Source organism: Frankia sp. CcI156, assembly GCF_001983015.1.
Classification (GTDB): Bacteria; Actinomycetota; Actinomycetes; order Frankiales; family Frankiaceae; genus Frankia; species Frankia casuarinae.
In genome coordinates this window covers 1-57671 of the sequence record NZ_MOMD01000029.1, presented here as the reverse complement: position 1 = coordinate 57671, position 57671 = coordinate 1, and the positions used below count along the sequence as shown (strand labels likewise).

Here is a 57671-nt window from a genome sequence, read left to right as displayed (position 1 = left end):
GGGACCGTTCGGCCGGGTCGAAGAGCAGGAACCACGGCGGTGGCACCATCCAGGTACAGGTCTGCACGTGGACCTTGAGCGCGGGGCGGCGGGCCTTCCACCGGTCCAGCTCGACCTCGGCCGRCTCGATGATCCGCCGTGGCAGGAACGCCTCCGCGACGCGGTCGGGCATCAGRCCGCGGAACTCGAGCGCCGCCTGCCACACCCGCAGCTGGGTCGACCACGGACAGACGAACATCAGACCGTCGATCCACTGGACGAAGGCCGACTCGTCGGCGACGTCAAGGGTGGGATGGACGGTCGCGACCAGCGCCAGGACCCGCTCCCGGCGGGTCCCGGCCCGGCGCGAAGGCGGCCCCGCGGCGGCGTAACGCTGCCAGCGGCCACGTTCGGCCGCGGGAAAGGCAGCGAGCGGTTCGTACACCCGCAGATACGCCGCGGGGGAGACGACGGGCACCTCAGGACCCACTTACCGCGCGCGATCCGACCGACGACACCCACGCGGATGCCCTGGATCCTGGCATGCCTCGATCCTGGCACGTCCACACACAAGCCGTCCGGCCTACCGGCGCCGTAGGGTTCGCCAGGACACGATCTGCGGGCCCTGGGCGCGGCGCGGGGTGGTTGGCCCGGCGCGCGGGATCAGGGCGGTGGGGGCCACGGGCCCCACGGAGGCCCCCAGAAGGCCCCCAGAAGGCCCCGAGGAGAGAGGTGCGCCATGTCGTCCCTGTTCAGCGCCGTTTGTGACCATGAGCAGGTGCTGTTGTGCTCGGACCGTCCCTCGGGTCTTCACGCGATCATCGCCATCTACTCGACGGCGCTGGGGCCGTCGCTGGGCGGTACCCGCTTCCACCCCTACGCCGACGAGGAAGTCGCGTTGGCGGACGCCCTCGCCCTGTCCCGGGCGATGGCCTACAAGGCCGCCTGCGCCGGGCTGGACCTCGGCGGCGGCAAGGCCGTCATCATCGGTGATCCGGCCGTCGCGAAGTCGGAGCCACTGCTGCGCGCCTTCGGCCGCCATGTCGCATCACTGGGCGGCCGATACATCACCGCTTGCGACGTCGGTACCTATGTGGCGGACATGGACGTCATCGCCCGGGAAACCCGGTGGGTAACCGGACGGTCACCGGCGCACGGCGGTTCGGGCGACTCCGGCGTGCTGACCGCCTACGGGGTCTTCGAGGGCATGCGCRCCGCCGCCCGGCACCGGTGGGGAACGCCGAGCCTGGCGGGGCGCCGCGTCGCGGTCTCGGGAGTCGGCAAGGTCGGGCGGCGGCTCGTCGGGCATCTCCTCGACAGCGGCGCCTCGGTGGTCGCGGGCGACGTGGACCCGGTGGCCCTGGCCCGGCTGCGGGTGGAGTTCCCGGCGGCCGAGACCGTGCCGGACCCGGACGATCTGCTCGACCTCGACATCGACGTGTACGCCCCCTGCGCGCTGGGCGGAGCGCTGAGCGCGGAGACCGTCCGCCGGCTGCGAGCCGGCGTCGTCTGCGGCGGCGCCAACAACCAGCTCGCGCAGCCCGAGGTCGGGCGGCAGCTCGCCGACGCCGGAGTCCTGTACGCCCCCGACTTCGTGGTCAACGCCGGCGGCCTGATCCAGGTCGCGGACGAGATCGAGGGCTACTCGCCGGAGCGGGCCCGGGCCAGGGCCGCGCAGATCTTCGACACCACCTCGGAGGTGTTCCGCCTCGCCGAGGCCGAGGAGGTGACCCCGACCGAGGCCGCGGAGCGGCTCGCCGAACGCCGCATGACCGACGTGGGACGCCTGCGGGGGATCCTGCTGCCCTGACGCCGACCGCGGATGGGGTGAGACGCACCGTGAGGCGAGGCACACCGTGAGGCGAGGCACACCGTGAGGCGAGGCACACCGTGAGGCGAGGCACGATCACCCGCCCGGCGGAGGCCTGAACGTCAATGGGAACAGGTGACGGTGATCACATCCAGGCCCCGTCAAACGGGCCGCCGACGGCGGGGACGAGCGGATATCCCCGATCGAACCCACCGGACAAGCGGGTTCATACACCGTTTCCGATCGCGGACACCTTGTCCGGGGACAGGCAACTGTCGGGTTGGCGTGCCGAGAAGCCTCCGGTCCCTGTAGTCTCGGGAAGCACGAGACAGTGAGAGCACCGGGGCGGGTCCCCGTCGTCATGTTCGAGGGGGTCGAGCCATGGGGCGCGGCCGAGCTAAGGCCAAGCAGACGAAAGTCGCCCGCGAGCTCAAGTACAACTCGCCCACTATGGATCTCGACCGATTGAAGGCGGATCTGGGCGCGGGCTCGACGCGCGAGAACAACAACGACGACTCGTACGTAGATGACGACTACGGATACGACGCCTACGCAGACGACGAGGACGATCGACGTTCCTCCCGCTGACAGCGTCGCTTCGGTAGTCGCTCACCGCGGCAGGCTCACCGCGGTGGTCGTCGCCGACGGTGGTCGTCCGGGCTCAGGCCCGGGCTCCCACCGCCATAACGTGCTGCCGTGATGTTGGCCGCGCTGCATGCTTCTTCGCCAGTTCACTCCTGATCAGCCCAGGCTGCCCGGACAGGTTGCCCAACCTGCCCGGAGGGGCTGCCCTGCCCGGACGTGCTGTCCCGGACGTGCTGTCCCGGACGTGCTGTCCCGGACGGGCCGCCTCAGCGTGGATGCCGGCCGGCGAGCCGGGCCCTGGCCACGCCGGCTGGCTCCGGAGCGTCCGCCGTGCCGACCTCCCCTGCCACCCAGGCCGGCACGTCCCGCGCGGCGAGCAGCGCGAGAGCGTCGGCGACCGCGGTGGCCGGCAAGACCGCCACCATGCCGACTCCCTGGTTGAAGGTGGCTTCCATGTCCGCCTGGGTCACCTCGCCGCGCTCGGCGAGCAGACCGAAGATCGGGGGCACTGACCACGACGCCCGGTCCACCGTGGCCAGCAGGCCCRGCGGGATGACCCGGGCGAGGTTCGCCGCGAGACCGCCGCCGGTGATGTGGGCGAAGGTGTGCACCTCGACAGCCGCGGCCAGCGCCAGGCAGTCCCGAGCATAGATGCGGGTCGGAACCAGCAGGGACGTGCCCAGCGTGCCCCCCAGGGACGGGACGTATGCCTCCAGATCCTCCCGCGCGGTCTCGGGAATCCCACCGGGCTGGCCAGAATCGACAGGACCGAACAAGATATGCCGTACGAGCGAGAAGCCGTTGGAGTGGATGCCRGATGATGCCATCGCGACCACCACGTCCCCGGGCCGGACTCGCTCCGGCCCGAGCACGTCGTCGGCCTCCACGACCCCGACCCCCGTCGCGGCCAGGTCGTAGTCGTCGCTACCCATGAGCCCGGGGTGCTCGGCGGTCTCCCCGCCGACCAGCGCCGCCCCCGCCTGCTCGCAGCCGGTTGCGATGCCGGAGACGATCTCGGCCACGCGCGCGGGGACCAGGGAGCCGCACGCGATGTAGTCGAGCAGGAACAGCGGCTCCGCGCCGCACACCACGAGGTCGTCGACAACCATGGCGACCAGATCAATGCCCACGGTGTCGTGCGTGTCCAGGGCCCGGGCAACGGCAATCTTGGTGCCCACACCGTCGGTCGACGAGGCGAGCAGCGGCCGACGGTACCGCGCCGTATCCAGCGCGAACAGGCCGGCGAATCCGCCGAGCGAACCGACGACCTCGGGCCGGATCGCGCGCGCGACGTGACCGCGCATCAGCTCGACGGCACGCTCGCCCGCGGCCACGTTGACCCCGGCCGCCCGGTACGAGTTCAATCCACCGCTCATGCGGGCCTCACCCCGGCCGGCTCGGGCTCGGACTCAAGATCGGGCTCGGGCTCAGGCTCGGCGTCGTGGTTGTCCGGGGAGGGATCGGCACCGTTCATGCCCAGCGTCACGCCGCGCCGCAACGCCTCGGCGATCATGTCCTCGGTGGTCTCCGCGCCGCCCGTCGCCTCCAGCCGATGCTTGCCGAGCTTGTCGGAATCGTTCAGCGGAACCGGGTACACGCCGTCGAAGCAGGCCCGGCAGAGCGTGCCGGCCGGTTGGCGGGAGGCCTCGACGAGGCCCTCCAACGAGACGTAGGCCAGCGAGTCGGCCCCGAGAGAGGCTCTGATCTCCTCGATGCCCGCCTCACTGGCGATCAGCTCGGCGCGGGTCGCGAAGTCGATGCCGTAGAAGCAGGGCCACCGTACCGGCGGCGAGGAGATCCGGATGTGGACCTCGGCGGCGCCGGCCTCCCGCAGCATGCGCACCAGCGCGCGCTGCGTGTTGCCGCGGACGATCGAGTCGTCCACCACGACGAGGCGACGCCCCTCGATCACATCCCGCAGGGGGTTCAGCTTGAGCCGGATCCCGCGCTGCCGAATCGTCTGCGAGGGCTGGATGAAGGTGCGCCCGACGTAGGAGTTCTTGACCAGGCCCTCACCGAACGGGATACCCGACTCCTCCGCGTAGCCGACCGCGGCGGGTACCCCGGACTGCGGCACGGGGATGACCAGGTCGGCCTCCACCGGCGCCTCGCGGGCCAGCTGCCGGCCAACATCGACCCGGGTGGCGTGCACGGAACGTCCGGCGATCGACGTGTCCGGGCGGGCGAGATAGACGTACTCGAACAGGCAGCCGTGCGGATCGGGCCGGGCGAACGTGCGCGAACGCACCCCCTCGGCGTCGATGACGACCAGCTCGCCKGGAACGATCTCCCGTACGAGGGTGGCGCCGACGATGTCGAGGGCGGCCGTCTCGCTGGCGATGATCCACGCGCCGTCGGGATGGCCGTCGAGCCGGCCGAGCACGAGCGGGTGGATCCCGTGCGCGTCCCGGGCGGCATACAGCGTCGAGGCGTCCGAGAAGACCAGCGAGAAGGCCCCGGTCAGGCGGGGCAGCACGTCCATCGCCGCGTCGACGAGGGTCGGGCCGGGATGGTCGGCGAGCATGGCGGTGATGAGGTCCGAGTCGGTGGTCGCCCGCAGGCGGTCCCGCTCCGCGCCGAGCGTCCGCGCGAGCTCGACGATGTTGGTGAGGTTGCCGTTGTGYCCGAGCGCGATGGGGCCGCCGAAGCGGGCGGTGCGGTACGACGGCTGGGCGTTCTCCCAGGTGGAGGAGCCCGTCGTCGAGTACCGGGTGTGACCGACCGCCACATGGCCGCTCAGGCTGGACAGGGTGACCTCGTCGAAGACCTGAGCGACAAGCCCCAGTTCCTTGAAGACCACCACGGTCCGACCGTCCCCGACCGCGATGCCGGCAGCCTCCTGCCCGCGGTGCTGCAGCGCGTACAGACCGTAGTAGGCCAGGTTCGCCACGTCCTCACCGGGCGCCCACACCCCGAACACACCGCAGGCGTCACGCGGCCCCGGCTCGTCGGAGAGGTCTGATTCCCATCCGGGGGTGGCGCCGAAGCGGGGTGCGACGTCTGGCACCAGGACTCCTCGACAGGTCAGGGACACCGAAGAATGCGGACGATCTCGCGCGGGACCATGCGGGACCACAGAGGTGCCGGGCTCGTCCGCTGACGTGCCGAGACGTGCCGAGACGCGCCGACCACTCCGACCACCGCCTCACCCCGGCAGCTACCTTCCACCACGCTAGCAGTGAGGACGCGCATCGGCCGTTGTGCGCGCATGCCCGGACGGACCAGATCGTCCCTGGTAGATCATCCGGACCAGCCAACCCGCATCTACAGGAGGGGCAGGTAGGAACTGAGGTCGGCGCGCTCGCCGCTGGCCGCGACCCGGCCGTCGGCCACCGCCTCGGCCCACGGCAGGCGGCCCGCGCACAGCAGGACGAAGGCGACGGGTTCGGCCTCGACGACATTCGGCGGTGTGCCCCGGGTATGGCGTGGACCCTCGACGATCTGCACGGCTGTGAACGGCGGCACCCGCAGTTCCACCGAGCGTCCGGGTGCCCGCTCGGCGAACATCTCCGCGAACACCTTCGTCGCCGCCCTGAGCGCATCCCGGACCGGCGTGACGCCTAGATCGAGGCCGTGCACCACCGCCTCGACCGCTCGGGTGCGCAGGAACTCCGCCAGTCGCATTGGGCCGCCCGGCGTCGGGACCACCGCTTCCTGAGTCACCGCGGCCATGGCGGCCACCGCGGCCGACACCTCGCCGGCCAGCCGGCCTCTGATCTCGGCCGGCCCACGGTTCGCCGCCAGCGAGCGGGCGGTGTCCGCGACGGCCTCCGTCCGGGTTCCGGCGCCCGTCAGGTAGCCGCTCGCGGTGACGAGATCCCTCGCCGTGACGAGATCCGTCGTGCGCCGGGACGCCGGGACCGCGGGGGCCAGGGCCTCGGTGAGCGCGGACGCGGAGCGGGAGACGTGCAGGACGAGGTCGCCGACCGTCCAGCCGGGCAGCGGACTCGGCACCCCGAGGGCCCCGTCGGGCAGGACACTCACCGCATCGACGATCCGCTGCCACTGGTCCGCCAACGTCGCGGCCAGCTCGGTACCGGTCGCCCTGGGATCCTGGCGGCGTCCGCGGGGTGGCACCCCTCCATCCTGCCCGGCGCCGCGTCCCGGCCGGATAGCCTACCTGCCAGATACCACCAGGCACCACCCGATAACATCTAGTACAAACCGGTACAAACCGGTACGCGGTTATATCCGGCTGTCCGCGCGCGCCGGTGTGCCGGACCCGATCCCCCGCCCTGCCGGGCAGGAAGACGAGTATGGACGGGTGCCAGTGACGATCCCGCGCGCTCCCGCCGACGAGTACGCAACCGCCGCGATCCGGCAGCGGGTTCTTGACGCCTGGGCCGCCTCCCCGGCCCGCTTCCGGGAAGACGCCAATGCCGAGGAGGACGCGGCTCTCGGCGCCTACCGCGACCGCCTCGTCGTCGAACTTGTGCAGAACGCGGTCGACGCCGCGCGTGAGGCCGGCGTCCCGGCCCGGGTGTACCTGCGGCTGCGCACCTCCGCTTCGGAGTCGGATGCTCCGGATGCTTCGAAGACCGGCGCCGGTCCCGGGGGCCTGCTGGAGATCGCCAACACGGGGGCACCGCTGAGCCCGGCGGGGGTGGAGGCGCTGTCGACCCTGCGTGCCTCGGCGAAACGGGACACCACGTCGGTAGGGCGGTTCGGCGCCGGGTTCGCCGCAGTGCTCGCGGTGAGCGACGATCCCTCGATCGTCTCCCGGTCCCGCCCGGGCGGGGGGGCGTCCGGAGTCACCTGGTCGAAGAGCAGGGTGATCAAGGCCGTGACGGCCGCGGGGGTGGGCTGCGCCGGCACCACGACGCCGGCGCCGGGCCTGACCGAAGAACTGGCCCGGCGCGACGGGGCGGTACCCATCCTCCGGCTGCCATTCGATCTTCCCGCGCCGCCCGCACCGCCGGACGGGTACGACACCGTGATCCGCCTCCCGCTGCGGGACGTCGCGGCGGCCACGGCGGCCCGGGATCTGCTGGCCGGGCTCGATCCGACCCTGCCGCTCGTCCTCGGCGGTCCCAGCGAGATCGTGGTTGACGTCGACGGAGCCGTTCGGACGATCACCTGTCGATGGATCCGCGGGGGCGGCTCATCCCAGCCCGCGCCGGGCGTGACGGCGACCCGCGTGGAGATCGCCGATCTCGACGGCGAGCGCTGGCGCGGCATCGCCCGTAGCGGCGTGATCCCGGCCAACCTGCTGGCCGACCGCCCGGTAGAGGAGCGCGGCCGGAACCGCTTCACCGCCCGGGTCATGGTCCGCGACGGCGGATGGCCCGAGGGCGTCGCCCGGGTCGTGCGGGCACCTCAGCCGACGGACGAACCGATCTCGCTGCCGATCCTGGCGAGCGTCGAGCTGCCACTGGATCCCTCGCGTCGACACACGGTATCGGGTCCGTTACGAGACTGGCTCACCGATCAGCTGAGCGCGGCCACCGTGGCGCTGGCCGAATACCTGGGCGCCGGCAGGAACCCAGACGCCGGCAGGAACCCAGACGCCGGCAGGAACCCAGACGCCGGCAGGGACCCAGCCGAGACACCCGGCGACCCGCTGGCCGCGCTGGCCCTCGTGCCGACGGGGCTGCCGGTGGGCGAAGTCGACGGCAGGCTACGGGACGTGCTGACCCGACTTCTCCCGGACGCGGCGATGCTGCCCGCCGGTCTGCGTGGCCGGGACTGTTCCGTCTGCGATCTCGGCCCCGCGACCGATGCGGTCACCGAGCTGCTGCGCTCCTGCGGAGCCGACCCGGCCGAGGCCTGGACCGAGGCCGACCCGGCCGAGATCGCCGGCACGGACGGGGCGGGTCCGGATAGCGACGACACCGTCGCGGCGAAGGTCGATGGGCAGGTTCCCGGCCTGCTCCCGGCGGCCTATGCGGCCCGCCGGTGGCGTACCGCACTCTCCGCCCTGGGCGTTCGACGGGTGGACAGCGCCGCCCTAGTCGAGCTGCTCTCCGGGGTGCCCCGCCCGCCACACTGGTGGGGACGTCTCTATCCGCTCCTGGTCGGGGCGCCGGACCGGGATGCGCTCGGCGCGCTTCCGGTACCGGTCACGGAGGTTCCCGCGCCCTGGGAGGACACCGAGCCGCGCGGGGCAGCCGGGTCCARCGCCTTGCGGACGCGGATGGTCACCGGTCCGCGTGGGACCCTGCTGCCCACCGCCGACCTCGACATCGTCGCGCTGGCCCGATCGGGGCTGCCGCTGCGGGTCGTGCATCCCGACGCCTGCGCCCAGGACGCGGCGCGGGATGCCCTGCGCACCCTCGGCGCGCTTGAGGGCACTCCAGCGGGTGTCCTAAGGGATGCGGCGGTACGCGAGGCGGTCCTGGACGCCGATCCGGAGGACGATCCCGATGATCTCACCGCCCTGGCGAACGCGGTGCTGGCGCTGGTCCGGGACGCGGGCGAGGAGTCCGCGGCCGACCTGAGCTGGCTCGACGAGCTGCTGCTGCCGGACGGCGACGGTGACTTCACCCCGGCCGGCGAGCTGCTGATCCAGGGAGGCCCCCTGGATCGGGTGCTCGCCGAGGACGCGCCCTTCGGCACCCTGAGCGCCGAGGTCGCGCGGGCCTGGCCCGCCGAGGTACTGGCGAAGGTCGGTGTGCTGCGCACCTTCGGGGTGTTGCACGCCCACGACCTGCCGTTGGATCCCGACGAGCAGATCCTGCTTGACCTCGACGACAGCGACATCTGGGTTGACGACGTCGCGGCGGACGACCACGGCGCGCCGGGCGGCTCGGCGAACCTGCGTCGGCCGCCTCCCGGCGGGCCACCGGCACCCGCCATGATCGGGGTGTTCGCGGCGGTACGCGACCTCGAACTCGTCGACCGGACCGCCTGGCCCGAGGCGCTCGCCGAGCTCGCCCGACCACCGTTGCGGGACATCGTGTTCGCCCCCGAGCCGTCCTATACGCGCTGGTGGCTGGCGCGGCACGCGGTGCTGCCCGTCGGTGGCGACGGCCGGGTGCCCCGCTCCGCGGAACACCCGGCGGAGCGCTCCGCGGAACACCCGGCGCACCGGGACAGCAGGGTTCTGCCTCCGGGCGAGCTCGTCCTACCCGACGCGGACCCCCTGCTCACCGGGCTGTTCGCGCCGGCGGCACCGCTCCCGGGGGTCGACGACGAGTTCCTGCGCCACCTCGGCTGCCGGCTGACGCTGGAGGACGTCCTCGGCGACCTGGGCGCGGTGATGGACCTGCTCGACCGGCTGGGCGACGTTGACCGGGACGTGCCGTGGCCCGCGGCTCGCACGCTGTACATCGCCGCGGTCGACGCGGTGGCCCGGGTCCTGACGGCGCCGGACGGTTCCGCCCACGACGGGCGGTTCGACCCGCCGCTGACCGTCCGCACCCCGGACGGCGTCCGGGCCTGCGCCGACGTCGTCGTGGTGGACGCACCGGACATGCTGGGGCYGCTCGRCGCGGACCGCTTCGGGCTGCGTCTCCCGCTGGACCGGGCGGCCGAGGTGGCCCACGTCCTCGGCGTGCGCCTCACCGCCGAGGCGGGCACCTGCGAGATCGCCTCGGCGGGCCCCGGCGAGGCCCGGCAGGCACCGGACGGCACACCGTACCGGGTTCACGACCCGCTGCTGGTCGAGGATCTCGCCGGCAGGCCAACCCGGGTGCCCTGGCGGGTACTCGGCGGGATCGGCGGCGAGATCCACGTGGATGCCGAGGCCGGCTCGGACGCGCTCGCGCGGGCCCTGGCCTGGCGCGGCGGGCAGTGGGACCGGCGGCATGCGCTGGCCGCGGCGCTGCGCGACCCCGACGGTGCCGCCTTCCGAGCCGCGGAGGACGACCTMGACGAGACCTGAGCCGCGCCGCTGGGTTCCGGTCGCCGGACTATCGATCCGCGTGGTCAGGGTTTCCCCGCGCCCGCAGCCGGTTGCGGCGGCGGATCACGATCCACAGGCCGGCGAGCCCGAGGACGAAGCCGCAGATCGCCGTCGCGAACCACCAGAGCCGGCCGTCGCCCCGCAGCTCGTCGAGGAAGAACGCCATGACCAGCGCGGCGATGGCCCACAGCACGGTTCCCACCGCGACGGAGGCGACCCCGTCGTAGGGCAACGGTTCGGGCGCGGACGGGCGGGTTGTCGCGGCGGGCTCGCCGCCCTCCGGGACGGGCGGTACCTCGGGGGCGTGCGCACCACCCGTGGAATCGCTGCTTGCTGAGACGCTCATCCCGCTCGACGCTACCCTCTCGGCTCGCGGCCGGGCTGCTCGCGGCCGGGATGATAGTCAGGAGTCGTCCGCCGGTTCGACGAGCCACTCGTCGAACCGGCGTCTCGTCACGTCGCTCAGCAGGGCGATATCGGAACGGAACCCGTCCCGCAGCCGGGCCCCGATCGCCGGATCCAGCCGGGGGGCCGGGAAGGCCGGCACGGACGGGGGCGTCGGCACGGACGTCCCGGGTGGCCCGGGACGGCCTCGGCGCTCGACCCCCAGCTTGACCCCCAGCTTGACCCCCAGGAAACCGTGGGCCCGTCGAATGACGGCGGCGGGATCCCCGATCAGATCGCGGTGCGCCGTCAGGAGTACCTGCTCGCGGGGGAACAGCGTGAACAGCCGCTGCAGCTGCGTGCCGTACCTGCCCAGGGCCAGGTAGCGCCACGGCCATGGCCAGCACGCGGCCGTCCGGGCGGCCTCGGCGGCCACGGCACGTTCGAAATCGTCGAGGTCCTCAAGACCGGCCAGCCGCATCCGGACCCAGTTCGCATAGGCCCGCTCCACCGGATCACGAAGAACGACGATGAGCTTCGCGTAGGGAAGCAGTTCGTGAATATGCCGCAGCGCCGTGAAGTCGGCGAGATAGTACGGGGTGCTCTCGCCGCGCACCGCACCCGCCGGAGCCGCGTCGAACAGCGCCTCGTAGTCGGATCGCCGACGGACAGGTGATCGCTCGCCCGGCCCGGCGCGAGCCACACAGCCCGGACGACCGGCACTCCCGCCGGCTTTGTCCCAAACGGAACAGACGACGCCGGCCCGGCCTGCCGTGGTGACGTCGAGCCCGCTTTCCAGGATGCGCCCGGCCAGGAAGTACCCCGGTTGCGGGATCTCGGACATGAAGACGGATCGATGGCGGCCGAGTTCCTCGTGCAGGACCTCCGTACCCGCGTCGGGAGCACCGATCACGAAGAAATCAGGCAGAGCCACGGCATCTCCTGTTCCTGACGTCCCCGGCCGCGGTTCCTGGAACAGTCCGTGAGTATATTCACGCTTCTCCATCGGGAAGATGGATATCCCGGGACCTCCACGGCCGGCGTCATGCACCACGGATTCCACCGAAAGACCAAGAGGTGAGATAAGTCATACTTTTCAATGCTTGGCGACCACCGGAGCAGTGTGCTTCCGTTGCTCTTGTGTTGAAGCGGCTGATCCTGGTCACCCGGGGCCACATTGATCTGCTCCGCGTTGCCTCGRCCGCCTGTCCGGCGGCCTGACGGGCAGCCGCCTACCTCCCGCACGGCGCTTCACGAAGCGTCAGTCGGTCCGGACGCCGCACCAGGGCACGCCACCGTCTGTCAACCGACGTTGCCTCGTCTCGCGCGAACCGGCAAGCATCGCCAGGAAAGCCCCACCGGGCAGCGTCATCGCTGGTAGCTGCACATGCCGACCTCCCCCGAACAACATCGGCCCCGCCCTCCCCCGCCGCCGCCGGTGAGAGACACCGCCACCATCTTCGCGCCACCGCGCCGCGTACCCGGCGGACCCACCGGCCAGAACGCTGACACGTCGACGGCATCTCGCCGCCCACCCGATCTTCGGTGACCGAGAGAAACCTGACCGAAAGGCCAGCAATGCCCCCGCAGACGACCGTCCTCCCGTACCGGACGCCCCACACCGCGCCCTCCCGTGCGGCGTCCGTTCCGGCGGCGTCCCTTCCACGACCGTCCCGGCCGAGACCGTCCCTGCCGAGACCGTCCCTGCCMGCGACGGCGCCCACGCACACGCCCGACGCCGGCCTCCGGACCGGCCAGTGGGAGATCGCGCCGCCGCCCCAGCGCGGGGTGTGGGTCGACCGCACCGCCTGGCTCGCCACCGTTGACGGCCGGACCCTGCAGCTGACCTACCTGGAGTTCGAGGTACTGGACTTCTTCGTCCGCCATCCCGGGCAGGCGTACAGCCGGGAGGCACTGCTCTGCTCGGTCTGGGGCCATCAGGTCGACGACGAGTCGGCTCCCRACATCCGCACGGTGGATGTCCTGGTGACGCGGCTGCGGCGCAAGCTCGGCCCGGAGCACCGGGACCGCATCGAGACCATCCGCCGCGTGGGCTACCGCTACCGCCCGGCGGATCCCTCGACCGACGGTTGACCGCCGACGAGGTCCCAGACCGTCTCCGCCCGGTAGGTGGGGGATGATCCGGACTCGCCGCCGCCCGAGCTGCTCATCAGGATGAGCCGCTCGACGCTCCAGGGCAGCGGTGGGACATCGGCACGCAACAGCTCGACGAGCGGTTCCAGTGCTCGCCCGCGTCCGTTCGGCACCCGGGCGAGTGTCAGATGTGCGCGCAACGGACGGGTGTTCCGGCGGGCCGCCCCGGCACGCTCGGCGGCCCGCCGGACCCCGACCGCCAGCGCCGTCAGGCGTGGGCTGGCTCGCGAGCCTGCCACGTCACCGGCGGCCGCGGCGGCGGCCGCGGCAATGCCGTCGACGGATGCGTCCGCGGTCACCGGCGGTGGCTGCCGCACCGCGGTCCACAGCACCCGATCGCCGAACCGTCCGCCGCCGACCGTCTCGACGGCGAACGGGCCGTGCCGGCGTGCCACCCGCGCCAGTCTCACGCCGAGCTCGGCGCGCCGGTCGTCCGGCACCGGCCCGAGGAAGGCGAACGTGACGTGCCACTGGTCCGGCGTGGTCCAGCGCAGATCCGCCGCCGCGGCGCGCGTCCTGCGCACGGCCGCGAGCAGCGCCTCGGCGACCTCGGGGGGTGGGACGGCCGCCACGAACAGTCTGGTTGCCAGCTCAACCTCCCTGGAACGACAGGCTCCCTCTCCCTGGGACGAGACGACAGTCTCCCTGGGACGAGACGAACAGTGCGGCACGGACCTGCTCCGGGCTCGGATGGCGAGCGCTCGGCCTCCGATCGGTTCTCGGCGACAATCGGGTTGACCGGCGACCCTCGCCACCGGACGGGGAGCACTATCAATGCTGTGACGACGCTCCCCGATCTGGTGCCGCCGCGCGATCCCGCCCTTTCTCAGGCCTGGCGGGAGCTGCGGCGCGTCGTGCGTCGGCGGCAGCCGGACCTGCCCCTCGCGATGGCCCTGGTCACCGACGGCTCGGACAGCACTACCGCCGAGGTGCTGCGCGATGCCGGGGTCGACGTCGTCGGTCTCCTCGCCCCGGAGCCGCTGGAGTCCCTGGCCTGGGCCGCCGAGGCGGGTGTCCGACGGGCGTACGCCGATCTGCTCACCTTGCTCTCGGACGACATCGAGGCGGTCTGCGTGGAGATGCCGCCGCCCGCCTCCGACATCGTCGCCCGGCAAGCGGCCGAGATCGGCCTGCACGTGCTCCTGGCCGGGCCGGCGACCGTCGAGGCCGAGGCCCTGCGCGCGGTCGCCGACCTCGCCGAGGAGGGTGATCTCGCCCACGTGGTCGCGCTCGACGGGCGGGCCTGGCCGGCTGCCACCCACGTCGCGGCGACCGTTCCCTCCCTGGGCCGGCTCACCCAGATGACCGTGGTGGGCGCGCCGAACGGGCCCGCCGGGCGAGTCGAGATCATCGATCTGGCGATGCGCTGGTGCGGCGAGATCCTCGCGGTCTGCGCCGATCCGGCCGCGATGCCCGCCCCGGCGCTCACCCCGGACGCACCGGTGACGCTGGCCCTGCTGGCGGCGAGCGGCGCGACGGTCCTGATCAACGAGCAGATGGGCGGGAACCTCGGCACAGCCACCCTCACGGTATGCGGCGACTCCGGACGCATCGTCGTCCGGGGCCGTCTGGTCCGCCGCCAGGACGGCAGCGGCATCCGGGATCTGATGATGCCGACCGTGCCGACCTCCCGGCCGGGGCTGATGGAGGCCACCTACGACGTGGTGCGTGCCACCGAACTCGACGACGCCCGGCTGGTCCGCGGCGCCACCTTCCACGACCTGCTCACCGCGAACCACCTGATGGCCGCCGCGCAGACCTCCCATCAGCAGGGCGGTTGGGTGGAGCTCTGAACGGCGGTCGGAACGATGCTCGGATCGGCGGGCAGCCTACGAGCCGGCAAGCGCGTCCAGGATCGGTGCGGCGCGGTTCAGCGCGGCGATCTCCTCGAGTGAGAGCTCGGCCAGCCGATCGGTCAGCCATTCGTCCCGGCGCCGACGGTCGTCCTCGAGCAGGGCTCGACCCGCCTCGGTCACCTCGGCGATCACCTGACGGCCGTCGGTGGGATGCGGCCGGCGCTCGACGAGCCCGGTGACGGCCAGATGCGCGATCACCCGGGTCATCGACGGCGGCTGGACGCGCTCGTGGGCGGCGATCTCCCCGAGCGTCATGGGGCCGTGCCGCTCCAGCGTGGCAAGCGCGGAGGTCTGCGTGGGGGTGAGCCGGCTCGACCGCTCCTGGCGCATGCGCCGGGAAAGCCGCATCACCGACAGGCGCAGCGCGGACGCGAGTTCGGCCTCACGTGCCGTCTCGGTCTCCATCTCACGACGGTACTCGTTAGCGACACTCAGAAACGAATGACATTCTGGTGAACCGCCGAAAACAGCAGGAGGTGGGCCGGCCACCCCCCAGCGGCAGCCGACCCACCACCACAGGCGGCCTCTCGCGAGCTCCGGCCCCGAAGGCTCGACCCCGAAGGCTCGACCCCGAAGACCCGGCCCCGAAGGCCCGGTCCCCGAGGGACACCGACCCGTTTCTCCCAGCCTCCACCTTCGATGCCACCGCTGGCTTCGGGGGCAGCTCCAGAGTTCTTCGGGGGGTTGCCGCCGGGAGATTAGGGGGGAACCCTCGAAACCCCCGGTCGCCATGTGCGACGCTTGTTCGGTGAGATTCCGGCTACATACGGTGGATTGAGGTGCCTCATCCGCGTGTACCCCGCCGGCTGGCCGCCTGCGCCGCCCGCCACCGCTCATGGTGCTTCGGCATCGGGGGTGTGGCCACCACGGCCGGAACGGTCGCCTGCCAGTGGCCGGCATTCTCCGACAACCCGGTGACGGCGGGCATCAACGTCTCGGTGGCGCTCACCTTCGTCCTCACCGGAGTGCTGCTGAACGGTGAGGACGCGTTGGGCAGCGCCACCGGAGCCATGATCTTCAGTGGTCTGCTGTGGGCACTGACCTGGACCGTGGCGTGGGACGAGGGTCCGTCGGCTTTCATCTCCACGTTCGCCTACACGCATTTCTGGGTCTGTCTCGGCTGGGGCGCGCTGCGATATCCGGTCGGGCGACTGCAGAGCAACCGCGAGCGCGCCCTGCTGGCGAGCGCCGTCCTCCTCATCCCGGTGGCAAACCTGGGACTGGTCGGCATCTCCGACCCGACCTGGTTCGGATATTCCCGAAATGTCTGGTGGTATGGCTCGCCGATCGACCGGGATGCCTTCGAGGAGAYCATCTGGGTCCTCGACAGCCTGACCCTCGTGCTGGCCGCGGCCTTTTTTTGGGTCGTCCGCGTGCGGCTGCGCCGCTACTCCGCGCTCGACCGCCGGATCTTCGGACCGGTCGCCATCGCGCTGCTGGTCGCGTTCACCCTCGCCGCCACGGTCAACATCTTCGTCTGCAACCCCAGCGGAGCCTACGTCCCGCCGGCCTTCATCCTCATCGCGCTCGCGCTGCTGACCATCCCCCTGGCCTTCGCCGCGGCAGGCGTACGCCGCCAGCTCGCCCGCGCCCGCATCGCCCAGATCCTGGCGACGCTGCCGATGCCACCGACGGTCCCGGCCGTACGGGACATCCTGCGTACGGCTCTGCACGACGACTCCGCCGAGCTCTTCCTATGGATGCCGCAGGAGCGGCGGCACGTCGACGCCGACGGCRCCACGGCCACCCCGCCCCGCCCCGGAGCCGGCCGGCTGCTCGTGCCGGTGACGACCTCGTCGGGCGCGCCACTGGCGCTGATCTCCGCCACCGCCGCCCAGGAGCGCAACCGCGACCTGGTCACGGTCGCCCTGCAGGCCAGCGCCATGGCGCTGGAGAACGCCCGGCTGCACGCCGCCGTGGCCGCGCAGTTGGACGCCGTACGCGCCTCCCGGGCCCGCATCGTGGAGGCCGGCCTGATCGAACGGCGCCGCCTCGAGCGCGATCTGCACGACGGCGTCCAGCAACGGCTGCTGGCCCTCGCCACCAGACTGGGACTCGCCCGGACAAAGACCTCCGACCCCGATACGATCTCTGCCATCGAAGCCGCTCGCGAGGATCTGCATCATGCTCTCCAGGACCTGCGCAGTCTGGCCCGGGGAATCCACCCGGCCATGCTGAGTCAGGGTGGGCTGCGCCCAGCCCTGGAGGTGGTGATCGAGCCCCTCCCCGTCAAGGTCGAGTTCGACATCCCGACCGTCCGGTTCGAGCCGATCCTGGAGGCCGGCGCCTACTACACGATCTGCGAGGCGCTGACGAACACGGTCAAACACGCCGGGGCGGCCCAGGTCCGGGTGACGGTCCGGTGCGTGGACGGCGGCATCCTGATCGAAGTCACCGATGACGGTAAGGGCGGTGCCGTCGTGGTCGAGGGTGGCGGGCTCGCGGGTCTCACGGATCGGGTACGTGCGCTCGGCGGCGACCTGAGCATCGTCAGCCCGTCCGGCGGCGGCACCCGGCTGACTGCGAGCATCCCGTGCGGGTAGCCGTCGCGGACGACTCGGCCCTGTTCCGCGAGGGGCTGGCCATGCTGCTGGCCGCCGCGGGAGTCGAGGTCGTCGCGCAGGCCGGGACTGCGGACGAGATCATCGACCAGCTCGCCGGCAACCGGCCCGACGCCGTCATCCTGGACATCCGGATGCCTCCGACGTTCACCGACGAGGGGCTGATAGCGRCCGAGACGATACGTGCGGCCCATCCCGCGATGGGCATCCTGGTGCTGTCCACGTACGCCGAGACGCCGTACGCGCTGCGGCTGCTGGGCGACGGGGGCGGCGGCATCGGATATCTGCTCAAGGACCGGGTGGACGACATCACCGCGCTGCACGACGCGTTACGCAGGGTGGTCAGCGGCCGGCTCGTCGTCGACGAGGAAGTCATCGCCGGCCTGTTGGCCCATCGCCGGCGGGCCGACGAACTGGAACGCCTCACCGCCAGGGAGCGGGCCGTGCTCCGGCACATGGCCGAGGGACGATCGAACCAGGGCATCGGCGCCAAACTCCATCTGGCGCCGAAGACCGTCGAGAACCACGTAGCCAACGTCTTCACAAAGCTGCGGATGCCGGCCTCCGCGGACGACAACCGTCGGGTGCTGGCCGTGCTCGCCTGGCTCCGAGCCACCGGCGGCGAGGCCGGCGGCGAGGACCGCTCCTCGCTCTGCGAGGAGCGGTCCACCCGGTTGGGCGAGCCGCGGTGACCATCGAAGCGTGATTCCAACCCCGAGCGCAGCCACGGGAGACTCTGTCCCACCGGGGGTGGTGTAGCACACGTGGGACGGAGCTCACCGATCACGGGCATGTGCAGGCACGAACGGYCAAACTTGGGAACAACCATGTGAGCCAGCGAACCGGCGTGAGCGCTCCGTACCCGGACGCGCGCCCCGACTTGGGCTAGTGCCGTCATTGCGGCACCGCCACAGCGAGAGGAGCCCGGCGTGTCCGAGCAGGTCAGCACACTGACCGTCACCGACAACCGCACCGGAAAAACGTATGAGATACCGGTTACGGACGGCGCGGTACGTGCGAGTGCGTTTCGCTCGATCAAAACGAGCGACGACGACTTCGGGCTGATGACGTACGACCCCGCCTTCACGAACACGGCGAGCTGTAGGAGTGCGATCACCTACATCGACGGTGACGCCGGCATCCTGCGCTACCGCGGCTATCCGATCCAGGAGCTGGCGGAGAAGAGCAGCTTCCTCGAGGTCGCCTACCTGCTCCTCGCCGGCGAGCTTCCCTCCGCCGAGGAGCTGTCGACCTGGGAAGACGAGATCACCCATCACACCCTGGTCCATGAGTCGATCAAGAAGTTCATCGACGGCTTCCACCACGACGCGCACCCGATGGGCATGCTGGTCTCCACGGTAGGTGCGCTGTCGACCTTCTACCCGGACGCCAAGACGATCGACGACCCGGGGCTGCGCCGGCTGCAGATCGTCCGCCTGATCGCCAAGATCACSACATTGGCGGCGTTCTCCTACCGGCACTCGGTCGGTTTCCCGTACGTCTACCCGGACAACGACCTGTCCTACGCCGGCAACTTCCTCAACATGATGTGGAAGGCCACCGAGCTCAAGTACGAGCCGGACCCCAACCTGGAGCACGCCCTCGACGTGCTGTTCATCCTGCACGCCGACCACGAGCAGAACTGCTCGGCCAACGCGATGCGCGCGGTCGGCAGCTCGCAGGCGGACCCGTTCTCGGCGGCCGCCGCCGCGATCTCCGCGCTCTACGGTCCGCTGCACGGTGGCGCCAACGAGCAGGTGCTGCGGATGCTCTCGGAGATCGGGTCGGTCGAGAACATCCCCGCCTTCATCGCCCAGGTGAAGGACGGCAAGAAGAAGCTGATGGGCTTCGGCCACCGGGTCTACAAGAACTACGACCCGCGGGCCCGGGTGATCCGTCAGGTCRCCGACGAGGTCTTCAAGGTCACCGGCACGAACCCGTTCCTCGACCTGGCCATGGAGCTGGAGCGGATCGCGCTGGAGGACGAGTACTTCGTCGCGCGCAAGCTCTACCCAAACGTCGACTTCTACACCGGCATCATCTACCAGGCGATGGGCTTCCCGGTAGAGATGTTCCCGGTGCTGTTCGCCATCGGCCGGATGCCGGGATGGCTGGCGCAGTGGGAGGAGGGTCTACTCGACCCCGAGCAGAAGATCGCCCGACCGCGCCAGCTGTACATCGGCTACGACCAGCGGTCGTATGTCCCGATAGACGACCGTAGCGGGGTCGGGGACAGCGGGATCGACCCGATCGCGGCCCAGGCGGCCCAGGCGGCACCGGAGCGCCCGCTGCGCTGACCGGATGCGGCCCCACCGGGGCCGCGGCGTCTCCCGCGGCCCCGGCCCTTGTGGTTGGCCGGCGGCTCCCGCCGGTTCCCGGCGCCTACAGGTGCTCGACCACCTACAGGTGCTCGACCACGTAGTCGATGCTCGTGGTGAGCGCCTCGACGTCGGCCGGCTCGACCGCCGGGAAGCAGGCCACCCGCAGCTGGTTGCGGCCGAGCTTGCGGTAGGGCTCGACGTCGACGACACCGTTGGCGCGCAGCACCTTGGCCACGGCGGCGGCGTCCACCCCCTCGAAGTCGACCGTCACGACGACCTGTGAACGCGCGGCYGGGTCGGCGACGAACGGTGTCGCGTAGGAGGTCTTCTCGGCCCAGGTGTAGAGGATGGACGACGATTCCGCGGTYCTCCGCACGCACCAGTCCAGCCCGCCCTGGGCGAGCATCCACTCGATCTGGTCGGCGAACAGGAACAGCGTCGCGACTGCCGGGGTGTTGTAGGTCTGGTCCTTGGAGCTGTTGTCCCGGGCCGTGGTGAGATCGAGGAACGGCGGGATCCACCGGTCCGTCGCGGCGATCTCGGCGAGCCGGTCGATCGCCGCCGGGGACACGAGCGCCGCCCACAGGCCGCCGTCGGAGGCAAAGCTCTTCTGCGGCGCGAAGTAGTAGACGTCCACCTCGCGCACGTCGACCGGCAGCCCGCCGGCCCCCGAGGTGGCGTCGACCAGGTGCAGGGCGCCGTCGTCCGCACCCACCGGCCGGCGGACCGGACGGGCGACACCGGTCGAGGTCTCGTTGTGCGGAGTGGCGTAGACGTCGATGCCCGCCTCCGGCGCCCAGTCCGGATGCGTACCGGGCGGCGAGGAGATCACCGACGGCGCGGCCAGGAACGGCGCGCCCTTCGTCGTGTCGGCGAACTTGCCCCCGAACTCGCCGAAGACGAGGTGCTGGGAGCGGGTCCGGACGAGGTTGAAGGCTGCCGCGTCCCAGAAGGCGGTGGCGCCGCCGATCCCGAGCACGACCTCGTAGCCCTCGGGCAGGGAGAACAGCTCGGACAGGCCTGCCCGCACCCGGCCGACCAGGCTCTTGACCGGCTTCTGCCGGTGTGAGGTGCCGAGGTAGGTCGCCCCGCTCGTGGCGAGGGCCTCGACCGCCTCGGGACGGATCTTCGACGGGCCACAGCCGAACCGGCCGTCCCGGGGACGCAGCCGGTCGGGCAGCACGATCGCGGGAGCGTCAGCCACGGCTGACCCCCGGCAGAACGTCACCGAGCGGGCGCGGAGCGGGGCCCACGTACCGCGCGGACGGGCGGATCAGCCGCCCGGTGCGTTGTTGTTCCAGGATGTGGGCACTCCAGCCGGCGGTGCGGGCACAGGTGAACATGGACGTGAACATATGGGCCGGCACCTCGGCGAAGTCCAGCACCACCGCCGACCAGAACTCGACGTTGGTCCGCAGCGGGCGATCCGGGAACCGATTGGTCAGCTCCTCGATCGCGGCGGCCTCCAGCGCCTCCGCCACCTCGTAGCGGGTCGAGCCCAGGTCACGAGCGGTCCGGCGCAGCACCCGGGCCCGCGGGTCCTCGGCGCGGTACACCCGGTGCCCGAAGCCCATCAGGCGCTCCTTGCGGTCCAGGGCGCGGCGGACGTAGCCGAGGGGGTCGCCGGTGCGCTCGACCTCGTCRAGCATCGCGAGCACCCGGGACGGAGCACCGCCGTGCAGCGGACCGGACAGCGCACCGACGGCAGCCGACAGCGCCGCCGAGGCGTCCGCGCCGGTCGAGGCGACCACCCGGGCGGTGAACGTCGAGGCGTTCATGCCGTGCTCGGCGGCCGAGACCCAGTAGGCGTCCACGGCCTGGACGTGCCTGGGATCCGGTTCACCACGCCAACGGATCATGAACCGCTCGGTTATCGTCCGGGCCCGGTCAACCTCCTTCTGCGGCACCGCCGGCTGACCAAGGCCCCGCGCGGACTGGGCGACGAACGACAACGCCACGACCGATGCCCGGGCAAGATCGTCCCGTGCCTGCTCCGGGGTGATGTCGATCAGCTGGCCCAGGCCCCAGTAGGGCGCGAGCATCGCGAGCGCGCTCTGCACGTCCACCCGGATGTCACCGGAGTGCACCGGGACCGGAAAGGGCTCGGCCGGCGGCAGTCCGGGCTCGAACGCCCCGTCGACCAGCAGCCCCCAGACGTGGCCGTAGTCGACCTTGCCAACAAGGTCTTCGATGTCGACGCCGCGGTAACGCAGCGCGCTACCTTCCCTGTCCGGCTCGGCGATCTCCGTCTCGAAGGCGATCACACCTTCCAGACCGGGCTTGAAATCGMTTGTTTTCTCGGCCWTCGAGTCCGGATCTCCGCTTCTGTCTCTTGGTCCCACCGGTTCTGTCTCTATGGTCCCGCCGGCGGCCCGTCCGCGTCCTGCTTCGTCGGTGCTGCTTCGTCGGTGCTGCCTGCTTCGTCGGTGCTGCTCCGTCCGATCCTGCCGTGAGGCCTCCCAGCGCGCCAGGGCGCAGGTGCCCCGCGATGCTCCATCCAACCCTTATCTGGGGCCGACCGCGCACAGACCGACGCACCGGGCAACGCGAAACCCATAAAATATGACGTAAGTCACAGCAGTTTTATCTATCATATTACTATTTATACGAATATGCCGAAAGTCGTGAATGGAAAGTTTGGTCAACTGAGATCATTCCGCGCTACGGTCGGGCCTCGTGCCTGGAACGCCTGACCGGCGGCAGTCACGCAGCGCGAACACGACGGGAGGATCATGGCGTTCGTCTTCATCAGTCATCGCGCAGCGGACATCGCACCCGCCGAACGGTTGGGCCGGGCGATCGGCGCGGCGGGGCACGCGGTGCACCTGGACCGTTGGGAGATACGCATCGGCGACACCGTGTCCATGTTCATGAATGAGACGCTCGCCGTCGCCGACTTTCTCGTGCTCGGATACTCAACGTTGGGAATCCACACGCCGTGGATCGTCCAGGAATGGCTGCCCGCGCTGGCCGATGATCTCGCCGCTCGCGGTATCACCCTGGTACCAGCATTGTTGTCGGGGTCGTCGGGCGGCGACGCGCCATATCGGCTGGCCGGCCGACGGTGCACCGACCTCACGGTTCGCTGGGACCTCGGCGTCCGCGAGATCCTGGCCGAGCTCTCCTGACCGGGACGACGGACCCTGGCCCGGCGGGATCACTCTCGGGGCCGTCCCGCTGGGGTGCGCGGCCTGCCTGGCAGGATCGGGGCGTGGCCCCAGCCTCCGCTGCCGACGAGCCGCCGGTGGGCGGTCCGGACCCGGACGTCCCCGATCTGGACGTCCCCGATCCCGCCCTGCTCCGCCAGGGCTACCGCGCCGGTCGTCTGGAGCCGGAGCATCTCGCGCCGACCTGGGTCGAACAGTTCGCCGCCTGGTTCATCGACGCGGCCACCCCCGGGGTAGGCGTTCCGGAGGCCAACGCGGCCGTGTTCGCGACGGCATCCGCCGCTGGGCGGCCCAGTGCCAGGACCGTGCTGCTCAAGGGGTTCGACCAGCGGGGCTTCGTGATCTACACGAACTACGCCTCGCGCAAGGGCCGTGAGGCCACCGAGAACCCCTTCGGCTCGCTGGTCTTCCCCTGGTACGCCCTCGAGCGCCAAGTCGTCGTCATCGGATCGATCGAGCGCGTGAGCCGGGCCGAGACGGAACGCTACTTCCAGTCGCGTCCGCATGGTTCGCAGCTCGGCGCCTGGGCCAGCCACCAGTCGACGATCATCGAGTCCCGTACGGTGCTCGACGACCGCGCCGCCGAGCTCGCGGCCCGTTGGCCCGAGGGCACCCGGGTGCCGACACCGGAGTTCTGGGGTGGGCTACGCATCGTGCCGGACACCGTGGAGTTCTGGCAGGGCCGCGCGGACCGGCTGCACGACCGGCTGCGGTACCGGCGGGTGTCGGTACCGGCCGACGGCGGCGGCACGGACTCCCTCGCCGTCGCCGACCCGGACGCCACCGGTGTCCGGGTCGGCGATGCGGGCGGCGGCGATGCGGGCGGCGGCGTCCCGACCGCGGCCGAAGATCTCTGGGTCGTCGAACGCCTCGCCCCTTGAAGTCTCGCCGATCTTGGGAGAACTTTGGCTGAGGGCGCGTACACAAATCCACAGGTGCCGGCTCCGGTGGCTCTGGCTGGGCCCCGTCCTCGCATCGAGAAGACCCTGCCTTCTGGGCGCTCTCCGTTGTAGCTGTGACTACTGTTCTCGTTCCCGTGCTACTGGTCCACGGCACCGGACAACGAAATGCTGACGCGAGTGAACTGAGGTGCGGCCCGTTTCTCGGACACCAGCAAGATCATCCGTAACTCGTAGCTGCGGGACCTCATCCAGGACCACCTCGCCATACGGTGGAGGCCGGAGCAGATCTGCCAGGCTCTGCGGGCACGGTTCCCCGGGCTCCAGTGTGTTGAGCTGGTGGCCGTTTGATCCTGCCGCCTGGGCGTGTGAGGGCGGGGCCGGGAAAGCAGTGATCAGGACGCCGGTCAGGTCAGGAATCTGGCCTAAACCGCGGAGAACAAAGGGATTTTCGTTGGTCTTCTCGTCGACGTCGACCTGTGTCAGGAGCACGCCGCAGGCGTGGGCGAGGCCTTCGGGCAGGTGCACGTGGCGGCTGCCGTGCTGGGGGCGCATCGTCGTTCCATCTACCGTGAGCACGCGCCGTACCCGGCCCGCCCGCCATGTCGGGCGGTGTGGGGCGGCGTCGAGGGCCGCCAGTGAGCCTGGATCCAGGCTTCGGCAGCTCTTTCCAACGCCGCCCGGTGCGGGCGTCCCGGGCCCATTCCCCTTCCCTGTCGAACATGAAGTGTCGAGAACTCCATGATCGACAAAGGGGTCGCGCCCGTCCTCCGTCCCTCTTCGACCCAACAGTTCCGCTACGCCGGACCCRGCCCGCCGGGGACGAACGGCGCGTTGCTACCTTCTTGGCTGCAATCGCTCCTGCCCGCAATCAACGTGCTCGGCACACGTCGAGGAGACGGATTTATGCGTATCACCAGAATGCGTGCCGCGGTGGCCGGCGTTCTCGGCATGGCGACCATCGCACTGGCCTCCCCGGCGCTCGCCGAAACTCCGGAACCGTCGCCCACCGCCATCGCGACGGCCACGGCCGCCGTCACCCAGTCGAGTCCGTCCCCCCTCGTCTCCGACACCCCGACGGCGACCCCGAAGACAGGGCCGTTGGCCGGCCTGGACTCGGCGGGCAAGCCGACCGGGTCGGCCGGCCCGACCGCCACTGCGAGCCTCGATCCGAGCGCCACGCCGAGCGCCACGCCCACCGACGCCGCGGCTCTGATTCTGGACGCGACGGCGAGCGCGGCGTCCTCCGCGACCCCGACCAACGGCACCGGCAAGCCGACACTCGATGGTTTCCTCGACCTGCTGCCCTTCAAGGTCCCGCTGGACAAGCAGATCAACAGCATCGACGACATGGACGTCAACCCGTTGTTCCTCACCTTCACCTGCGACGGCTCCGTCCCCTCCTGGAAACTGAAGAACACCGCGGACAAGGCCTTTGGATTCGGCTGGTTCGACACCAGCCTGCACGGCGGGATTCTGGACATCGGGCCGAAGCAGACCGTTGACCTCCCCTCGAAGGCACTCGCGGTAATCGGCTCCCCCTGGGACGCCAAGACCAAGGTTCTGCTCGTGACCGTGCCGACGGTCGGTGTCTCCAACTGCACGGGCGGATCGGCCCCGCCRCCGCTCGCACCGCCCGCTCCGCTACCCGTCGCGGTGCCCGCCGCCACGAGCGCCGTCCCGGCCGATCCGCACTACACGCGATGAGCTCCGGACCTGGTCCCAGGATGGCCGCGGGCGCCCTCGCGGCCATCCTGGGTGGCGTCGTGCTGACCGGCTGCGGCGACGGCGCCAGGAACGCATCCACCGATCTCTCCCCGCAGGTGCGCAACCAGCTCGCCGCCGCCGCCGGACTCGGCCAGGGAAAGAGCACCGTGGTCACGGCCGTGGGTGCCAGCGTCGACGTCTACAGCGCCCCGACCGACACCCAACCCTCCTCCACTCTGGCCAGTCCGAATGAGAACGGCGTCAAGCGGGTCTTCCTCGTCCAGGCCAAGCTGTCGGGATGGTGGCAGGTACTGCTGCCGGTGCAGCCGAACGGCAGCACCGGATGGTTGAAGGCGGACCAGGTCACCGCGTCCGAGACGCCGTACCGGCTGGTTGTCTCCCGCAGCAGGCACCGACTCCAGGTGTTCAGCAACGGGACGCAGATCGCCGAGGAGCCGGTGGGGATCGGCACCGCCGACACCCCGACGCCGGGCGGGCGTTTCTATCTCATGGAGCTGCTCAAGCCGCGTGATCCGAACGGTCCGTACGGGCCGTATGCCTTCGGGCTCAACGGCTTCTCRACATCACTCAGCTCGTTCGGCGGCCACAAGCCGGTCATCGGCGTGCACGGGACGAACGAACCAAAGCTCATCGGCAAGGACGTCAGCCACGGATGCATCCGCCTGAGCAACGACGCGATCACCAGACTCGCCCAGACCGTTCCCCTCGGCACGCCGATCGACATCGTCGCCTAGACGAAGATCGTCACCTAGACGAAGATCGGTAACGAGGCCCTTCCCGGTGGAGGATCGCCGGGGCCCGGACGGACTATGCGTCCACCGAGGCGGACGGGTCCATGGTGGGACGGGCCGCCACGGCGATCCGCAGATCGTTGACGAAGCCGGCGTAGACCTCGTCACGGCGGGCGGGATCCGCCCGTAGCACCGCACTGGGATGCAGCGTGGCGAGCAGCTGAGCCCCGGAGCCTGCCGGCCCGGGGAGCAGCCGGCCACGCATCTTCGTCACCCGGAACGACGRTCCGAGCAGCGACATGCCGGCCGTAGCCCCCAGGATCACGACGATCGCCGGCCGAACGAGGTTGAGCTCCGCGGATAGCCAGGGACGACACGCGGTGACATGCCGCAGGTCCGGGGTCTGATGGATCCGCCGCGGACCGTTGCCGGTGCGATACCGGAAGTGCTTGACGGCGTTCGTCGTGTACACCTCGGCACGGTCGAGTCCCACCTCGCCGAGGGCCCGGTCGAGCAGCTTGCCGGCGGGGCCCACGAACGGCACACCCCGCCGGTCCTCGATGTCGCCCGGCTGCTCGCCGACGAGGGCGAGCCAGCTATGCGCGGGGCCGACCCCGAAGACCGTGCGGGTGCCGGGCAGTTGTGCGAGGTCGCATCCCTGGCAGTCGGCGGCGGCCGCCGCCAGGGTCGGCAGGTCCGCCCGTGGTGGTATGTGTACGGGCTGCATGCTCATCCACCGATTCAACCGGACGGGCCCTCGCCCGTCCGCACGAGCCCTGGGAGACCCGGTGTGCCGGGAACCCGGTGCCGGGGGTGCCGGGGGTGCCGGGGCCGGATATCTGGCCCCCGGCGGTCGGGGCAAACCACGGGACCACCCCCACAAAATAGCGGCGTGTCATCATTCAACTACACAGCGTTTGMTGTTGTGCTGTACGGGTGACGCTTGCCGTGGAGTGGGATCGGGGCTTCTCCGACGCCTGGTCGCAAATCGCCGCGACAGCCCCGAAAATTGGCCTTTTCCTCGCGATCTGTCTGCTCGGTTGGCTGTTGGTTCGGGCGGGTACGCGCCTCGTCACCCGGTTRACCGAACGCGCCGGCCTGGATCGGATCATCGATCGCGCCGGCCTGCCGCGGCTACTGCACCAGCCGGCCCCGAGCGTGCGTGCGGGCGGGCTGCGGGTGCTCATGGGCATCGGCCTGCTCGGCGTGCTGCGGATCGCGCTGGGGGTCTTCGGACCGAACGCGGCCGAGGACACCGTGACCGATCTACTCGCTCTGCTGCTCCACACCCTGCTCGCGACGCTGGTCATCATGATCGGGGTCGGCCTCGGCCGGGTCGTCCGGACCTTCGTCACGGAGGCACTACGCGACCTCGCGTACGGACGGGYGGCCGGCAACATCGTGGCCACCGTGCTCGTAGTCGCCTTCGGCAAGGCGGCGTTGGACGAGGTGGGACTCGCGACGTCGGTCACCACACCGCTCCTCTGGGCGATCCTGGCCTCCCTCACCGGTGTGATCGTCGTCGGCGTGGGAGGCGGCCTCATTCGACCCATGCAGATCCGATGGGAGGAGATCCTCGATCATGTCGAGGACACCGCCGCCGAGGCTCGGGCGAAGTGGCACGATCGCCGCCCCACCACGGTGCCCCAGGTATCGTCGGTCTCYCACCGCCCGTCCACACCCCACGGCTTCCCGGGTCCCGCCGGTCCCACCGGTCCCCCGAGCCCACACACCTCCCGGGGACACGCAGACTCCCCGGGACACACAGACTCCCCGAGGCACACAGACTCCCCGAGGCACGCAGACTCCCCGGGACACACAGACTCCTCGGCACACGCGCCGAAACAGCCGCTGCCACYGCCGGCCGTCGCCTCGCCCCGACCCCCGATCCCGCCACCGGGTGAGGGACCACTGTCCAAAACCGGCTCCTCCGAACGACCTCCACCGTCCGCGGTGGACGAGCCCCCGCCGACCGCCGACCGACCGCTTCCGGGGGGACCCACGTAACGTGTGGTCCGTCCCCCACGTCCCGGTCGCGTCGACCGGTGGATGTGCGTTCGGCGAACTGCGGCGCGTTCGGGCCCCAGGTGGGGCACTCTGGAAGAGGACGGACGGTAAAAGTCGGTCACTGACCTCGACCACGCATATCGCCCTGACCCGGACACCTGACCCAGCCAGGGGACCCCGCCGGATCGGTCCGCATGTGGCCGATCCTCACGGCGGAAACCTCATCAACGTCACGAGTGGCGAGCGGAGGGACATCTCGGTGGACGAGCTCTCGGATATGGAGCGCTCCCGACTGCTCCTCGGCTGGCTGGCGGCGCGGCGTGCCGTGGACAACTGTCTGTCGGACCTGCTCGCCGCCGGTCCCGCCGGGGAGCGGCGGGTACGCGAGTCACTCGCTCTCGTGGACGATCTGGAAAGCCGCGCCCAGGAGGCGTTCGACCGTTACCGCACGGCCGCGGAGAACACGGAGGCACGGTCATCGGGCCGCTGGGTACCTTCCGACGCGGATCGTCCCAGACTCAATGTGGTCCGCGCCCCCGAAGGCGATCTCGCTCGTAGTAGATCGAACACGAAGAGCAATCACCGACACCGGTGACGCCCGGGGCGCTGGACGCGCGTCAGAATGGCCCTCGTGCCAGCCGTCCGTCGCCGCCGCGTCGCCGCGGCCTGGCTCCTCGCCCTCCTGGTTCCCCTTCTGCTGACGACGTCCGGCTGCGGCGTGCTGGAGGGTCCCCGACGTGGTCATGTGGTCCTGGCCGCCACCCCCGCGCCGACCACGGGTCCCGATGCATTCGAACGCTCCGGACGGGGCGCCCACATCCGGGTGACCCTGCCCCCGTCCGACGCCCCGAAGCCCTATCCCCTGCTCGTGGCGCTGCACAGCCTGTACTACGACGGCACGGATCCCGAGCAGCACTGGGACCTAGACGGCCTCGCCCGTACCGCCGGCCTCGCCGTCGTGTACCCGGACGGCCTCAACAGGGCATGGAACGCTGGAACCTGCTGCGAACCCGCCGTGACCAACCATACCGATGACGTCGGCTGGCTACGCGCGTTGATCGCGCATCTCAGCGAGCACTACCCGATCGACCGGAACAGGGTCAGCCTGATCGGTCTGTCCAACGGTGGCATGCTGGCCTACCGGTACGCCTGCGAACACGGAGACGAACTCGCGGGCATCGCCGTCGTGGCGGCCAGCCGTCAGGTGTCGGACTGCCATCCGGGCGCCCCACTGACCGTCGTGGACGTCCACGGCGGGGCGGACGGCCATATCCCCTACCAGGGGACCCCCTGGTCGCCGGTGCTACGGACCGCGATCACGTCGGTCGAGGAGAGCATGATCCCGTTCCGGTCGGTGGATCGCTGCCCCGTCCCGAGCCGGCCTACGGACACTGTCCTCACGGATTCGGCCGGCGTGCCATGGCACGCTCCGGTGGCATCACCGTCCGCGCTGAGCGTTGGAACGGATGCGGACGTGGCCGCGCCCGTCGCCGTGCCCCCAGTGCACCCGGCAAGCGCGCCGGTGAACCCGGCAAGCGCGCCGGTGAACGCCGCCCCGCGGGTCCTGATGCCGAGTGCCGTCCCGGGTGTGCCCGCGAATTCGACCGCAGTGACGTCACCGGCCGTCGCCCTGCGCAAGGAGACCCCCTGTGCCTCCTCGGCCCGGGTCGTGCAGTTCCTGCTGCCCGCCTTGGCCCACGGCTGGCCGGCCGTCTCCGGACCGGCCGCCTTCGCCACGGGCAGGGTGATCTGGAATCTGCTGGCTCCGGCCCGTTCCGCGCGGCCCGGCCCACGGATGTGACCCATGACGGCCAGCCGGCGGGGACGGATCAGGCCGGCGCGAACGACGACCGCAGTGCGCCCATCAGCGTGTTGAGCGACGCCAGGACGTTGGTCGACACTCGCGCGATGAGCACGTACACGGCACCGGCCACCGACACCGTGCRCATGAGGTAGGAGACCCGCTGCCCCTCCCGGTCGTACGAGCCGGCAAGTTCCTGGGTGGGCTGATCGCTGGTGTCCGTCGCCGGACCGGAATGGTCCCTGGTCAGACCGGGGACCGTGTTGAACTCGGCGGACTGGACCTGCGTGAGCGCTGCCACCGGATCCTGCACCGCGACCCGGGCCACCCCGATCATCTGCGGTCCGTACTCCGAGACGGTGCCGGGCTCGCCGTAGAAGATGCCGGTGTTGTCGCGCCGCTGCTTCCACACGGGCGGGTGGGAGAAGGTGGCCTTCTGCACAGTGTCGGTGAACGAGGTCCAGTCCGCCGGCACCGCGATCTGGCCCGCAGCCGCCTGACCGCCAGCTGCCTGACCGCCAGCCGCCCCTGTGCTTGGGCTGGGCGCGGCCGCTGCGGGGCCGCCGGACGATGCTGCCGTCGGCGCCGGGACCGCATTGGCGGTCCGGCCGCTGGGCCGGACCTTTTCCCAGACGGCACCGGCCCCGACGCCCACCCCGAGTGCCACGGCCAGCACCACCAGGGCCACCCCGACCCGATGCAGGAAAGGCATGGTGTCGGAATCACGATCTCCCTGTCGGGAATCGCGAGCGTCGTCATCGTCGGGGAAATCGGCTGTGCCCGCGGCGGAGGCCAGGCTCCCCGAGCGACGCGCCGCGACCCGCTGATCGGCTCCGAACCGCGCCGGACTCGGCCGGCTCCGCCCCGCGCCCGGCGGGTAAGCCTCGGGCCGACCGGGCCGACCGGGCCGACCGGGCCGATCAGGATCGGTGCGGTCGGCATGGCGTCGGTCGAGTCCGAGGTCGTCGCCGGCATCCCTGCCGTAGGGCATCCGCGGGCCTGTTCCACCGTCTCTCATCCCGGCGCCGCCGGTCGGCGGACCGCCTGTGGAGGCACCGTCGGCCCGACGTGTCGGCATCGCCGTTCTGGCCCGCGRCAGACCGACCTCATTCTGCCGATCCGGTCCACCTCGTGGAGCCGACCTTCCATCGGTAGCCCATCCGGGTGGTCGACGCCCGGGAGTGGAACCGGGTGCGGGTGCGGGAGTGGGAGTGGAACCAGGAACGGCTCGGGACCGCGGGCTCTCAGCCCGAGCGGTCCGAGCGGTCCGAGCGGGCGGGACGAGCGCCCGGCGCATCGAGGTGCCGGTGGACGGGGAATCGATATCCTCGGGCTGTATCGAACTGCCCTGACGTGGACTGCCATGGCCGGGATCGCCATGGCCGGGATCGCCATGGCTCGCCGGTACCGGGTGGTAGGGCCCGGTCACCGGGCCCGCGGCGTCATATGGCCCGGTCGGAGGGYCGTAGCCGCTAGGCCGCGGATCCGGCCCCGCTGGTTGGTACGGCTCCATCGAGGGACCCCTGCCGCTCCCCTGATAGTAGGGAGACTGCCGGTCGTCGTCGTCCCACTCGGTCCGTCGCACACCGTCCGTCACCAGACGACCTCCGATCCCGAGCTCCGCTTGCGTCCACCCGTGCCACCGGTGTACCACGGCGTTGCGTCGACGTTGCGCGAGCTTAGTTGACAGTAGCCCCCCGAAGGCGTAAAGGGATCGGCCAGGCACCTCGCCGGTCACCCACTGATCTGCGTCGATATCCTCCCATGTCATCAGGCACATATTTCAGGGGGGACGCCACATGAAGGGCTTCAGGCAGTTCCTGATGCKAGGGAACGTCGTCGACCTGGCGGTCGCGGTCATGGTCGGCACCGCCTTCACCGCAGTGGTGACGTCGCTGGTGAAGACCATCTTCACCCCGCTGATCGCCGCGATCTTCGGCAAACCCGACTTCTCGGCCCTCACCTTCACCATCAACGGCAGCGTGTTTCGGTACGGCGAGTTCATCAACAGCGTCATCGCATTCCTCTCAGTCGCTACAGTGATCTACTTCGTGGTAGTACTCCCCCTGAACACCATCAACGAGCGGCGGACGCGGGGGCAGGTCCCGCCGGAGGAGGACCCGGCACTCACCGACGAGGCACGCCTGCTCACGGAAATTCGTGATCTACTGGCGGAACACCGTCCCACCGGCTGACCCAGCTGACCCAGCCGGGCCGGGCCGGGCCGGGTCGGCCCGGGTCGGGCCGACCCGGCGCGGCGCGGCTCCACGCCGGATCGCTTACCCGAACGTTGGTCGGCATTCAGGAATCGCTCAGGCTTTCAAGGGAAAGTGCCTACCATGACACCGCGTCTCCCCTTCAGCAGTAGCGCCGAGGCCGCCCCCGGGGGCGGCGGCAGGGAGGGGTCCGGCGCCGGGCATGACTCCCCCTCCCCCTGGGCTCCGCCCATCGGCAGCGCGGCCGGGACACCAGCCGGCCAAGCTCACCCGGCTGGTCCCGCCAGCTCCGAACCCGACCTCCCGGCGGGCCCGCCTTCCCGTCCGCCCGGCTCGCCGTACAGCCAACCGCCGGCGCTGGGGCCATCCTCCGGCCAGCATCCTCAGTATCCGAATCCCCATCCMCCGCATGGGGATCCTCGTCCGTATCCGGATTCTCCGTACCCGGCCGGGCCGTCCCAGGCCAGCCAGCAGCAGGCCGCGTTCTCCGCGGGAAGCCCACCTCCGGCGGCGCCGCCCGGCGGCCCGTGGGGACCACCTTCAGGCCCGCCACCCAGTGGTCCCGCTGCCCCGAGAGCTCTGAACGGCGCGGCCGGCCCCGCGGGCCCCCCCGCGGGACCCCCGACCGGAGGGCATTCCTGGGGACCGCCGTGGAGTTCCCCGAGCGGCGCCGGCTCGCCACCCGCCCAGGACCTCTACGGCAACGGGACAACCATGGCCGCCTCGCCGCCTTGGCGCCGACGGCGGCTCGTCGCCGCCGGACTCGCCATTGCCCTGGTCTCAGCTGGTGTAGGTGGCGGTGTCGGAGCGCTGGTCGCCGATAACAACGGGGGGCAGACCATCGTCACATCCGCCGGTCTGCACAACACCGTGGACAGTTCCGGTGGAACGTCGCCGGCAGCCGCGAACACCGTGTCGGCCGCGGCGCAGAAGATCCTGCCGAGTGTCGTGACAATCTCCGAGGAATCGAGCAGCGAGTCGGGCACCGGCTCCGGCACCATCATCCGTTCGGACGGGCATATCCTGACGAACAACCATGTGGTCTCGGGTGCCGCGAACGGCGGTTCGCTGACGGTCACCCTGCAGGACGGTCGTACCTTCGATGCGCAGGTCGTAGGCACGGATCCGAGCTCGGACCTCGCGATGATCAAAATCAATGCCACCGGTCTCACTGCGGCCACGTTCGGCAATTCCGACACGCTGAACATCGGGGAACTGGTGGTAGCGGTCGGCAGTCCGCTCGGGCTGAACGGTACGGTCACGTCCGGCATCGTCAGTGCCGTGCATCGCCCGGTGCGCACCGGGGATTCAACCGTGCGGGATCARCAGAACACCGTGCTCGACGCAATCCAGACCGACGCATCGATCAACCCCGGTAACTCCGGTGGTCCGCTGGTCAACAGTCGCGGCGAGATCATCGGCGTGAACAGCGCGATCGCGACCGTGGGTGGTGGAAGTCCCTTCGGTGGCGGCCAGCAGTCCGGCAACATCGGCGTCGGTTTCGCTATTCCGGGCAACTATGCCGAGTCGGTGGCCACCCAGTTGATCTCCACGGGAAGCGCCCGGCACCCGTACCTGGGCGTCAGCGCCTCYACCGCGGAGGAGAACACCCGCTCCACCRCCTCCAGCGGCAACGGTGCACAGATCCGCTCCATGGTTCCGGGTGGACCCGCCGAAAGGGCCGGCCTTCGCACCGGCGACGTCATCACGAAGGTCGGCAACCGTGCCGTCAACGACGTCGACTCCCTCATCGCGGCGGTCCGGTCCCACGCCATCGGCGACGAGGTGGAAGTGACCTATACCCGTGATGGACAGAGCGGCACCGTCAAGGCCCGGCTCGCCCAACAACCACCGGCATCCTGAGCTATGTCCCGACCCGCAAGAAGCATGGTGCCATCCGGCGGAAGGCCGCGAATGGCCGGTCCGGTTCCGAACGCCGGTTCCGCCGAATTGGTGACAGATTTCGACTTATACTCATTGAAGGCAGATTCGTCCATGGCGGATTGGTCCCGTCTCCGACGGGACATGGCCACCCTGCCGTGGGACCTACCAGGCAAAGTAACCAGCCGTAGTCGATGAGGATCAAAGTGCGACGGCATCAGTAGTCAAGCGTTATCGACTGTCGAATCGGCGACAACAAAATCTTCACGACGTTCACCCGCTGCGGGGGACGAACTTCTAGCATTGGGACTGCCTCACCGGGCTACCGATGGGGCGATGCCGGCCCGTTCCGGGGCCGCCGCTAGTCCCCGGGGAGAAGCTGAGTATGGACGACGACGCGGACCTGGTGGCCCGTGTCCGACGTGGTGACCGACAGGCGTTCGACGATCTCTACGATCTGTACGCCGATGATGTCTTCTCGATGTGCCTGCTGATTCTGGGCGATCCCACCGTGGCCCGCGCAGCGGCCGGGACGGCGTTCGCCCTCGTCGCCCGCACTCGTCTAAATCCTCTGAGCGATCCCACCCGGCTGCGGTCCTGGCTACTCGAGCTTGCTCGAGGAAGCGCTCTGGCCTGGTCTGGATCGCCCCAGGCGCGCAGCATCCCGGTACCCCATGGAGTCTCGCCCGAAGAGCTCCTCGCCGGTGCCGTGGTTCCGGCGCCAGCGAGTCTGCGGGTCGGCCTCGCGCGCACCTTCGATCGCGCCGCTGTCGCGGCTGTAGCCGCAGCCTCAGCCGCCAGTCGGCGGGCAGCGGCAGCGGCAGCGGCAGCGGCAGCCGATACTGAGAGCGAAGTCGGCGAGACCACCAAGGAGACACCGAAGGTCAATCTCGTCAAGGTACCGACGGCTCCACCCAGCGGTGACAGGTACGCCGACGCCGAGAAAACCATCATCGCCGCCACCACGCACTCCGTGCGTGTACTCCCGCTCATGCGCATGGACTCCGACAACGACCTCACCGACGCACCGCAGACTCATGCTGGCCGCGGCAGCGCGGGATGGCGCAGGCGGTCGGCGGTGGCAGTCGCCGCGGTGACGGCCATCGCCGTCGCCGGCCTCACGGCGGCCATGAACTGGCCCACCTCCGATGCCCAGCTGCTGTCGGAGGACGAGCCGAATATCACGCAGGTGACGCAGGGGCAGGTGACGCAGGCACCGACCCCGGACGCGATACGTCCGCCCATGCCTGCGGCCGCACCCAGCAATGCGGCCGCGACGTCCTCGACAGTCGTCCCGACGGTTGCCGGAGCGTTTACCAGCCGGGCTGCATCGCCCGGAGGCTTGGAACCACACCTCATGGAGCCCATCGCGCGACAGGTCAGCAAGCCCTCGCCCTCCGCCACCCACCGTCCCGACCCTGCTTTTGTCAAGACGCCTGCGACATCGCCTCCGTCCTCGCCATCCACCGCCCCGGCGCCACGCACGCCGACGACGGAGCCACCGACCACGACTCCTACACAGCCGCCAACCACGGCTCCATCGCCAGCCAGCAGACCCACGACGGCACCCACCAGCACCCCACCCTCGACGACACCGACCGGGGTGGACGCTCCGACGCCGACGTCCCCGCCGAGTGGCAACCCCGGGAGCCCAAGTACCGGACCTGCCCCCAGCAGTTTCTCCACCGGAGGGACAAGTTCACCCAGCACGGGCGGCTGGATCACCAATACGATCACAATACCGCTGCCCATTTTCATCTAGTCTTCTCTCTCTAGTACACATTGCACAACAATGTGGGTACGGGCATACTCAAAAGCTGCCAGGTCGAGAGACGTTAAAAGGCCCGAGATCCGCCGAGTGCCGATACTCGGCCTAGAAGGGACTGCGGTTCGGTCCCGGACCCGTCGGCGCCATAATCACGCATTGCCCACGCAGGGTCCCCGGCCCCGTTCTCCGCCAGTATGTCGAAAAGAAATATGCCGCAGAGTTTCTCGCCGATGAGCTGGCATAATTGGCTACCTCTCACGGAAGATCATCACCGTGTTCTGGCTGTGCTCGCGTACTTGAAATCCCGCGCACTTGAAAGGATGACAGGAGCCAACCGAACACATGGTCGATTCTGCGTCACACTCGCCACGGCGTCAACCCCTACGCCCGTCGAGGAAGACCGCACCGCGGAACAGCGCATGACTTGCGGCTGTGGCGACCGCATMCTCAAGCAAACAGAATTCTCGATGTCRCCCCCGCTGACGATCTATAACGCGATCTACGCTGAGATGGTTCGCCCACCAGACGCGGTTGACGATGGTCCCATCGCGCGCCATAATCGAACACATGTTCGGTAAAGATCTGGAGACGGTTCCCCTCCCTGCCCTCGAGACGGAACTCTGCAGCTGGGCGGGTCGACTGGCTGCCGCCACCTGCCGTTGGCTGATTCTGCTCGCTGCCTTCGATCGCCGCAAAGGTTGGTCCGCCAGCGGCATGCCGACCTGCGCGCACTGGTTGTCCTGGCGGTGCGGACTCGGACTTCGCGCCAGCTACGACTACCTTCGAGTCGCCCGAGCACTAGARCTCCTTCCCCTCATTCGCGAGTCCTTCTCCAAAGGAGAGATCTCCTATTCAAAGGTTCGGGCTATAACACGTGTCGCCGAGCCGGAGACGGAAGCAAGGTGGGTTGAGCAGGCCGCACAGTGCACAGCGCAGAAGCTCGAGAGACTCGTGTCCTTGCATGCCAAAATCAATCATGATCAAAAAGATGAGAACGGGGGGCGCGACGAAGATGGCCCGAACAATACGCGGTGCTCTTGGCGGTGGAACGAAGATGGAACATTTTCACTGTCCGTCCGCCTCGATCCAGCCCGTGGTGCGATCATTGAGAGCGCTCTCGTCATGGCCATGTCAAGCCTGCACGACTCCCGAGACTCTAACCGGGAAGATTCTTCCACGACATCCGATGCCGAGGGCTCGATCAATGACACCTCGATAACACACGCAGGTCCTGAGATGAAAGCCGATGCCTTGACGGCTATGTCCGAATCTTTCCTCTCCACCGGCGCTCCCACGCTGATGAGCTCCACATCTCACACGATAAATGTACACATAGATATTGATACACTTATCGGTTCAAGCCGAGAGAACCATGGATCCCCCCTCCAGCGACATGAAGGGAATGGACTGAATACCCGAAGGTGTGATATGAAGGACCATATCCCCGTTCTACCGAACGTCGTTCGAAGACTGTCCTGCGACAGCCTCCTTCGGACACTTATTATAGACTCCAAGGGAAACCCTCTCATGCTGGGTCGCACCCGCCGAAACCCAACCACGAGATTGCGGCTAGCAATTTATGCACGCGACCGAGGGGTATGCCAGTATCCGGGCTGCCATCATACCCGCTGGCTCCAGGTACATCATATGAAGGAATGGGCATCCGGAGGCGGAAATACAGATCTTGATAATCTCGTTCTGATCTGCTCCCTTCATCATCGGACTATTCATGAAAGGCGGATTGTTCTGCAGCGCGGACGCGACGGTTCGATTGTCGCCCGCCATCGTGACGGAACGCTGATGCAGCAGGCGCCACGGCTGCATCTGGGTCCGGATCTGTTGGAGCTCCTCAGCGATAACACCTCAGCCGCGCCAGCTGAGACCGTCCCGACAAGACGAGTAGCCTGAATTACCCCCAGGGGGTATGGACATGATCCAAATGTCTGCCTCGGCGTACCGCGACCCGATGGGGGGGGGACACGAGAGCCGATGCTCAGCTACGAACGGGATGCCCGTAGGCTCCCAACCTTGTGAGCCCCATCCTCGCGCCCGGACGAGCTGGGAACTTCATCCGAGCCCTGTTCATCATCCTGCTGCTTGTGCTRCTGATGCGGACGGTGTATCTGATGTGGTTCTTCCGCACCCCCGCGTGGACATCACGACCGGACGAGATCCGCTACTGCGGCGGATGGTACAAGCGTTCAGACGAGCTGGACATCGCAGGAAGCCGTGCAYGCCAGATGGCAGGTGGCAGCCTCAAGGAGGTCAGGCGGTCACCGGTGTTCCGCCCGATCATGGCGTACCGTCCGACATCAGACTGTCCGCGCTACCTCTTCGCCAGGGTCGGCAAGGACGTCTTCGTCATCTACCGCGCCGCCGACGACTGAGCCGGACCGGTCAGGGCCGGGCCGGTCAGAACGTAGACGCGGGCGTGTATGGACGTGCGCTGCTGCAGCGCGGCCCGTACAGCACGGTGCAGGCCATCCTCCAGGTAGAGGGCTCCGTCCCACTCGACGACGTGAGGGAAGAGGTCACCGTAGAAGGTCGAGTCCTCATCGAGGAGAACATCGAGTGCGAGCACTCGCTTGGTGGTGACGAGCTGGTCAAGCCGAACCTGGCGAGGGGGAATGGCCGCCCAGTCCCGCTGGCCAAGGCCGTGCTCGGGGTACGGGCGACCGTCTCCGACCAATCTGAAGATCACCGGCACCTCCTCCTCGAGGGCGAGACATTCTCCGACCACGACAGCCTAGAATCCCCGCCCCTCCTATAAGACCCCGGTGGCCCCGCAGCATCGAGCCGCGTGGACACCCGGACCACGGCTGCAGGTCAGATGCCCCCAGYTGGCACCCCTTCTCCCGATCTCACAGCCAGGCATGACTTAAGTAAGCTTAACCTGATGCCAAGGAGATTCCATGGACGACGTCGTGCTCTGCCCGCCTCCAGACGCCGGTCGACGCATCGACCTCTCCACGTGTGCGCTTGCCGAACCGGATCTGATCAGTGCGTATTCACCTGATCTCACCAGATGCCGCAGCTTGCCCGGCACGGGAAACCTGCGGCGACCGGTGACAAGATTGCCGGAGTGCAGGTGACCGGAGTGCAGGTGACTCCAGCTCCATCACAGGTCAAGATCGGTCTCATCGATACGATCGATCTCAAGGCGAATATCGTCAATCTTCGTGCCAAGGAGYGGCACGGCTCTCGGTGACCGGACAGGGATCAGCCGATCAGGCCGGACGAGCACGCAACCGTCGAGTTCGGAGTCACTCCCTCGGGGTGAACTCGCCGGCACGCCGCCGACCGGTCGAAAATCCGCTGGACAGCCCACCTACCCTGGGCAGATGGAGTTCACCCAGTCCGACAAGCTCGCCGACGTCTGCTACGACGTCCGTGGGCCTGTCCTCGACGAAGCGACCCGGCTGGAAGCTGCGGGGTCGCGCATCCTCAAGCTGAACATCGGCAATCCCGCGCCGTTCGGCTTCTCCGCACCGCCGGAGGTACTCGAGGCCGTCGTGGCAAACCTTGCGGATGCACAGGGTTACAGCGACTCCAAGGGACTACTCGCCGCCCGGGAAGCGGTCGTGCGCTATCACCTCCGCAAGGGGGTCACCGGCATCGACCCCGGCGGGGTCTACCTCGGCAACGGCGTCTCCGAACTGATCATGATGTCGTTGCAGGCGTTGCTCAACAACGGCGACGAGGTGCTGCTCCCCGCGCCCGACTATCCACTGTGGACGGCCGTGGTCAGCCTGTGCGGTGGCCGGCCCGTGCACTACCTCTGCGACGAGTCCGCCGGCTGGGCGCCCGACCTCGACGACATCGCCGCCAAGGTCACMCCGCGGACACGAGCGATCGTCGTCATCAACCCGAACAACCCGACTGGTGCCGTCTACGACCGGCAGGTGCTGGAGAACATCGTCGAGGTYGCCCGCCGCCACCACCTGATGCTGCTGTCCGATGAGATCTACGACCGGATCCTCTACGAGGACGCCGAGCACATCGCGACCGCAGCGCTCGCGCCGGACCTGGTCTGCATGACCTTCAACGGGCTGTCGAAGTCCTATCGGCTGGCCGGGTTCCGGGCCGGGTGGATGGTGATGTCCGGTCCGCGCGGCCACGCCTCGAGCTACATCGAGGGAGTGAACATCCTCGCGAACATGCGCCTGTGCGCCAACGCGCCCGGGCAGTTCGCCACGGTCGCCGCCCTCACGGAGGACGGCGGCGCAGGGGACCTCGTCCTGCCCGGCGGCCGGCTGCGCGAACAACGAGACACGGTCGTGAAGCTCCTCAACGACATCCCCGGGGTGTCGTGCGTCCCGCCGCGGGGGGCGCTGTACGCCTTCCCCCGGCTGGACCCCGCCGTCTACCCGATCCGGGACGACGAGCGCTTCGTCCTCGATCTGCTGTTGGCCGAGAAGATCCTGCTCGTCCAGGGCAGCGGCTTCAACTGGCCGCATCCCGACCATGTCCGGATCGTGACCCTGCCCGCGGTGGACGATCTCACGGACGCCATCGGCCGGATCGATCGCTTCCTGGCCTCCTACAAACGCCCCTCCCAACAACAGTGCCCCTCCCAACGACGGAACTGACGGAGCAATCGACACCATCGGGGAGGTTGTCCACAGGACGCCAGTGTCCTGTGGACAACCTGTGGAAAAMCGGCATGGCGACGTCCTGCTCGTGGGTCTACTGGTCGCCGCCACGATCGGGGTGCAGATCGCGCTGCGAGCCCGGATCGATCGTCCGCTCTGGTACGACGAGCTGTGGCGCCCGCACTTCGCGGGGGAACCGTGGCCGACGTTCTGGTCGGAGCTGACGGCGGCCAACACCCCGTCCTCGGTCGGCTCACTGGCACTGACCCGGCTGACCGGGACCATCCTCGGCTGGCACAGCTGGTCGCTCCGGCTCGTCGGAGCGGGAATCTGGCTACCGCTTCTCGCTACGGGCGGCTTCCTGCTCGCGCGGCGGTTCACCGGCCGGGTACCGGCCGTGGCCGCCACGGTGACGACCGCCCTCGCCGGCACCGTCGTCGACACCGGCACGCAGCTCAAGCCCTACGTCCTCGATGCGGTGGTCACCCTCGCGGTGGTCGCGCTGTGGACGGGACAGGCCACGCTCCCACGCCGGACCGCGGCCGGGGCGCTGGCGCTGCTGTCGCTGCCAGCGGTGTTTCTGCTGGTTCCCCTCGCTGGCTACGACCTGGTCCGCGCGGTGCCCCGACGCACCGTGGTGCGCACCGCCGGACGGGTGGGCCCCGCCCTCCTCCTGACCGGCACCCACATGATGATCTTTGTGGCGCACCAGTCCAGCCAACGGGCGAGCCATTTCTGGGACGATCACTTCCTCGCCGGTCGAGGGATCCTTGGCGGCCTGCGGTTCACGCTCGAACAGACCGGCGCGATTCTCGGTGGCGTCCCGCCCGGGATCGACCGTTATGACCCCAATCTGGTGCACTCCCTCCTCGAGGGGCATCGCCTCCCGACGCTGCTCGTCGGGACGGCCACGGCGGTTGCGCTGGCGCTCGGAGTCCGGGTACTGCGCCGGCGCCCCGACGGGATGATCCTTATCGTCGCCTTGGTCGGCGCCGAACTGCTCCAACTCGCGGCCAGCGCCGGACGCTACTGGCCCTTCGGGGCCTGTCGGACCAACCTGTTTCTGGTTCCGTTGCTCGCCATCATCGTCGCGGTCGGCGTCGCCGACCTGGCCCGCACGGCCCAGACAGCCAGGCTGGTTGGGCCGGCGCGGCTTCCCGCGGCCGTCGGCCTGATCGCGCTGGCGGTGATGCCGGTCTGCGCGGTCGGYGGGACCGTCACGCTATGGGACGAACGCCACGATCCCCGTCCGATCGAGGCCATGGTCGACGCGACGATCGCCGCCCGCGCCGAGTATCGGGCGGGCGATCTCGTCATCGTCGGCGGCCGACTGGCACGGGCGGGCTGGCTCTACGCCATGGACCTCAGCGACGACGCATCGTCCGGGGAACCGCCGGTCGGGCCCCGGGTACCCCGATCGGCGACGACCTTCCTGAGCGTGATCGGGAAGGACGGCGCGGACGGCGCGGACAGCGCGATCCGCAGCCGCCCGCAACCGCCGAACCGGATCCTGCTGTTCATCCTCGCCTACGACCTCCGGGGCACGGCCGCCGAACTCGCGTCCCTGCGGCAGGCCGGATGGTGTGAGCAAGAGATCCGGACCTTTCCGCTCACCGGCACCCTGCACGGCCTCACCCGCTGCGCCCCGACGCCGCGGGGGGACTCGCGGTCGCCATCGGCTGTCCGATGAGAGCGGCCAGTGCCCCCCATTCCCGGTCACCGTCCGCCAACGACGCCGCGATGCGCTGCTGCAGCACGCCGACCTGGATCCGGGTGCCATCGAAGAGCTGCTTGCAGGACGCCGCAGCGGCGGCGTAGTCCCTGCCGCCGGCATCGAACCGCGCCTGCGCGGCCACGGTCGGCGGCACCGGCGCGGTCAGCGCCGCCTGCGTGTCGGTGCCGAGGGAGACACAGACGGGCTGCAGGGAAGCGCCGTCCTGGGCGGCCAGATACGCCCGGGCCGCCGCGACGTCCGTGGCGACCCGGGCCCGCAGACCCTCGCTGCCGTGGTACCAGGAGGCCAGCTCGGCAGAGTCGTTCGCGGTGGACACAGAATCGCCAGCGGTGGACACAGAATCGCCAGCGGTGGACACAGAATCGTTCGCGGTGGACACAGAATCGCCAGCGGTGGACACAGAATCGTTCGCGGTGGACACAGAATCGCCAGCGGTGGACGTGGGCAGCCCGGACGCCGGATCCGCACCGCCCGCCAGGGTCGCCGCTCCCCCGCCGATCACCAACACGATCGCGCCGAGGATGGCGAGCCGACTACCGAGGGGGTTCTGGAGCGGATCCGGWTCCCGCAACCACCCAGGTCGGYCGCTACGCCCCGCCATGCATCCCTCCGTCCTGGATCTACTCTGGGCGAAGGTTATGCCTCGGAGTGTTGCAGATCATCGGTGGGTGCGACCGTCAGCGTGCGGCCGTCAGCAGTTGGCGAGTTCGGGTTTCTGGTTGAGCACCTGCGCTCCGATCGAGACGAAACGCCGGTACTGCTCGCCACCGGCGGAGTCGTGCCACACCCAGCGCCTCCGAGATGAAAACCATTTTCAATAATGACAAACGGACGCGTGCCCATTCCCATCGACAGGCACGCCCAGCGCGACGAGGAGATGAGAAAGTGAGAACGTGGCCCGTACACCCCAAGAAGCTCATGGGTCCGAGCCGACCCCACGGCTGGCGCGCACCCCGGGCGGGACGGACGGCACAGTCGGGATGAGAGGCACGGACGGTAAGGGCGCCTCCGGCAACAGACTGAACCGACCAGACAGCCTGAACGGCGGCGAAGGGAGCAACGTGAGCACCGCGGGGAACGACACCAGGTCGGCCGGCGCGGGCCGGCCGGCCCGCGACCCCTGCAACCATCGGGATGAGACGGTGGAGCGCCGTCCGGCGCCGAGCCGGGGGACGGCCGTGCGTGCCACCCGGCAGGGCGACGCCGTCTCCGCCGCGCTTGCCGAGACCGACGCCTTTACCAGCGCCCAGGATCTKCACGCCCGGCTACGGGCGCAGGGCGCCGCGGTCGGGCTCACGACAGTGTACCGCCATCTGCAGGTGCTGGCCGACCGCGGCGAGGTCGACATGATCCGCCGGGACGACGGTGAGACGGTCTACCGGCGCTGTGCCTCCGACGACCATCACCATCACCTTGTCTGCCGCTCCTGCGGCCGGACGGTGGAGATCGCCGGACCGGAGATCGAGGCGTGGACCGCCAAGGTCGCCAACGCCGAGGGATTCGTCGACGTCGTGCACACCGTGGAGATCTACGGCACCTGCACCATCTGCGCGGCCCGACCAGCCACCTGAGCGAGGTTCCCGGCGGAGCACAGTGCGCGCGGCGGAGCACAGTGCGCGCGGCGGAGCACAGTGCGCGCAGCCGTCGGTCAGGGTGCCGTCGCCGAGAGGCCGGTGCAGGCGCACAGAGCGTTCCAACTCGCCAGGGCCCGGGCTCCCGCGGCACCGGTCACCGGCTGGGGGATGCCCCCCACGATCCGGGCGGGTAGCCAGGCGGCGGCCGTGACCGCCCGGCCAGCGACGGTCAGTTCCAGCACCCCGGACTCGGTGTTCCGGCCGGCGCCGGAGGAATAGAACACGAAGTTCCCCAACCCGTAGCCGACGTACACTCCATCGGAGTTCCATCCAGCGCCCAACAGAACGTGGGCGTGGCTCCCGATGACGACGTCCGCGCCCGCGGCCGCCAGCCGGGGGAGCAGGGCGCGCTGTGCCTCGTTGGGGCACTGCTGCTGCTCGGTCCCCCAGTGCAGGAAGACGATGACCGTGTCCGCCGCGGCCCGCACGGCCCGCACGGCTCGCACCAGCCGATCGACCTCCTTGGCCGATGCCAGGCCGGGCTTGTGCGGACCCGCCGTCCAGGCCGCGATCAACTCGTCGTCGAGCACCTGGGTGGCCCCGAGGACGGCGATACGCTGCCCCTTGACCGTCGTCGTGTACGGGGCGTACGCGGCGGTGTCGTCCACGCCGATGCCGACGAGCGGGAAGTGCGCCTCCCGAGCGTAACGCAGCGAATCCTGCAGGCCTTCGATGCCGTAGTCCATGCCGTGGTTGTTGGCCATCGTGACAACGTCGATGCCGGCCGCCCGTACCGCGGTGAACGCGGTGGGCGAAGCCCGGAACACATACGCCTTCTGGGCCGCGGTGCCACGGTCCGTCACCGCCGTCTCCAGGTTCGCGATCGCAAGATCGGCCGCGCTCAGGGCCGCCGACATGGGTCCGATCGCCGTCCGCGGATCGGCGGCGAGCCGCTGACCGGGAGCACCCGCGAAGTGGATGTCGCCGCCGAAGGCGATGGTGACCGGCTGCCCCGTCGGCCGCCGCGGGCCGTCACCGACGGGGGCGGCTCCCCCGGCTCCCCCGGCTCCCCCGGTGGCCGCGGCTGAGGCGGAGGGACCGGTGGTGACGGGGGCACCATCGGCATGAGTCGTCGGCGTCGGCCTCGGATGGTCCTCGCCGTAGGGCACGGCGCAGGCCACGAACATGAATCCGACGATGACGGCGACGCCACCGGCGACGGCCGTGCGCCCGCGTCTKCACCGAACACGCCGAACACGCCGAACACGCCGAACACGCCGGCTGACTGCACCCCGCTCCACCCCAGGCTCCCCCTCCGTGACGACCGCGCCACGACGAGCCACTCGCAAACCGGCCGCGTCCCGACCGTTCCCATGATCCCGAACTCGACCGCCGTGGTCCGTCCGAGGTCAGAGTGCCGACAGCACCGGTGCCAGTTCGCGCCACTGCCGACGCGGCAGCCCACGGCGGTCGAAGTCAAGCACCTGCACGGCCACCTGATCGGCCCCGGCGTCGAGATGCTCCTTGATCCGCCCGAGCAGGACGTCCGCGTCCCCCCAGGGGACGATCGTGTCGACCAGGCGGTCCGAGCCCGAGCCGGCGAGATCGTCGTCGTCGAACCCGAAGCGCCGCAGGTTCGTCGTGTAGTTCGGCAGCCGAAGATAGGACCCGGTGTGCCGGCGGGCGAGCTCACGGGCCTGTTSCGGATCGGTGTGCAAGACGAACGCCTGCTCGGGGACGAGCAGCTTGCCGGGCCCAAGGATGTCCCGGGCGGCAGCGGTGTGCTCGGGTGGCACGAAATAGGTGTGGGCGCCGTCGGCCCGGTCCCGGGCGAGGCCGAGCATCTTCGGACCGAGCGCGGCGAGCACCCGTGGCGGGACACCGGGCGGTGGCACGGCCCGGTACTGCTCGACCGCCATCCGGTCCATCTCGTCGAGGTACGCCGCCATCTGGGCGAGTGGGCGCGTGTAGGAGGCGCCCCGGATGTGCATCAGCTCGGCGTGGGACACCCCGAGCCCGAGCAGGAACCGGTCCGGGTACGCCTCGGCGAGGGCCAGCTGACCGGCGGTCATGGTGAGCGGGTTACGGGCGAGGATCTGCGCGATCCCGGTCGCGATCGTCATCCGGGAGGTGGCCGCGAGCGCCAGAGCGGCGGTGACCAGCACCTCGCGCCCCTTGACCTCACCGGTCCACAACGTCGGATAACCGAGATCGTCGAKTTCCGCGACCGCCTCCCGGACGACCGCGGCCGGGGAGAAGTCGAACTGGCCACTCCAGATCCCCACCTTGCCGATCTCACGCCGGGCCGGCGGGCGGCTCATGTGCTGCGCACTCGTCACCGCGCAACCGTACCGAGCAGGAACGATGGTCACTCGTCACGGCGGGACCRCCGGATCCGGTTGCCACTGTCCGTCCAAGGTCTATCGTTGGCAAGTGTGACGGAGCTCATGCAGCTGCTCACCCCGACCGGCCACCGGATCACCACCGCGTCCACGACGACGGCAGCCGGACCCGACGCGCCGGGACCCGATCCCTCCAGAGCCCGCGCCGGCGGGGTGGACGCCGCGGKAGCGGACCCGCCCCGGACAGCCGTCGATCTGGCCGCCCAGATCGCCGACCTGACCGACGACGACCTGTACGGGCTGTATCGGGACATGGTGTTCATCCGCCGGTTCGATGAGGAGGCGACCAGCCTGCAGCGCCAGGGCGAGCTGGGGCTGTGGGCGAGCCTGCGGGGCCAGGAGGCGGCCCAAGTCGGATCCGGCCGGGCGCTGAGGCCCGGCGACATGGTGTTCCCGTCGTACCGGGAACACGGGGTGGCCTGGTGCCGGGGAGTCAGGCCGAGGGAAATCCTGGCGATCTATCGCGGCACGACGCTCGGTGGCTGGGATCCGGGCACCCACGGGTGCGCCCTCTACTCGATCGTCGTGGGCTCGCAGGCACTGCATGCCACCGGCTACGCGATGGGAATCGCCCGGGACGGCACCAACGACGCGGCCATTGCGTACTTCGGTGACGGGGCGTCAAGCGAGGGCGATGTCAGCGAGGCGTTCGGATGGGCGAGCGTGTTCGCCGCCCCGCTGGTGTTCTTCTGCCAGAACAACCAGTGGGCCATCTCGGCACCTGCCCGGCGCCAGAGCCGGATCGAGATCGTCCACCGGGCCGCGGGCTTCGGTTTCCCGGGCGTGCGGGTGGACGGCAACGACGTGCTGGCGTGTCTCGCGGTGACCCGGTGGGCCCTGGCGACCGCGCGTRCCGGGCGTGGTCCGGTGCTGGTGGAGGCCGTGACCTACCGGATGAATCCACACACCACGGCAGACGATCCCAGCCGCTACCGTCCGAAGGGTGAACTGGACATGTGGCGTCGGCGTGATCCGTTGGACCGGATGCGCGCCTACCTGACGGCGCGGGGCCTGCTCACCGAGGAGAGTCTGCGGCAGCTGGCCATCGAGGCGGACTCCTTCGCGCACGAGCTGCGCGCGCAGTGCGTCGCGCTGCCGGATCCGATCCCGGCCAGCCTGTTCGACCATGTGCAGGTGGCTGAGAATGAACTCGTGACGGCCCAGCGATCGGCGTTGGCGGCCATGTTCGACGTGGAGGGGCCCGGCGTGGAGGACGAGATGGGCGTACCCGAGGGGAACCGGTGACCAGCGGGGCCGTCGTCGCCGGGGAGCAGCGCTCCGACGAGGTCGGTGAGCGGGTTGCCCGCGCCCCGGTCACCATGGCCAAGGCGTTGAACCTCGGGCTGCGTTCGGCGATGGYAGCCGATCCCAAGGTTTTGATCATGGGGGAGGACGTCGGCAAGCTCGGCGGGGTCTTCCGGGTGACCGACGGGCTGCAACAGGAGTTCGGCGAGGCCCGGGTCATCGACACCCCGCTGGCCGAGTCGGCGATCGTCGGCACGGCGATCGGGCTGGCCATGCGCGGTTACCGGCCGGTCTGTGAGATCCAGTTCGACGGGTTCGTCTATCCCGCGTTCGACCAGATCGTCAGCCAGCTCGCGAAGCTGCACTACCGGTCGGCCGGCCGGATCCGGCTGCCGGTGACGATCCGCATCCCCTTCGGCGGCGGGATCGGCGCCGTCGAGCATCACAGTGAGTCGCCGGAAGCGTACTTCTGTCACACCGCCGGCCTGAAGGTTGTCGCCTGCTCGAACCCGGTCGACGCCCATCACATGATCCAGCAGGCCATCCGGTCCGACGATCCGGTGATCTTCCTCGAACCGAAACGGCGGTACTGGGAGAAGGGCGTGGTCGACCCGCGCCCCCTCGCCGAACTGCCCGCGGGCGAGCTCACCCAGCTGCACGCCAGCCGGGTCGTGCGCACCGGCACGGACGCGACCCTCGTCGGCTATGGCCCCACCGTACGGACCTGCCTCGACGCCGCCGAGATCAGCGCGGCGGACGACAGCCGGTCGCTGGAGGTCATCGACCTGCGGACGCTCTCACCCCTGGACCTGGAACCCGTGCTCGACTCGGTACGCCGGACCGGCCGGCTGGTCGTGGTCCATGAGGCACCGTCCAACGTCTCGGTGTCGGCCGAGGTCGCCGCGCGGGTGACGGAGCGGGCGTTCTACTCCCTGGAGGCGCCGGTCCTGCGGGTCACCGGCTTCGACACCCCGTATCCCCCGGCCCGCCTCGAAGATCACTACCTCCCCGACGTYGACCGCATCCTCGACGCCGTGGACCGTTCTTTCGCGTACTGAGCGTACTGAGAAGCATGAGGACCGACCAWCCGGCTATCTGACTGGGGTTACCGTGACGCAGCGACAGTTCCGGCTCCCTGACCTCGGCGAAGGTCTGACCGAGGCGGACATCGTCCGGTGGCTTGCCCAGGTCGGGGACACCGTCACGGTGAACCAGCCCCTCGTCGAGGTCGAGACCGCGAAGGCGGTCGTCGAGGTCCCCAGCCCGTTCGCCGGGATCCTGGTCGAGACCCACGGCGCCGAGGGAACGACCCTCGCGGTCGGCGCACCCCTGCTGACCATCCAGACCGCCGACACCGACACCTACGTCGACRCCGACACCAACGCCGACGGGACGGGTGGGAACGGGACGGGTGCGAACAGCCTGCCGACATCCCGGGACGCTGGCAGCATCGAGCGCACCCCCGTCCTCGTGGGCTATGGACCGAGGACGGCCGAGAGCCGCCGGCGCCGCCCTCGACGACCACCTACGCCAGCCGGTCCGGTCCACACAGCCGGTCCGGTCCACACAGCCGGTCCGGTCCACACAGCCGGTCCGGTCCACACAGCCGGTCCGGTCCACACAGCCGGTCCGGTCCACACAGCCGGTCCGGTCCACACAGCCGGTCCGGTCCACACAGCCGGTCCGGTCCACACAGCCGGTCCGGTCCACACAGCCGGTCCGGTCCACACAGCCGGTCCGGTGCTCGCCAAACCGCCGGTCCGCAAGCTCGCCCGTGACCTCGGTGTCGACCTCGCATCCCTCGCCGGCACCGGCCCGGACGGCACGATCAGCCGGGCCGACGTCGAGGCCGCGGTGCGTGCCGCCGCCCGTACCGCGCCCCTCGCGGCGCCGCCCACGCGCGATGCCCCGCCGATCGGCGTCATCCCCGCCGGGGCCACCTTCTCCGCCGAGACGCGTACCTGGCACGTGCCTGTCACCGGCATCCGGCGGTCGATGGCGCAGGCGATGGTCGCCAGCGTCTCGGCTGCCCCGCATGTCACCGAGTTCCTCACCGTCGACGCGACGGCGACGATGGCCGCCCGGGACCGGATCGCGGCGCTGCCGGAGTTCACCGGGATCAAGATCACCCCATTGCTGTTCGTCGCCAGAGCCCTGCTCATCGCCGTTCGCCGACATCCGATGATCAACTCATCCTGGGTCGAGGACGCGGGCGGTGGCCGGCCGGAGAACGGTGGCCGGCCGGAGAACGGTGGCCGGCCGGAGATACATGTGTACGACCGGGTGAACCTCGGCATCGCCGTGGCGGGCCCGCGTGGGCTCGTCGTGCCCACCATCCCGGATGCCGGCCGGCTCGACGTCGTCGGGCTGRCTCACGCCCTGGCCGGCCTCACCACCGCGGCGAGGGCGGACCGGCTCAGCCCCGCGGATCTGCGCGGCGGCACGATCACCATCACCAACGTCGGCGTCCTCGGCGTCGACATCGGCACCCCGATCCTGAACCCGGGCGAAGCGGCGATCCTCGCCCTCGGCTCGATCCGACCGATGCCCTGGGTGCACGAGGGCCAGCTCACCGTGCGTACGGTGGTACAGCTGGCACTCTCGTTCGACCATCGCATCGTCGACGGCGCGCTGGGCTCCGCGGTCCTCGCCGACGTGGGTGCCGTCATCACCGATCCCACGGTGGCACTCGCCTGGTCCTGATCGACTCATCGGATCCACYAGTTGGCCACAAACGGGCACACTGCACGCAAGAGGGGCACACAACGGCCCAGATTCCGCTCCCTGGTACGGTTGCGCCTCTGACCGGCTTCCGGCACAAAGAGGTGGAACCATGACGCGAGTGGAGGCACTGCAGGCCGCGGACGAGTTCGTCGCCAAGGTTCTGACCTCCGCCAACTCCAGCGGCCGGTTCACCGGCACGCTCAACCTGGCTGAGCKGGTCGACCTCACCCTACGAGTGGCTCGGTTTCTGCTCGAGGGTCAGTCCTCCTCGGACGCCGACGACATCCTCAAGCGGGACATGCGCAACGAGCTCGATCAGGCGTTCCCGCCGCTACGCACCTCCTGAACCGACCATCCCGGCTCGCCCCCGCGGACGAGCGCCCGGCCGGGTTCCCTGGTCCGTCCCCACGGACCGTCCAGGGAACCGGACCGGGCGGTGGGCAGGCGGACCGGTGAACGAGCACGGTTCAGTGCGGCGACAGKGGGTGGTCCCCTTCGACGTGCACGTGGATGGCCGGCTGCCCGTCACCGTAGGTCGCCTCCGGATGGCGTGAGGGGTTCAGCCGACGATCCTCCTCGGGGGTCAGTCCCAGCTCGCGCCGGTGCGGGGCCTCGAACGGAGCGGACGGGTCGACGATGATGCCGTCATCGAGCGGTCTGGGCGCKGGCACGCCGTTCTCGACCGACTCTTCGACGATCTTCCTGCGCCACTGGTCGCGGTACAGGGTGAGGCCGAGCCCAATGGCGCTGACGCACATCAGGATGATGCCCACGGCCGTGATGTCGAGCCCGGACGGTTCGGAGCGGACCGCGAAGGCGAGGATGGCGCCGAGGGCCAAGAGTAAAAGACTCAACGGGATTCCCATACCGGTCCATATACCCTTCCGCGGCAAGAACGCAACCCCGCCGCGGCAACATCAGAACGCCTCCTCCGGCAGTTCCATGAGCCCGAGGCCGGTGGACTCCAGCGCTACCCGGCGCGCCGTCAACTCCGGTAGCACATYGGCCGCGAACCAGCGCGCGGCGGCCACCTTGCCCTGGTAAAAGGCGGCGTCCCGAGCGGGCCGGGCCCCGGCGGACGCCGGAGAATCCTGGGTCCGCAGGGCTACCTCGGCGCCGCGCAGGAGCAGCCATCCGATGATCAGGTCACCGAGGCTCATCAGCAGCCTCGTCGTATTCAGGCCGACCTTGTAGATCGCGGCGGCCTCCTCGGCGGCGCCGGTGAGGAACCCGACCAGCGAATTCACCATGCTCTGGACGTCCTCAAGGRCCACCCCCAGCGCCTCCCGCTCCGCCCGCAGCGCGCCGTTGCCGGCCTCGCCCTTCACGAACGTCTGGATCTCGCCCAGCACGGAGGCCAGCGCCTGCCCCTGGTCCCGGACGATTTTCCGGAAAAACAGGTCCTGGCCCTGGATCGACGTGGTGCCCTCGTAGAGAGTGTCGATCTTGGCATCGCGGATGTACTGCTCGATCGGATAGTCCTGCAGGTACCCGGAACCACCGAGGATCTGCAGTGAAGAGGCGAGCAGCTCGTAGGACCGTTCGGAGCCGACCCCCTTGACGATCGGGAGCAGCAGGTCGTTGATGCGTTCGGCGAGCTCGTCGGCCTCCCMCCGCTCGCCGGCCAGCGCAACCCGGTCCTGGAACGTCGCGGTGTAGAGCACCAGTGAACGCATGCCCTCCGCATACACCTTCTGCATCATCAGCATCCGGCGGACATCCGGGTGATGAATGATCGTGACACGCGGTGCCGTCTTGTCCGACGCGCGGGCCAGGTCCGCACCCTGGACGCGGGTGCGGGCGAACTCGAGCGCGTTGAGATATCCGGTGGACAGCGTGGCGATGGCCTTGCTGCCCACCATCATCCGGGCGTACTCGATCACCTGGAACATCTGGGCGATGCCCTCGTGGACGTCACCGACCAGCCAACCGACCGCCGGCGCCCGCTCACCGAACCGCAGCTCGCAGGTGGCGGAGACCTTCAGGCCCATCTTCTTCTCGATGTTCGTCACGTAGACGCCGTTACGGGCGCCGGGCGTGCCGGTCCGCGGATCGGGCATGAACTTCGGCACCACGAACATCGACAGGCCCTTACTCCCCGGGCCGTGCCCCTCCGGCCGGGCGAGCACGAGGTGGATGATGTTCTCCGGGACATCCCAGTCCCCGTTGGTGATGAACCGCTTCACGCCCTCGATGTGCCAGGTGCCGTCGGGCTGCTCGATCGCCCTGGTACGACCGGCCCCGACGTYGGAACCCGCGTCCGGCTCGGTGAGCACCATCGTCGCGCCCCAGTGCCGTTCGATGGCGAACTCGGCGAGCTGGCGCTGCCATTCGTTGCCGAGCCGGTGCAGGATCGCCGCGAACGTCGGCCCGGCCATGTACATGAAGATGGCCGGGTTCGCTCCGAGCAGCAGCTCCGAGGCCGCCCACGCGACGGTCGGAGACGCACCCAGCCCACCCAGGTGCGGCGGAAGGTAGAGCCGCCACCACTCACCGTCCAGAACGGCCTGGTAGGACTTCTTGAACGACTCCGGCAGGGTCACCGACCCGGTCGCCGGATCCAGGGTCGGTGGATGACGGTCGGCGTCGGTGAAGGACTCGGCAACGGGTCCGGAGGCGAGGTGATCGAGCTCGGCCAGCACCTCGCGCGCGGTCTCGGCGTCCATCTCCCCGAAGGGACCGGTGCCGAGCGTGCGATCGACCCCGAACACCTCGAACAGGTTGAACTCGATGTCTCGCAGATTGCTCCGGTAGTGGCCCATCAACGGCTCCTTCCCGGGACCGCCGGACACCGTGATCGGCCGATGCCGGCTAGCTACTCGTGAGTACGTTGTTCCCATGCTACTCACGAGTAACCCGTTGACAAGAGTGGCGGCTGGGAAGAAGTCGTCGCGATCCAACTTTTCTCCGACAAACGGGGAAGGCCCGGGGCCGGGCACGTCTACTCTTGCCACTCATGCGCGACCCGGCCACCCAGGAGGTACGGCTCGCGGTCGTCATGACCGGTGGCGCGAGCCTCGCCGTCTGGATGGGCGGGGTCGCCACCGAGATCAACCTTGCGACCAGCCCGGACCGTGACCGGGCCGACGACGCGGACGCCGCCGTCGCTGCCCGTTACGCCCGGCTGGCGACCATCCTCGACGTCGAGGTCAGTGTGGACGTACTCGCCGGCACCTCGGCCGGTGGCATCAACGCCGCCATGCTGGGCTACGCGAACACCCACCACGCCGATCTCACCCCGCTGCGGGACCTGTGGCTGTCCCTCGGCTCGTTTGACGCGCTCATGCGCACCCCCCACGAGAAGACGTATCCCTCGCTGCTGCACGGGGACACCGCCGTGCTGCCCGCGCTGCACACCGCCTTGACAGCGGTGGGGGAGACGGCCCGAGCCGGCATGGACCGAGCCGGCATGGACCGCCCGACATCGGTCTTCATCACTACGACGATCCTGCGCGGCGAGGTCGCCGAGCACGCCGACTCACTCGGCGGCACCATGTACGACGTCGACCACCGGGGCCTGTTCGCCTTCGGCACRCAGGACCTGACCGACCCTGGCGCGGTCCCCCGTCTCGCCCTGGCCGCACGGGCCAGTTCCGCCTTTCCGGGCGCCTTCGAGCCGGCCTACGTGCCGGTGGGGCACGCCGTCGACGCCGCGCACCCGGACATGGCCCGCTACGTCAACGCCTCCCACGGATTCCACGCATCGGACGGCGGGATCCTGGTCAACCGCCCGATCGGACCGGCGCTGGCGGCCATCTTCGACCGGCCCGCCGAACGCCAAGTCCGTCGCGTGCTCGCCTACGTCGTGCCCTCGCCGCGGATGCCGGTACCGACGAATCCGGCGGCACCAACGAATCCGGCGGCACCAACCAGGACGTCCACACCGCCCGCCCTGCCTGTGCCACCCACGGTGATCCCCACCCTTCTCCAGGTGCTCGGCGCGGCGCTGAACCAGTCGATCGGTACAGATCTGGCGACGCTGCGCGACCACAACAGCGCCGTACGCGGTACGCGGGCGAACCGGCGACGGCTGCTGCGCCTCGCCCCGGCCGGTGGTCCCCGATTAGCGGACGAGAGCGTCTATGACGCCTACCGCCGCAGCCTGGCAGAGGAGATCGCCCCACCGGTGATCGAGGCGCTGCTGCGCGTCCTCGGTGGTCGGTTCGATCTGCCCCGTCCCCCGGACACCGAAGCGCTGCGCACCGACGCGGCCGGACCCGCCCGGATGACGAACGCCGCGGTCAACGCCGTGRTCCAGATGCTTCCCGACCGGCTGCCGACCACGGCCGACCTCRCCGACCTGTGGCGGCTGGGCCGACCCGCGCTCGACGCCGCCAAGGGTCTACTGATCAACATGATCAACGAAGGGTACGTCCTCTCCCCCGAGCCGGCGGACCGGATCCGACTTGCCCGGCTCGCGGCGGCCGTGCACGGCGCATCGCACGCCACCATCCGGAACACCGACACCACCGCCACCACAGCCACCGCGGCCCTGCGGCCCGGCGTCTTCACGACGGTCAGCGAGACCCTCGGTGCGATGGCCGGGGCACCGCTGCTCGACGTCATCGCCGAGGCTGCCCGCCGCTGGTTGCGGACCGACCCGGAGGGCGACGCGGGGCAGGACGAGCTCACCCGGGCCTGGCGCTCCCTGGAGCGGATGATCGAGACCCTGCGGACCGAGCTCACCGATCTCGTGGACCGGCGGTCCCCCGCGGCCCGGCCTCCGGCGGGACCAGAGACCAGGCCCGAGGGTCTCAGCGTCGGCCAGCGCCGGGCGGTGGCGGCCCGGACCCTCGCGGACTTCGTCGGGTACCTCCCGTCGACTCCCGCGGACGCCCTGATCGCCGTGCTCGACGTGCACCTGGTCGAACGAAGCACCGGCGCCGCGGTCCTCGACCAACCGGTTGAGCTCGTCCAGATCAGCGCGGATCTACCGAACCGCCTCGATCCCGCCCGCGCACTGGCCGAGGAGAAGGTCACAGGCCTGCAGCTGGGAAACTTCGGCGCCTTCGCGAAGTCCTCGTGGCGGGCCAACGACTGGATGTGGGGACGGCTGGACGGTGCGGGCTGGCTGGTCCGGATCATGCTGGATCCACGCCGGCTCGTGATCCGCCGGGACACCGCCGTCCCCGCCGGTCACGCCCACGCCGCGGCGCTGGCCCGCCGGGGCTGGCTGGTGGATCTGGTCGACGATCTCACCGAGGTGGCCGGCATCCCGGCGCCGCGGGAGGTACTCGACGAGCTTGGCTTTCTGACCGATCCGGACGCCCCCGTGCCGCCGAACCTTCCGGTCACGGCGACCTGGGTCGCCGCCGGCATCCAACGGGACATCGCGGCCAAGGAGCTGGTGGGGGTCGCCGAGGCGGTGCGGCGCGACAACAAGGCCGGGGTCGATCCGCGGCCCACCGCCGACTTCCTCGCCGCCGTCGACCGGGCCCTGACCGTGGAACCGAGCCGGCCCGGGACGACGACCGGACCGGGGGCCTCGGCGGTACCGGAAGGGACAGGCTCCCCGAACCTGGACGAGCCGCGCGGCGCCGAGGTCATCTCGCTGGCCGCGGCCGTGGCCGCCAGGATCGCCGCGGGACAGACCGGTGCCCACCGGCCTGCCGGCGTCGACAGTTCGGCTCTGGCGCGCCGACCGCCCCGGCCACCCGGGCTCAGCGGCGTCCCCGTCACGCCCGGCGCGCTGCCCCCGCGAGCGGTGGACAAGGTACTCGAGGCCTGCCGCGTCTCGGACGAGCGCATCACCGACGCGGCGCAGGGCCCGGTTCTGGTGACCGCCCTGGCCCAGATCGTGGCCGTGGTCGTCGCCTGGGCCACATCGACCCGCCGGCTGCCACGGCCCCTGCGGCCGGTCGCGTTCCTCGCCCGGACCGTCACCCGTCTCGCCTTCGAGATGATCCGGGATGTCACGCACGGCCGGCGGCGGATGACGATCGCGGTGGGAACAGCGCTGGTCGGCCTCGGCACGGCCGGCGGGCTGACCGGTTCGGGCATCGTCGGCGGCCTGGGGATCGTCGTCGGCCTGATCGGCCTGCTGATGATCGGACTTACCGGCTGGCGGCACCTGCCCGGAGGACTGGCGGTCGTGGGAGCGGGGCTCATCGCGGTGTTCGCGGCGGCCGGTGTCGTTCCGGTGATCCATGACCGGCTCTTCCCCTGGCTACACGACGATGTCGTGCCCTACCTGGCCGATCATCCGTGGGCATGGGCGACCGTCTTCGGAGCCCTGGTGCTGCCGGCTCTCTGGTCCGTCGCCGAGGCCCTCACCACCCGCCGGGCCCGCCGCAACGGCTGATCATCCCGGCGACGTGGCGACGTGGCGACGTAGTTCAGGAGATGTCGGACCAGGTCAGGGTGCCCGTCGGGTCCCGAAGGCAGGACACCGGGCGGCCGGCGGAGTCCTGGACGATGCGCCCGACGTCCTCGGGGTCGCAGTTCCCGCCCTCATCCGGCCGAACCACGGGAGCCGGGGCGGGCGGCTCCGTGGACCATCGACCGATGCCGGCCGGGCCGGTCCCGCCGACGGGCGCGCAGAACAGCACAAGGCCGTTGACGGCGGTCGCGGGCGAGGTGTCCTCGGCGGGGGAACAGGCCTCTCCGACGAAGACGGAGGATGCTCGCGGAGTCGGCACCGGCAGTGACGCGACACCGTCCGGGGCGGCGGAGGTTCCGGAGGGGCCCGGCGCCCGTGAGACGTCAGGCGTCGCAGCCGCGGCGGAGGTCCCGAGCGCGCCCGGGCCGCCCGGGTCCTGAGACGACGCACTCGGCGTGACCACCGAGCCCGGCCGGGCGACCGAGCCGCCGGACCCACTCGACCCCGGCTCCGAGCATCCGACGACCAGCGCGAGCAGCAGCCCTCCGGCCACGGTCAGGCCGAGACGGCCACGGCCTCGAAGACCACCACGGCCTCGAAGACCGCCACGGCCTCGAAGACCGCCATACACGGCGTACCTCCCGTCGCACCTCGGGAGCCGGAGTCATACCCCGGTCCAGGCCGCCCGATCTCAAGACCTGTGTTCCAGCTTAGGTAACCTGCCGCTCACACCGTGGTCACTTGCCCGAACTGGGAGATCCGATCGTCCGCCGCCACGGGAACCAGCGTCCCGTCGACCTCCATCTCCGTCGCGACCTGGGCCAGCCGAACGGCGGGCCGCGCCGGCAGCGGCGCGGTGTCCGCCTGGGTCCCGAGCTCCACCCAGCCGACCAGCACCTCGTCCGACGTCAGCCCGAACGCCCCCCGGACCTCGGCGCTGTCCTGCATCGGCACCGACTTCCAGGCCGAGGCGACGCCGAGCGCGTGCGCGGCCAGGCAGATGTTCTGCGCCGCTGCCGCGGCCGAGGCGTCCTGCTCGGCGACCGGAACCTTCGAACCGACACGGGATGCGACGACGGCGATGAGCGCCGGGGAACGGGTGGCCTTGCCCGCGGTCTTGCGGATGACCGGCTCGGGCAACCCGCCGAGGGCCTCGGCGGCCCGCTTGATCGCCGCAGCCAGGGTGGCGCGGGCATCGCTCCGCACAACCACGAAGCGCCAGGGCCGCAGCATCTTGTGATCCGGCGCCGTGGTGGCGGCGCCAAGCATGATCATAATCTGCTCCACCGTCGGACCGGGTTCGACGAGCCGGGTCGCTGTGCGGCGCGTCATCAGGCAGGCGAGAGCGTCCATGAAAACTCCTCGGGGGATCGCGGTTCGGGGAGCCCC

Annotated in this window: 50 protein-coding genes (1 of these 50 running past the window's edge); 28 read left to right on the top strand and 22 right to left on the bottom strand. The window is 70.0% G+C overall.

Annotation, left to right across the window (positions count from 1 at the left end; genetic code table 11):
• Positions 1-457, bottom strand: partial view of a hypothetical protein gene (locus CcI156_RS12485; protein ID WP_076805808.1) — the 5' portion only. Its footprint begins 374 nt before the window's first position; only the first 457 of its 831 coding nucleotides appear in the window; its start codon is at positions 455-457; its stop codon lies off the left edge, out of view.
• A gap of 261 nt (positions 458-718) precedes the next feature.
• Between CcI156_RS12485 and CcI156_RS12480 the strand changes: the two genes are divergently transcribed.
• Together CcI156_RS12480 and CcI156_RS12475 are read left to right on the top strand one after the other, a co-directional pair.
• Positions 719-1789 (top strand): Glu/Leu/Phe/Val dehydrogenase, encoded by a 1071-nt coding sequence (locus CcI156_RS12480; RefSeq protein WP_076805803.1) that lies wholly within the window; start codon positions 719-721, stop codon positions 1787-1789.
• A 381-nt stretch (positions 1790-2170) separates the two neighbouring features.
• Entirely contained in the window at positions 2171-2377 is a 207-nt protein-coding gene (locus CcI156_RS12475) for a DUF3073 domain-containing protein (RefSeq protein WP_011434572.1), read from the top strand.
• A 263-nt stretch (positions 2378-2640) separates the two neighbouring features.
• Here CcI156_RS12475 and purM read toward each other — a convergent pair whose 3' ends face one another.
• The 3 genes from purM to CcI156_RS12460 form a co-directional block, all read right to left on the bottom strand.
• Complete coding sequence (purM, locus tag CcI156_RS12470; protein WP_076805801.1) at positions 2641-3750, bottom strand: phosphoribosylformylglycinamidine cyclo-ligase; 1110 nt, start codon at positions 3748-3750, stop codon at positions 2641-2643.
• Positions 3747-5381 carry an amidophosphoribosyltransferase gene (purF, locus tag CcI156_RS12465; protein WP_011434570.1) on the bottom strand — a complete coding sequence of 545 codons (1635 nt, stop codon included), beginning with the start codon at positions 5379-5381 and terminating at the stop codon, positions 3747-3749. Before purF ends, purM begins: the two co-directional genes overlap by 4 nt.
• Positions 5382-5638: 257 nt before the next feature.
• The gene (locus CcI156_RS12460) at positions 5639-6451 is read right to left on the bottom strand and encodes a sterol carrier family protein (RefSeq protein WP_011434569.1); all 813 of its coding nucleotides are present in this window, start codon (positions 6449-6451) and stop codon (positions 5639-5641) included.
• A gap of 187 nt (positions 6452-6638) precedes the next feature.
• Here CcI156_RS12460 and CcI156_RS12455 point away from each other — a divergent pair, with 187 nt between their 5' ends.
• Complete coding sequence (locus CcI156_RS12455) at positions 6639-10196, top strand: sacsin N-terminal ATP-binding-like domain-containing protein (RefSeq protein ID WP_076805799.1); 3558 nt, start codon at positions 6639-6641, stop codon at positions 10194-10196.
• A gap of 28 nt (positions 10197-10224) precedes the next feature.
• Here CcI156_RS12455 and CcI156_RS12450 read toward each other — a convergent pair whose 3' ends face one another.
• Both CcI156_RS12450 and CcI156_RS12445 read right to left on the bottom strand, forming a co-directional pair.
• A complete protein-coding gene (locus CcI156_RS12450; RefSeq protein ID WP_011434567.1) occupies positions 10225-10563 on the bottom strand; it encodes a DUF2530 domain-containing protein in 339 nt (112 codons plus the stop codon).
• Positions 10564-10620: 57 nt separating this feature from the next.
• Positions 10621-11535 (bottom strand): sulfotransferase, encoded by a 915-nt coding sequence (locus CcI156_RS12445; protein WP_011434566.1) that lies wholly within the window; start codon positions 11533-11535, stop codon positions 10621-10623.
• A 644-nt stretch (positions 11536-12179) separates the two neighbouring features.
• On the opposite strand from CcI156_RS12445, the gene CcI156_RS12440 reads away from it, so the two are divergent.
• Positions 12180-12695: a winged helix-turn-helix domain-containing protein gene (locus CcI156_RS12440; protein WP_076805798.1), complete on the top strand. Its 516-nt coding sequence runs from the start codon at positions 12180-12182 to the stop codon at positions 12693-12695.
• Here CcI156_RS12440 and CcI156_RS12435 read toward each other — a convergent pair.
• A complete protein-coding gene (locus CcI156_RS12435) occupies positions 12662-13327 on the bottom strand; it encodes a 2'-5' RNA ligase family protein (protein WP_049760797.1) in 666 nt (221 codons plus the stop codon). The two genes, CcI156_RS12440 and CcI156_RS12435, sit on opposite strands and share 34 nt — an antisense overlap.
• 207 nt (positions 13328-13534) lie before the next feature.
• Here CcI156_RS12435 and CcI156_RS12430 point away from each other — a divergent pair, with 207 nt between their 5' ends.
• Positions 13535-14548 (top strand): Gfo/Idh/MocA family oxidoreductase, encoded by a 1014-nt coding sequence (locus CcI156_RS12430; RefSeq protein ID WP_023840617.1) that lies wholly within the window; start codon positions 13535-13537, stop codon positions 14546-14548.
• A 36-nt stretch (positions 14549-14584) separates the two neighbouring features.
• Here CcI156_RS12430 and CcI156_RS12425 read toward each other — a convergent pair whose 3' ends face one another.
• On the bottom strand, positions 14585-15016 hold the full coding sequence (locus tag CcI156_RS12425; RefSeq protein ID WP_011434562.1) for a MarR family winged helix-turn-helix transcriptional regulator: 432 nt from the start codon (positions 15014-15016) through the stop codon (positions 14585-14587).
• A 374-nt stretch (positions 15017-15390) separates the two neighbouring features.
• Here CcI156_RS12425 and CcI156_RS12420 point away from each other — a divergent pair, with 374 nt between their 5' ends.
• The 3 genes from CcI156_RS12420 (at position 15391) to CcI156_RS12410 (ending at position 19469) form a co-directional block, all read left to right on the top strand.
• The gene (locus CcI156_RS12420; RefSeq protein WP_076805793.1) at positions 15391-17154 is read left to right on the top strand and encodes a sensor histidine kinase; all 1764 of its coding nucleotides are present in this window, start codon (positions 15391-15393) and stop codon (positions 17152-17154) included.
• Positions 17145-17864, top strand: a complete 720-nt coding sequence (locus CcI156_RS12415) for a response regulator transcription factor (RefSeq protein ID WP_076805792.1) — start codon at positions 17145-17147, stop codon at positions 17862-17864. Before CcI156_RS12420 ends, CcI156_RS12415 begins: the two co-directional genes overlap by 10 nt.
• 237 nt (positions 17865-18101) lie before the next feature.
• Positions 18102-19469: a citrate synthase gene (locus CcI156_RS12410; RefSeq protein WP_076805790.1), complete on the top strand. Its 1368-nt coding sequence runs from the start codon at positions 18102-18104 to the stop codon at positions 19467-19469.
• A gap of 103 nt (positions 19470-19572) precedes the next feature.
• Here the strand turns inward: CcI156_RS12410 and serC are convergent, their stop codons facing one another.
• Both serC and CcI156_RS12400 read right to left on the bottom strand, forming a co-directional pair.
• Complete coding sequence (serC, locus tag CcI156_RS12405) at positions 19573-20697, bottom strand: phosphoserine transaminase (protein WP_011434558.1); 1125 nt, start codon at positions 20695-20697, stop codon at positions 19573-19575.
• A complete protein-coding gene (locus CcI156_RS12400) occupies positions 20690-21835 on the bottom strand; it encodes a citrate synthase 2 (protein ID WP_076805788.1) in 1146 nt (381 codons plus the stop codon). Before CcI156_RS12400 ends, serC begins: the two co-directional genes overlap by 8 nt.
• Positions 21836-22225: 390 nt before the next feature.
• On the opposite strand from CcI156_RS12400, the gene CcI156_RS12395 reads away from it, so the two are divergent.
• The 4 genes from CcI156_RS12395 (at position 22226) to CcI156_RS12380 (ending at position 26021) form a co-directional block, all read left to right on the top strand.
• Positions 22226-22621, top strand: coding sequence for a toll/interleukin-1 receptor domain-containing protein (locus CcI156_RS12395; protein ID WP_023840616.1), 396 nt, complete (start codon positions 22226-22228; stop codon positions 22619-22621).
• 116 nt (positions 22622-22737) lie between these two features.
• On the top strand, positions 22738-23541 hold the full coding sequence (pdxH, locus tag CcI156_RS12390) for a pyridoxamine 5'-phosphate oxidase (RefSeq protein ID WP_035729252.1): 804 nt from the start codon (positions 22738-22740) through the stop codon (positions 23539-23541).
• A 924-nt stretch (positions 23542-24465) separates the two neighbouring features.
• Positions 24466-25266, top strand: a complete 801-nt coding sequence (locus CcI156_RS12385; protein ID WP_011434553.1) for a hypothetical protein — start codon at positions 24466-24468, stop codon at positions 25264-25266.
• A 20-nt stretch (positions 25267-25286) separates the two neighbouring features.
• Positions 25287-26021, top strand: coding sequence for a L,D-transpeptidase (locus CcI156_RS12380; RefSeq protein WP_023840613.1), 735 nt, complete (start codon positions 25287-25289; stop codon positions 26019-26021).
• A 73-nt stretch (positions 26022-26094) separates the two neighbouring features.
• Here CcI156_RS12380 and CcI156_RS12375 read toward each other — a convergent pair whose 3' ends face one another.
• On the bottom strand, positions 26095-26745 hold the full coding sequence (locus tag CcI156_RS12375) for a UdgX family uracil-DNA binding protein (protein WP_076805786.1): 651 nt from the start codon (positions 26743-26745) through the stop codon (positions 26095-26097).
• A 209-nt stretch (positions 26746-26954) separates the two neighbouring features.
• On the opposite strand from CcI156_RS12375, the gene CcI156_RS12370 reads away from it, so the two are divergent.
• The 3 genes from CcI156_RS12370 (at position 26955) to CcI156_RS12360 (ending at position 29826) form a co-directional block, all read left to right on the top strand.
• On the top strand, positions 26955-28025 hold the full coding sequence (locus CcI156_RS12370; RefSeq protein WP_254847396.1) for a hypothetical protein: 1071 nt from the start codon (positions 26955-26957) through the stop codon (positions 28023-28025).
• Between the two features lie 259 nt (positions 28026-28284).
• On the top strand, positions 28285-28620 hold the full coding sequence (locus CcI156_RS12365) for a hypothetical protein (protein ID WP_023840611.1): 336 nt from the start codon (positions 28285-28287) through the stop codon (positions 28618-28620).
• Between the two features lie 27 nt (positions 28621-28647).
• Positions 28648-29826, top strand: coding sequence for a PHB depolymerase family esterase (locus CcI156_RS12360; protein ID WP_011434548.1), 1179 nt, complete (start codon positions 28648-28650; stop codon positions 29824-29826).
• A gap of 28 nt (positions 29827-29854) precedes the next feature.
• Here the strand turns inward: CcI156_RS12360 and CcI156_RS24080 are convergent, their stop codons facing one another.
• Positions 29855-30538: a hypothetical protein gene (locus CcI156_RS24080; RefSeq protein WP_083718476.1), complete on the bottom strand. Its 684-nt coding sequence runs from the start codon at positions 30536-30538 to the stop codon at positions 29855-29857.
• 1087 nt (positions 30539-31625) lie between these two features.
• Here CcI156_RS24080 and mscL point away from each other — a divergent pair.
• Positions 31626-32021, top strand: coding sequence for a large conductance mechanosensitive channel protein MscL (mscL, locus tag CcI156_RS12350; protein WP_076805783.1), 396 nt, complete (start codon positions 31626-31628; stop codon positions 32019-32021).
• A 735-nt stretch (positions 32022-32756) separates the two neighbouring features.
• Positions 32757-33905, top strand: a complete 1149-nt coding sequence (locus CcI156_RS12345; protein ID WP_371681800.1) for a S1C family serine protease — start codon at positions 32757-32759, stop codon at positions 33903-33905.
• Between the two features lie 1053 nt (positions 33906-34958).
• Here CcI156_RS12345 and CcI156_RS25630 read toward each other — a convergent pair.
• A complete protein-coding gene (locus tag CcI156_RS25630; RefSeq protein WP_023840608.1) occupies positions 34959-35681 on the bottom strand; it encodes a hypothetical protein in 723 nt (240 codons plus the stop codon).
• A 547-nt stretch (positions 35682-36228) separates the two neighbouring features.
• On the opposite strand from CcI156_RS25630, the gene CcI156_RS12335 reads away from it, so the two are divergent.
• Entirely contained in the window at positions 36229-37599 is a 1371-nt protein-coding gene (locus CcI156_RS12335) for an HNH endonuclease signature motif containing protein (RefSeq protein WP_023840607.1), read from the top strand.
• 122 nt (positions 37600-37721) lie between these two features.
• Positions 37722-38078, top strand: coding sequence for a hypothetical protein (locus CcI156_RS12330; protein WP_076805777.1), 357 nt, complete (start codon positions 37722-37724; stop codon positions 38076-38078).
• On the opposite strand, the gene CcI156_RS12325 is transcribed toward CcI156_RS12330, so the two are convergent.
• Positions 38057-38392 carry a type II toxin-antitoxin system VapB family antitoxin gene (locus CcI156_RS12325; RefSeq protein WP_035729259.1) on the bottom strand — a complete coding sequence of 112 codons (336 nt, stop codon included), beginning with the start codon at positions 38390-38392 and terminating at the stop codon, positions 38057-38059. The genes CcI156_RS12330 and CcI156_RS12325 overlap by 22 nt on opposite strands.
• Before the next feature lie 324 nt (positions 38393-38716).
• Here CcI156_RS12325 and CcI156_RS12320 point away from each other — a divergent pair, with 324 nt between their 5' ends.
• The 3 genes from CcI156_RS12320 to CcI156_RS12310 all read left to right on the top strand — a co-directional run bounded on the left by CcI156_RS12320 (position 38717) and on the right by CcI156_RS12310 (position 41973).
• Positions 38717-38899 carry a hypothetical protein gene (locus CcI156_RS12320; RefSeq protein ID WP_076805776.1) on the top strand — a complete coding sequence of 61 codons (183 nt, stop codon included), beginning with the start codon at positions 38717-38719 and terminating at the stop codon, positions 38897-38899.
• A gap of 133 nt (positions 38900-39032) precedes the next feature.
• A complete protein-coding gene (locus CcI156_RS12315) occupies positions 39033-40280 on the top strand; it encodes a pyridoxal phosphate-dependent aminotransferase (RefSeq protein ID WP_011434540.1) in 1248 nt (415 codons plus the stop codon).
• Positions 40281-40341: 61 nt separating this feature from the next.
• Positions 40342-41973: a hypothetical protein gene (locus tag CcI156_RS12310; RefSeq protein ID WP_254847395.1), complete on the top strand. Its 1632-nt coding sequence runs from the start codon at positions 40342-40344 to the stop codon at positions 41971-41973.
• On the opposite strand, the gene CcI156_RS26860 is transcribed toward CcI156_RS12310, so the two are convergent.
• Positions 41915-42334 (bottom strand): hypothetical protein, encoded by a 420-nt coding sequence (locus tag CcI156_RS26860; RefSeq protein WP_235187072.1) that lies wholly within the window; start codon positions 42332-42334, stop codon positions 41915-41917. The two genes, CcI156_RS12310 and CcI156_RS26860, sit on opposite strands and share 59 nt — an antisense overlap.
• Positions 42335-42709: 375 nt before the next feature.
• Positions 42710-42805, bottom strand: a complete 96-nt coding sequence (locus CcI156_RS27735) for a hypothetical protein (protein WP_023840601.1) — start codon at positions 42803-42805, stop codon at positions 42710-42712.
• Positions 42806-43079: 274 nt separating this feature from the next.
• On the opposite strand from CcI156_RS27735, the gene CcI156_RS12300 reads away from it, so the two are divergent.
• Complete coding sequence (locus CcI156_RS12300; protein ID WP_369807835.1) at positions 43080-43589, top strand: Fur family transcriptional regulator; 510 nt, start codon at positions 43080-43082, stop codon at positions 43587-43589.
• 77 nt (positions 43590-43666) lie between these two features.
• Here the strand turns inward: CcI156_RS12300 and CcI156_RS12295 are convergent, their stop codons facing one another.
• Entirely contained in the window at positions 43667-44779 is a 1113-nt protein-coding gene (locus tag CcI156_RS12295) for a CapA family protein (RefSeq protein WP_254847394.1), read from the bottom strand.
• 222 nt (positions 44780-45001) lie between these two features.
• Positions 45002-45913: an LLM class F420-dependent oxidoreductase gene (locus CcI156_RS12290; RefSeq protein ID WP_076805840.1), complete on the bottom strand. Its 912-nt coding sequence runs from the start codon at positions 45911-45913 to the stop codon at positions 45002-45004.
• 126 nt (positions 45914-46039) lie between these two features.
• Between CcI156_RS12290 and pdhA the strand changes: the two genes are divergently transcribed.
• From pdhA to CcI156_RS12270, 4 genes are all read left to right on the top strand, one after another.
• Entirely contained in the window at positions 46040-47239 is a 1200-nt protein-coding gene (gene pdhA / locus CcI156_RS12285) for a pyruvate dehydrogenase (acetyl-transferring) E1 component subunit alpha (RefSeq protein ID WP_076805838.1), read from the top strand.
• Positions 47236-48297, top strand: a complete 1062-nt coding sequence (locus tag CcI156_RS12280) for an alpha-ketoacid dehydrogenase subunit beta (RefSeq protein ID WP_076805771.1) — start codon at positions 47236-47238, stop codon at positions 48295-48297. The genes pdhA and CcI156_RS12280 overlap by 4 nt, the downstream gene beginning before the upstream one ends.
• Positions 48298-48349: 52 nt before the next feature.
• Positions 48350-49942: a dihydrolipoamide acetyltransferase family protein gene (locus CcI156_RS12275; RefSeq protein WP_076805769.1), complete on the top strand. Its 1593-nt coding sequence runs from the start codon at positions 48350-48352 to the stop codon at positions 49940-49942.
• A 130-nt stretch (positions 49943-50072) separates the two neighbouring features.
• On the top strand, positions 50073-50309 hold the full coding sequence (locus CcI156_RS12270) for a hypothetical protein (protein ID WP_076805767.1): 237 nt from the start codon (positions 50073-50075) through the stop codon (positions 50307-50309).
• A 121-nt stretch (positions 50310-50430) separates the two neighbouring features.
• Here CcI156_RS12270 and CcI156_RS12265 read toward each other — a convergent pair whose 3' ends face one another.
• Both CcI156_RS12265 and CcI156_RS12260 read right to left on the bottom strand, forming a co-directional pair.
• On the bottom strand, positions 50431-50817 hold the full coding sequence (locus tag CcI156_RS12265) for a hypothetical protein (RefSeq protein WP_232234807.1): 387 nt from the start codon (positions 50815-50817) through the stop codon (positions 50431-50433).
• 63 nt (positions 50818-50880) lie between these two features.
• Complete coding sequence (locus CcI156_RS12260; RefSeq protein WP_076805829.1) at positions 50881-52725, bottom strand: acyl-CoA dehydrogenase; 1845 nt, start codon at positions 52723-52725, stop codon at positions 50881-50883.
• 194 nt (positions 52726-52919) lie between these two features.
• Between CcI156_RS12260 and CcI156_RS12255 the strand changes: the two genes are divergently transcribed.
• Positions 52920-56264 carry a patatin-like protein gene (locus CcI156_RS12255; protein WP_076805766.1) on the top strand — a complete coding sequence of 1115 codons (3345 nt, stop codon included), beginning with the start codon at positions 52920-52922 and terminating at the stop codon, positions 56262-56264.
• A gap of 34 nt (positions 56265-56298) precedes the next feature.
• On the opposite strand, the gene CcI156_RS12250 is transcribed toward CcI156_RS12255, so the two are convergent.
• Both CcI156_RS12250 and CcI156_RS12245 read right to left on the bottom strand, forming a co-directional pair.
• Positions 56299-56835 (bottom strand): hypothetical protein, encoded by a 537-nt coding sequence (locus CcI156_RS12250; RefSeq protein ID WP_049760795.1) that lies wholly within the window; start codon positions 56833-56835, stop codon positions 56299-56301.
• A 173-nt stretch (positions 56836-57008) separates the two neighbouring features.
• A complete protein-coding gene (locus CcI156_RS12245) occupies positions 57009-57635 on the bottom strand; it encodes a nitroreductase (protein ID WP_011434526.1) in 627 nt (208 codons plus the stop codon).
• Positions 57636-57671 lie beyond the last annotated feature (36 nt).

Excerpts from the sequence above, each read along its gene's own strand:
- CcI156_RS12395 (WP_023840616.1), top strand. The coding sequence starts at position 22,226 with ATGGCGTTCGTCTTCATCAGTCATCGCGCAGCGGACATCGCACCCGCC.
- CcI156_RS12450 (WP_011434567.1), bottom strand. The coding sequence starts at position 10,563 with ATGAGCGTCTCAGCAAGCAGCGATTCCACGGGTGGTGCGCACGCCCCC.
- CcI156_RS12295 (WP_254847394.1), bottom strand. The coding sequence starts at position 44,779 with ATGTTCGTGGCCTGCGCCGTGCCCTACGGCGAGGACCATCCGAGGCCG.
- CcI156_RS12475 (WP_011434572.1), top strand. The coding sequence starts at position 2,171 with ATGGGGCGCGGCCGAGCTAAGGCCAAGCAGACGAAAGTCGCCCGCGAG.
- CcI156_RS12245 (WP_011434526.1), bottom strand. The coding sequence starts at position 57,635 with ATGGACGCTCTCGCCTGCCTGATGACGCGCCGCACAGCGACCCGGCTC.
- CcI156_RS12425 (WP_011434562.1), bottom strand. The coding sequence starts at position 15,016 with ATGGAGACCGAGACGGCACGTGAGGCCGAACTCGCGTCCGCGCTGCGC.
- CcI156_RS12360 (WP_011434548.1), top strand. The coding sequence starts at position 28,648 with ATGGCCCTCGTGCCAGCCGTCCGTCGCCGCCGCGTCGCCGCGGCCTGG.
- CcI156_RS25630 (WP_023840608.1), bottom strand. The coding sequence starts at position 35,681 with ATGAAAATGGGCAGCGGTATTGTGATCGTATTGGTGATCCAGCCGCCC.